Genomic DNA, 41,965 nt, shown 5'->3' on the forward strand with positions numbered 1-41,965 from the left:
CGCCGTACGGCTGCTCGGCGCTGTGGGAGGGCGCGGCGCCGTACGGCTGCTCGGGAGCGTGGGGCGGCACCGGGCCGTAGGGATGGCCGCCGCCGGACTGTGCCTGGCCGGAGGCCGGTGCCGGGCCGGCGTGCTGGGCGGGGCCGGGGTACGGCGCCTGCTGCCCCGGATACGGTGCGCCGGCCGCGGGCCCCTGGTCCGCAGGCGCCGGGCCCTGGCCCGGGAACCTCGCCTCGGCGGGATGATCCGCGCTGCCCGGTCCGGGGTCGGCGGGCTGGTCAGCAGGTCGCTGCTGGGGATCGTCGGTCATGGTGTCTGTCTCCTCACGCTTGCTGTCCAGCTTCGTGACGGGTACTGAGAGGCGGCTGAGATCGCCCCGTCAGTTCGCCGAGACTCCGCGGCCGATCACACCGAGCCGGGCTCGGCTTCGTCCGGGATCGCGGGGGCCTCACCGGGCAACACGATCCGGACCAGGGCGCCGCCGCGGTCGGAGGTGTCGATCGCGATCGTGCCACCGTGCTTGGTGACCACCTGCTTGACGATCGCCAGGCCCAGCCCGGATCCCGGCATCGAGCGCGAGGCCGTGGTCCGGTAGAAGCGCTCGAACACCAGCTCGCGTTCGCCGCTGGGGATGCCGGGACCGGCGTCGGCGACGGCCAGTTCGAGCAGCCCGGGTCCGGCCGGGCGCATGGTGATCCTGACCTCGGCGTCGCCGGGACTCCACTTGGCCGCGTTGTCGAGCACGTTGAGCACGGCGCGTTCCAGGCCCGCCTCGTGCCCGTAGACGAACCACGGGCGCAGTTCGGCGGTGAAGGTGATGCCGGTGCGCCTGCGCCGCGCACGCTCGAGCGCGCGCTCGGCCACCTCGCCGAGATCCACCCGCTCGTAGACGGTTTCGGGCGCGTCCTCGCGGGCCAGGTCGACCAGGTCGCCGACCAGCGTCGAGAGCTCCTCGATCTGGGCGACCACGTCCGCGCGCAGCTCGGCCATGTCCTCGTCGGGCAGCCGGGGCGCGCCCGGCCTGCCCGAGGCGATGAGCAGCTCCATATTGGTGCGCAGCGAGGTGAGCGGAGTGCGCAATTCGTGGCCGGCGTCGGCGACGAGCCTGCGCTGACGATCCCGGGATTCGGCCAGCGCCCGCAGCATCGTGTTGAAACTCTCGGTGAGCCTGGCCAGTTCGTCGTCACCGGTGACCGGGATCGGGGTGAGGTCGTCGGTGCGGGCGACCCGCTCGGTCGCGGCGGTCAGCCGGGCGATCGGGCGCAGGCCGGTGCGGCCCACCGCGGTGCCCGCCGCGGCGGCGAGCACGACGCCGCAGGCGCCGACGACGAACAGCAGCCACGCCAGCCGGTCGAGCACCTCCCGGGTGCGGTAGAGCTTCTGGGAGATGATCAGCGTCGCGCCGCTGTGCGTGCGCGCGGCGAGTACGCGCTGGTCACCGACGGTGCGCAGCGACGAGTTGATCTTGCCGTCGGCGACCGCGAGCTCCTGCGCGCCGACCGGCGGGATCGTCTGCTGCGGCGGCATGTACGGCTTGTGGTCGGCGTAGATCAGCGCGACGCCGACGTCATTGGAGAACAACCCGGCCAGCACGATCGACTGGAAGCCCAGCGTCTCGAAGTTGTTGTTGATCATCGTGGCCGCGCGGGCCTCGAGCTGGGCGTCGACGTCGGCGTAGAGCGCGCGCGCCACCATCGCGTAGGCCGCGATGGAGGTGACCGCGACGGCGATCAGCACCACCGAGGCGGCCAGCAGCGTCACCCGCCAGCGCAGCGACACCGAGCGGGTGAGCGGCATGGGTGGGCGCATCTCCCCCGCGTCCGGCGGGAGTCGCAGGACGGCGACAGCGGGTTCCTTGGGTGCCATGGCGGCCGCCTACGGAGGGGTCTCGCGCAGCACGTACCCGACGCCGCGCACCGTGTGGATCAAGCGTTCCTCGCCGTCGGCCTCGGTCTTGCGCCGCAAATAGCCGATGTAGACCTCCAGCGCATTTCCCGAGGTGGGAAAGTCGTAGCCCCAGACCTCTTCGAGGATGCGGCCGCGGGTGAGCACGCGACGGGGATTGGCCATCAACATCTCGAGCAAGGAGAACTCGGTGCGGGTGAGGCTGATGGCGCGTTCGCCGCGCGAGACCTCTCTGGTCACCGGATCCAGCGACAGATCAGCGAACACCATCGCTTCCGATGCCTCGCCCGGGTCGGGTGCGCGCCTGCGCAGCAACGCGCGTAAACGCGCCAGCAATTCCTCCAACGCGAAAGGCTTCGGCAAATAATCGTCGGCGCCCGCGTCGAGGCCCGCCACCCGTTCGGAGACCGAATCGCGGGCGGTCAATACCAGAATCGGCAGATCGTCGCCGGTGCTGCGCAGCCGGCGGCACACTTCGAGCCCGTCCAGTCTGGGCATCATCACATCGAGAACCAGGGCATCGGGCCTGGCCGCGGTGACTTTCTCCAACGCGTCCATGCCGTCCACCGCCAGGTCGACGGTGTAGCCGTTGAAGCTCAGCGACCGACGCAGTGATTCCCGCACGGCGCGATCGTCGTCGACTACCAGAATGCGCATGTGCTCAGTTTGCCGTGATCGACTGAGAACGTACTGAGAGGGGCACACCCCCGCGTGGCGGTCGCGATGTGCCAGCGCATATTCGGCGAATTGCAGACCGTGTGGTCCGGATTGCCGTTGACCACCCAGCCGGGTATCTTTCCTGCGGTAAAAGAAGACCTCCAGTTGGTTCTGCGCTCGCATCGCTCCGCGACCTCCCCGCGCGGGCCGGGGTCTCACGTGGAAGCAGAGGCAACGCACGCGGATGGAACCTGCATCGCGCTCCTGGCAATTCAGCCTGTCGAACTGGTCGGTTACGCGCAAGGTCGGTGTGGTGCTGGTGCTGCCGGTGATGCTGGCGACCACGTTCGCCGTGCTCCGGATCAACAACGAGCTGCAAATGATGACGCAGCTCAGTGCCGCCACCGAACAAGCCACCGTCATCCGCCCCGTCGTCAAATTCGCCACCGCCACCGAACAACTCGCGGTCGCGGCGACGGCCAACTGGGGTGCGATCGCCGACCCACAGACCGACGCGGCGCTCACCACCTACGACCAGGCGCTGGCCGAGGTACAGAGCGCCATGCGCTCGGCCCGGCTCTCGCCGACCATCCAGACCGAGCTCACCGCGGCCACCGCGACCGGCGCCACCCTGCGCAACACCGTGCGCGGCGGCTCCCCGGCGATGGTGGGTGAGCAGTCCGACGAGATCGCCGAGCGAATCGCCAACGCGCTCGCCCAGACCCCCAACGTCGAGGACTTCGTCGTCCAGCGCTACTTCCTGCAGCTGACCGCGCTGCACCAGGCGCGCCGGATCCTCACCCACCAGCGCCTGCTGGTCGTCTCCCCCGACGCGGGCCGCAGCCAGAGCGCCCGGGCGCGGATGCTGGTCGAGCTCGGCTCCGAGATGACCACGATCATGACCTACGCCATGATCATGCCGGAGAAGGCGGGCAGCAGGGCCGCGATGATGGACGCCGTCCAGACCAGGATGAGCGTGCTCAGCCAGAACAGCGGCGACCCGACCAGCAACGCCGCGGTCCTCAACACCCTGCAGGTCAGCGCCGACACCTACGCGTCGAGCCTGGCCACCCTGCTCGACAACATCGATCACACACTCGAGACGAACACCGCCAACGCCCAGACCGGCGCGCTGCGCGAGACCACCCTGGTGCTCGGCATGCTGCTGGCCGGCCTGGCGCTGGCCCTCGCGGTGGCCCGCACGCTGGTCGTCCCGGTGCGCAGGCTGCGGCGGGACGCGCTCGAGGTCGCGCACGTGAAGCTGCCCGACGAGCTCGCGGTCGTCCGCAGCGGTGGCGCGACCCCGGAGATCGCGCCGGTGGGCGTGCATTCCACCGACGAGATCGGCCAGCTCGCCCGCGCCGTCGACGAGATCCACGAGCAGGCGCTGAATCTGGCCGCCGATCAGGCCCGGCTGCGGCTGCAGATCGGCAACATGTTCGAGACGCTGTCGCGGCGCAGCCAGTCGCTGGTCGAGCAGCAGCTCGCGCTCATCGAGGAACTCGAGCACGACGAGGACAACCCCTCGCGCCTGCAGACGCTGTTCCGGCTCGACCATCTCGCCACCCGCATGCGCCGCAACGGCGACAACCTGCTCGTGCTCGCCGGTACCGTGCTGCGCCGCGGTCACCTGCCGCCGGTGCCGCTGTCGGACATGCTCTGGAGCGCGGTCTCCCAGGTGGAGGACTACCAGCGGGTCGAGATCGGCAACGTGCCCGACGGTGTCGTCGCCGGTGAGTCCGCGGTCGACATCGAGCATCTGCTCGCCGAGCTCATCGACAACGCGCTGCGCTACTCCCCGCCGAGTACGTCGGTGGCGGTCATCGTCGGCCGCGCGGTCGACGGCGGCTACCTGATCGAGATCACCGACCGTGGTCTCGGCATGTCCGCCGACGACCTGCAGACGACCAACGACCGGCTCGCCTCCGGTGGTGAGGTCACCATCGAGACCGCCCGCCGGATGGGTCTTTTCGTCGTCGGCAGGCTCGCCAAGCGGCACACCATCACCGTCAGCCTGCGGCGCACCTCCACCCAGGCGCCGCAGCCGGGCATCACCGCGAGCGTGCACCTGCCCAGCGCGCTGGTCTCGCCGCCGCCCGCGGTGTCGGGTCCGCCGACCGGCCCCAACCCGATCGTGTCGACCGGCTCGCACGCCCTGGCACCCTCGGCCATCGGCCCGCACGCGCTGACCCCCGCCGACATCACCGGCCCCAACCCGATCCTGTCGCCGACCGGCCCGCAGCCGCTCGTGGTGCCGGTGCCGGCCGGCCCGAATCCGCTGGTGCCGACCGGCCCGAATCCGCTCGTGCCGACCGGCTTCGGTCCCGGCGGGGACGCCGAGCCGCCGTCGGTGCCGCTGACCGGTGCCGGACTGCCGCAGCGTCGTCCGCTCAACGGCCAGCCGCCCGAACCCGTCGAGCCCGAGCCCCAGGAGCCGACCGGGCTGTGGGCCGAGCACGAGCACGACACCGACGACCTGCCGGTCCCGGCGCCCGCCCCGGCGAGCGACTCGGCGACCAGGGCGATCGGACTACCGCAACGTGTTCCCGCCTCCGCGCTCAGCGAACTCACCGAGACGCGGCAGGTGCCCCGTCTGCCCGAGCCGGAACGAACGCCCGAGCCCGCGCCCGAGGCGGACCCGATGCCGACCACGAGTACCCGGCTGCAGCCGGTGCCCGGTGAGGCGCCGACCCCCATCTATCAGCGGATGGTCTCGGAATGGCTCGTCGAACCCGCTTCCGCCACTGCCGAATCCGGCGGCAACGGCGCATCATGGAGTTCCCCCGGAGACGCGGGCTGGTCGGCAGCGGCCAGCGCGGGCAATCCACCGACATCGTCGCGCACCGTCGGTGGCCTGCCGATCCGTAAACCGGGCGCTCAGTTGGTCCCCGGCGGTCTCGCCCCCGCCGAGGAGGCGGGTGCTCGCGATCCCGAGGAGATCCGCAACAACTTGACCAGACATCTCAGCGGCGTCCGCAGTGGCCGTGCCGAGATCCAGTACAACGACGGAGGCCTCGAATGAGCAACGCGCACCCCACGGACGAGAATCTGAATTGGCTGGTCGCCCGCTTCACCCGGGATGTGCCCGGCGTCTCGCACGCGGTGCTGGTGTCGGCGGACGGCCTGCTGCAGGCGACCAGCCCGCACCTGCCGTCGGATCGGGCCGAGCAGCTGGCCGCCGTGACGGCGGGGTTGGCCAGTCTATCGATGGGTGCGGCGCATCTGTTCGACGGCGGCAAGGTGATGCAATCGATCGTCGAGATGCAGCGCGGGTACCTGCTGGTGATGAGTGTCGGAAACGGCTCGCACCTGGCGGTTCTGGCCAACAAGAGCCACGACATCGGCCGCATCGGCTACGAGATGGCGTTGCTCGTCGACCGGGTGGGCTCGGCGGTCACCGCCACCGCCCGCTCCGCCGGCTGAGGTGAGATGTCGAGCCCGTACGGATCAGAAAACCGGCCGACGACCCGGGTCAGGCCCTACGCTCTGACCTCAGGCCGGACCGAGCCCGCGATCTCGCTGCCGCTGGAGGCAGTGGTGGAAACGGTCTCCTACACCGCACATATGGAATGGCCCGCAGGGGATCTGCGCACCGAAATCATGCGACTGGGCACACATCGGCTCTCGGTCGCGGAAATAGCTGCATACCTCGGACGCCCACTGGGTATGGTCCGGGTGATGATCGGCGATCTCGTAGTCGGCGGGATTCTTCGAGTGCATTCGACGCTGACCGAGCAGGCGAGCTATGACGAACGCCGATCACTGATGGAGAGGACTTTGCGTGGACTCCGTGGCCTCTGAGGGCATGCGCCCCCCGAACCCCGATCAGCGGGTCGCGTCGACCAAGATCGTCGTGGCCGGTGGATTCGGGGCGGGTAAGACGACTTTCGTCGGTGCGGTATCGGAGATCGTTCCGCTGCGCACCGAGGCGATGGTGACCCACTTCTCCGACGGGATCGACGATCTCGCCGAGACGCCGGAGAAGGAGACGACCACCGTCGCCATGGACTTCGGCCGCATCGTGCTGCCGGGCAACCTGGTGCTGTACCTGTTCGGCACCCCGGGCCAGAAGCGGTTCTGGTTCATGTGGGACGACCTGATCCGCGGCGCCATCGGCGCTGTGGTGCTGATCGACACCCGCAGGCTGGAGGACAGTTTCGCCGCGGTCGACTTCTTCGAGGCGCGCGGCCTGCCGTTCCTGATCGCGGTGAACCGCTTCCCGAATGCCCCGCGCTTCCCGATCGCCGAACTGCGCGAAGCGCTCTCGGTGCGCGAGGGCATCCCGATCGTCGACATCGACGCGCGCAACGCGGTCGAGGTCAGGCAGGCGCTGGCCGCGGTCACCGAGTACGCCATCGCGCAGCTCGAACCGCAGCAGTTCGAGGAGGCCGGCCGGCGTGGTTGAGGTGCTCGCCGCGACCGGTGCGGAAACGTTCGGCCGCGGCACCGGCATCGCCTGGCTCGCGTTCGATCTGTCGATCCTGGGCGCGCTGGTGGCGTTCGCCTGTGTGCGGCACGCGAAGTACTCCCTGCGGTTCCGCCTGCTCTGGCTGACGATGGCGGCGGTCTCGCTCGGCGGAGTCGGACTGTGGCTGGCCAATTCGGTGGCGCTGCTCGGCATCACGGTGCACGACACCACGTTGCGGTACAACGCCGCGCTCGGCGCGGCGGCGGCGGCCACCGCGGTCGTCGGCGTGCTGGCCGGTCTGCTGATCGCGGGCCGGACCCCGCAGTTGCCGCGGCTGATCGTCGGCGGGCTGACGATGGGCCTCAGCGTCGGCCTGTCGACCTATCTGACCCTGGACGCGCTCACGGTGCAGGGCACCGTGGACGAGTCGCTGGGCCTGATCGGCGTCGCCGTGCTGGCGTCGATGGCGCTGTGCATCGCGACCCTGTGGGCCTTCCAGGTCGTGCGGCTGGTCCTGGTGCGGGTCGCGGCCTCGACACTGTTCGCGCTCGGGGTCGCCGCGGTGTACTACACCGCGGTCGCCGCACTGGAGTTCACGATCGATCCGGGCAGCCGGACGCCGGGCGGCCTCACGCCGTTCGACCTGGTGTTCCCGATGTTCGTGCTCGGCGCGCTCGGTCTGACGGTGCCCATCACCGCGGTGCTGATCGCGCCGGATCGGCGAGACGCGGCCGAACGTCAGCGCGAGGCGCGCACCGTCACCGCACGGTGACCAGCTAACGTCCGGTTTGTCGGAAAATTTGTGGACCAGCGCCCCGCTCGCGAAATCCCTCGCAGCGAGCCACATCCGGCCCGAAAACCGCCCCTGAAGTGGCGATGAGCGGGTTCTCCTTAACCGGAGAACCCGCCCTCCCGCACGAGAGTACATACCCGCCAAGGACTCCGCATCAGTCGCTGGGGAATTTTCCTGTGCCACAAAACAAACCAAGAGTCGGTTATGTGCCCGCCAGCAATCGCCGGGCAAGCCGTTAGCCCTGCTCACGCCAAGTGGCATGCGTCACATCGTTAACCGAGCGATTGCCCCGAACCCGCCCATAGGGCGCTGAACAGGCATAACGACCTCGCGGAAAGCCCCCTGGACAGCACCGGTCGAAGAACCGGTCGCGGACGGCGCGTTCGGCCCCCACCAGCGCCTTCAGCGGGTTATCGTCGGCCAGGGCGCATTCGTCTCGCCCAGCACATCCAAGGTTCGTTCGAAGGAGTTCGCATGGCCGTCAACGTGGTGCTCGACAAAGTTCTCGACAAGGCATACGAGAACAAGACGCTGAAGGAAATCCTCGCCGCGCCGCCGTCGGCCCTGGCCGGCCTGACCGAGGCGCACGACAAGCAGCTGCTCGAGGCCCTGAAGATCAAGACCATCGCCGATCTCGGCAGCAACAAGTTCTTCCAGCTCGCCGCGGCCCTGGCCGAACTGGCCGAGCGCGAGGGCTGAGTTAAAGGCGGCTGGCGCCGCGGGTTCGCGGCCCCCTTGTGCCTCGCGTCCGAGGGGCGATACTTCGGCTTCGCCGGGACGTCTCGCCCCTCGGACGCGAGGCGGGCCGCGAACACAGTTGTCACGACCGACCTCGCCCCTCGGACGCGAGACCGGCCGCGAACGTGATCCTCACGGCCGACCGCCAGGATCAGAGTTTCGTCGGGTCTATCACGCCTTTTCGGACGGCGCCGACGATACGGCGCGGCACCTTGTATTCCACACCGCCGACGGTCACGGGAACCAGCTGCGGAACTTCCGCTTTCCACTGCGAACGCCTGCTGCGGGTATTGGACCGCGACATCCTGCGCTTCGGTACGGCCACGGCTCAGCCCTCCTTGCCCGCGCGCGAGCGCTTTCCGTACTTGCGCTCGAATTTCTCCACCCGGCCCTGGGTGTCGAGGTTGCGATGGGTGCCGGTCCAGAACGGATGCGAATCCGAGGTGACGTCGACCATCAGCAGCGGATAGGTGTTTCCGTCGGTCCACTCGACGGTGCGATCGCTGGTCGAGGTCGACCGGGTCAGGAACCGCTTGCCGGTGCTCGAATCCTCGAAGACCACCGGGTGGTAGTCGGGGTGGATACCCGCTTTCATGACGTTTCTCCTCTCTCGGTGCGCTCGCCCGCCGTGGCCGCGGCCTCGGACGGATCGGCGCAGGGGTCTTCGTGCCAGTCGCCGAAGGGGTCCTCCCACAACGCGACTCGTTCCGGCGCCCGGTCGACCAGCAGCAGCTCGTCGTCCTCGACCAGCGCCCAGTGCAGCGCGTGCCGGATCTCGGCCGGGTCGGCGTCGTGGGCCAGGATCACCAGCGACACATCGCGATCGCCGAACCGCTCGTCCCAGCGCAGCGCGGCCATCGCCCGGCGGTCGGGGTCGGCCGCGGCCTGTTCCTCGGCGTCCATCGCCGCGAGCCAGCGACCGGCGCCGCCCACGCGCAGACCACCACCCGCCGATTCCAGCCACACCACCTGGTCGGGCTGGGTGGCCAGCCAGACCCGGCCGCGCGCGGTGACCACGCCGTCGAACAGCACGTCCAGCGCGTCGTGCAGGCGGCCCGGATGGAACGGCCTGCGCGCGGCGAACTCGATGAGCGAGACGCCGCAGTCGGTGGTCAGCGGCGGCTGACCGCGCAGCAGCGGCGCGTGAGCGTCGAAGATCCGGCCACGGCGCGCGTCGGCCGGGATTCGGGTCAGCAGCGCGCCGATCTCGACCGCGTCGAAGGCCGGGAGTTCGTCGAGCCAGGCGACCGGCGCGGCGGGCGCCAGCCTGCCGAGGACGGCGCCGAGCCGTTCGCGCTCGAGCGCGTCGACCTCGGTGGCCAGCACCACCAGCGCGTCGGCGAAGTCGACCTGACCGACGGCCACCTGCGCGACGGTGCGCTCGTCGTCGGCCGCGGCGAGCCCGCGGTCGGCCAGCACCTCGTCGCCGGTGGCGTCGGCGAGCCACTGCTGTCCGTCCAGGCAGGTCAGGGTGGCCTCGATCCGCACGTTGCGGCTCGCGGGACCGTCGACCCGGTCCGCCACTCCGGTCACCTCGACCGTGTCGATCGCGTGGCACAGCGCCTCGGCCTCGATGGCCGGGTCGAGCGCGAGCACGATGCGACGCACGTGCGCGCGGGCGGCGAGCGTGCACAGCATCGGCAGCAGATCGGCGCGCAGCGTGCACGAGACGCAGCCGTGCGCGAGTTCCAGCACGGTGGTCGTGACGGTGCCCGCGGTGCGCACCGTGCGCCGCACGACGCCTTCGCGCAGCTCGGCGAGGTCGTGGTGCACCACCACGGTGCCCGCGTCCGCGCTCAGTGTCGCCGCGATGTGCTCGACGCCGGTCATGGCAGGTCCGGAGAAGCCGGCCAACAGCACGACGGGCGTTCTCCGGTCGGACTGGTCCAGCACCCGATACCCCTTTCGATAACGATTTTCATTTACGTTACCCCAACGGTACAGTGCGGAATAACTGTTGTCGAAAATGGTTGTCATCTCCATGGAGGGAGGTCGCATGTCGGCCCACTGCCAGGTCACCGGACGCAAGCCCGGCTTCGGAAAAGCCGTCTCGCATTCACACCGGCGCACCAACCGGCGCTGGAACCCCAACATCCAGCGCAAGACCTACTACCTGCCCAGCGAGGGCCGCCGCATCACGCTGACGGTCTCCGCCAAGGGCATCAAGACCATCGACCGGGACGGGATCGAGGCCGTGGTGGCCCGCATCCGTGCCCGGGGCGACAAGATCTAGGAGCACCCATGGCCTCGAAGTCGACCGATATCCGACCCATCGTCAAACTCAAGTCCACCGCGGGTACCGGCTTCACCTACGTCACCCGCAAGAACCGCCGCAACGACCCCGACCGGCTGGTCCTGCGCAAATACGACCCCGTCGTGCGCAAGCACGTCGACTTCCGCGAGGAGCGCTGACGCTCCCCTGAGCTCAGGGGCCGGAAGCGGCAGCGCAGCGTAACCAGGTAGGCCCAGGGAAGGGAGCCGATAGATATGGCGAAGAAGTCCAAGATCGCCCGCAACGAGCAGCGCCGCGCGATCGTCGAGCGCTACGCCGCCCGGCGCGCCGAGCTCAAGGAGCTCATCCGCAAGCCGGGAACCGGCGACGCCGAGCGCGCCGCCGCGCAGGCCGAACTGCGCAACCAGCCCCGCGATGCCAGTCCGGTACGATTGCGCAATCGGGATGCAGCCGATGGCCGGCCACGCGGCCATCTCCGGAAGTTCGGCCTCTCCCGTGTTCGTGTGCGCGAGATGGCCCACCGGGGCGAGCTCCCTGGGGTCCACAAATCGAGCTGGTAGACACCCACTGATCTCGTGAGAAGGAACATCGCATGGCAGTGAAGCGAGCACCGTCCAAGAAGGCACGCGCCGAGCAGGGCCGTAAGCCGAAGAAGAACCCGTTGATCGCCGCGGGCATCGAAGTCGTCGACTACAAAGACGTCAACCTGCTGCGCACCTTCATCTCCGATCGCGGCAAGATCCGCAGCCGCCGCGTGACCGGCCTGACCCCGCAGCAGCAGCGTCAGGTCGCCGTCGCGGTGAAGAACGCACGCGAGATGGCGCTGCTGCCCTTCACCACCACCAAGTAGCCCCACGCGCGAGAGTGGCCCCGAAGCTGTTGCCTCGGGGCCACTGTCGTTGTGCGGGGCGAAGAACGCCGCGACTAGATCATCACGGGATGGTGAGGACCTGGCCCGCGTTGATCAGATCCGGGTTGTCGATGCCGGAGGCGGCAGCGATCTCCTGGTAGCGGTTGCCGTCACCGTAGAAGCGCTCGGAGATGGCCCACAGGGTGTCGCCCGGCTCGACCGTGTAGGTCTGCGCGGCCGGCGGCGGCGGGACCTCCTCGGCGATCGGGGCGGCGGCGACCGGCTCCGGCTCGGGAGCCGGGGCGGGCAGCGGGTTGTCGGTGTTGGTGGCGGTGGCCCACGCGACCGAGTCGTCGGTGCCGTAGAGCACGACGTTGCGGTCGGGCTGCACGACCAGACGCTCGACGTTCTTGCCACTGGTGTCGGTGGCCCAGACGCGCGAGCCGTCACCCTTGTAGATGACGAAATCGCCGTCGTGCTGCAGGGCCGCGCGCTGCACGTCCTGCCCATGAGTTTGTGCGGCCCACACGACGTTGCCGTCGGGCTCGGTCAGCACGAGGTTGCCGTCCGGCTGCAGGGCCAGGGTGTACGCACCGCCGGTCAGGGACTGTCCCAGTCCCAGTTCTTCGCCTACGCGCAGCGTGTCGCCCACGTTCGTCCTTTCGAAGATCCAGTTGCAGAGCATCCAACAGAAGATGCTCGCCGTATGCCACGGCGTCGCATCGCAAGCGAATGTAGTCCCCACCGAGCCGAAATGGGTGAGTTACGCGCAGGGTTCGCGGAAAGTTCACTGTGAGGAGTACCGCATCTAGAATGCCGCACCGACCCGCTCGAGCCCGCGCGCCACGCCGACTAGGCTCGCGGCATGCGAACGACCTCGCGTTTCACCGCCGCCACGGCCGCCCTGGCCGTGCTGCTGAGCCCGCTCACCGCCTGCTCGGACTCCGATGACGCTGCGCCCCAATCTCATTCGACGACCACGAGCGTCCGGCCGGAGGACGGCAACGCGAGCCTCGGCCATCGCTTCACCCCCGACCCCACCATCGTCAACCCCCACCCGCTGCCCTTCACCTCGTGGACGCGCCTGAGCGACAACACGATCGGCGTCAACTTCCAGACCGGCAACCCCGAGTGCTACGGCGTCGACGTCACCGTCACCGAGTCGGCCACCGCCGTGACGGTCGCCCTGCGCGCGGGCACCCGCGCCGACGCGGTCGGCAAGATGTGCACCATGAACGCCGTCTTCGGCACCGTGGAGATCGTCCTGGCCGCGCCGCTGGGCAGCCGCCAGGTGGTCGACGCCGGATAGCGAAAACGGGTGCCGCACCGAGGGATTCGGTACGGCACCCGTTCGGGTCCGGCGGTGACTCAGTGCGCGAAGTGGCGCGCTCCGGTCAGGTACAGGGTCACACCGGCTTCCTTGCAGAGCTCGACGGTGTCCTTGTCGCGGATCGAACCACCCGGGTGCACGATCGCGCGCACGCCCGCGGCCACCAGGATCTGCGGGCCGTCGGAGAACGGGAAGAACGCGTCGGAGGCGGCGACCGAACCCTTGGCCCGCTCACCGGCCCGCTCGACGGCCAGTTTGCACGAGTCGACCCGGTTGACCTGCCCCATGCCGACACCGACGGCGGCACCGTCGTCGGCCAGCAGGATCGCGTTCGACTTCACGGCCCGGCAAGCGCGCCAAGCGAATTCGAGGTCGGCCAGGGTGGTGGCGTCGGCCGGGTCGCCCGCAGCCAGGGTCCAGTTGGCCGGGTCGTCGCCCGCGGCGTCGAGAATGTCGCGGTCCTGCAGCAGCGCGCCGCCGCTGATCGGACGCAGCTCCACGCCCTTGCGCCGCGGCGGCTCGGCCACCAGCACGCGCACGTTCTTCTTGCGCTGCAGCACCTCGACCGCGCCGGGCGCGTAACCGGGGGCCACGATCACCTCGGTGAAGATCTCGGCGACCTGCTCGGCCATCTCCACGCTGACCTCGCGGTTGGCCGCGATCACGCCGCCGTAGGCGCTGACCGGGTCGGTGGCGTGGGCCTTGCGGTGCGCCTCGGCGATGTCGGCGCCCACGGCGATGCCGCACGGGTTGGCGTGCTTGATCACCGCGACGGCGGGCTCGTCGAAGTCGTAGGCGGCGCGCCAGGCGGCGTCACCGTCGGTGTAGTTGTTGTACGACATCTCCTTGCCGTGCAGCTGCTCGGCCTGGGCGATGCCGACCGTGCCGTCGTTGCTGGTGTACAGCGCGGCGGCCTGGTGCGGGTTCTCGCCGTAGCGCAGCACCGCGGCGCGCTCCCACGAGCCGGCGACCCAGCCCGGGAACTGCTCGGTCTCGGGCTGCACGGCGGGCACGGCGACCGAGCCCATCCAGCTCGCGACGGCCACGTCGTAGCTCGCGGTGTGCTGGAAGGCCTTGGCGGCCAGTCCGGTCCGCTCGGCGAGGGTGAAGCCGCCCGACTTCACGGCGGCGAGCACGTCGTCGTAGTCGTTGACGTCGACGACCACGCCGACCGACGGGTGGTTCTTGGCGGCGGCACGCACCATCGACGGCCCGCCGATGTCGATCTGCTCGACGCACTCGTCGATGCTCGCGCCGCTGGCCACGGTCTGGGTGAACGGGTAGAGGTTCACCACCACCAGCTGGAAGGCCTCCACGCCCAGCTCGGCGAGCTGGTCGACGTGCTCCGCGCGGCGGGTGTCGGCCAGGATGCCCGCGTGCACCCGGGGGTGCAGCGTCTTGACCCGGCCGTCGAGGGTCTCCGGGAAACCGGTCAGGTCCTCGACCTTGGTGACCGGAATGCCCGCCTCGGCGATCTTGCCCGCGGTCGAACCGGTCGACACCAGCTCCACGCCCGCGGCGTGCAGTCCGGTGGCCAGCTCGATGAGCCCGGTCTTGTCGTAGACGCTCACCAGCGCCCTGCGGATCGCCTTACGTTCACTCACCGGCGTGCTCGCTCATCTGGAATTTCTGCCTTTCGTCCGTCGGAGACAATGCCTCGGGTCGCGACAGCGGCGATGACCTCCGCCAGCAACCGTCGCTCGACAACCTTGATGCGCTCGTGCAGGGCGGCCTCGTCGTCGCCGGGCAGCACGTCGACCGCCTCCTGCGCGAGGATCGGGCCGGTGTCGACGCCACCGTCGACCAGGTGCACCGTGCAGCCGGTGACCTTGGCGCCGTAGGCGAGCGCGTCACGCACCCCGTGCGCGCCGGGGAACGACGGCAGCAGCGCGGGGTGGGTGTTGATGAACCGGCCGCCGAAACGTTCGAGGAACGCGGGACCGACGATCTTCATGAAGCCGGCGGAGACGACCAGGTCGGGCTGGAAGGCGTCGACGGCGTCGGTCAGCGCGCGATCCCAGGCGGCCCGGTCGTCGAAATCCCGCACCGCGACCCGGAAGTGCTCGATCCCCGCGGTCTCGGCGTGTTCGGTGGCCTGGCACACCCGGTCGACGCCGACCGCAACGATCTCGGCGGGATAGCCGGGCTCGCGCGCGGCGGCCAGCAGCGCGTTGAGCAGCGAGCCGGTGCCCGAGGCGAGGACGACGACGGTGGCCGGTGTCCCTGCGGGCTTCCACTGGGCAAACGAGGACGTCAGCGCTCTACTCCTGCGTGTGTCGGGTGGCGGCGATCGGCGATACCGCCGGGTCGAGCTTAACGACCGGTGCTCTTGTCACCTTCCGGCAGGTCCGACTCGACGACCTCCGCGTCGACGATGTCGTCGGTCGGCGCGGCCGTCGAGCCGGGCGCGGCGATGCTCACCTCGACGTCGTCGTCGAAGTCGGTGACCAGTTCGGCGTCGACCTCGACGGCGGAATCGTCGTCGTCGTAGTCGTCCTCGTGGTCGTCGTCGTCCTCGTCGTCGTAGTAGTAGTCGTCCTCGTCGTCGTAATCGTCGTCGTAGTCGTCGTGCTCGTCGAAGTCGTCGTGGTCGTCGTCGTAGTCGTGGACCGGGGCGGCGGGGGCGAGGAAGCGGCGGGCGAAGAACATGCCGACGAAACCGCCGAAGCCGAACCAGGTGACCATCAGCACGACCAGCATCAGCAGGTCGAGCCCGACCCGGCCGACGGCGCCGAGCTGTCCGCCGCCCAGGATCGCGAGCATCAGGAAGGTCAGCGTGGACAGCGCGGCGGAGGTGAGCGTCGCCCAGGGCGCGCCCGGCCGGTCGTCGCTGGTGCGGCCGAGCTCGATGCCGCCCAGCACACCCACCGCGATCGGCACCAGCAGCAGCACCGGCCACCAGCCCGCCGACGGCCCCTCCGGCAGCGGGATCAGCGCGGGCAGCACGGGCACCCGCCCGGCGGTGACGTCGAACAGCCCGACCGACCCGGCACCGAACTGGACCGCGGCCCCGCACAGCATCCCGGCCGCGGCGATCACCACATTCGGCAGGTAGAGCAGCGACAACAGCGTCATGCCGAGCACGTCGGTGACGTTGTGCGCCTGGTCGTACGCGCCGTCGAGCCGGTCCAGATGCAGGAAGAACGACACCGCGGTGGCCAGTGCGGCGCAGCCGAGCATGCGCAGCACGGTGCGCCGCGCGGCGCGGGCGCCGAGCACGGCCCACTCCGGGATCTCCACCGGCAGCAGCGCGTACACCGACGGCCACGCGCGACTCACGATGCCGCCGGCGGCCGCGCCGAGGTAGAGCACGAGGACCCAGCCGAACGCGGTCACCGGCCCCGGCGGTTCGAGCGGGGTGACTCCCGCGGCGTCCCCGGTGACGGCCAGACAGACCGCGGTCATCAGCAGCGGGCCCGCGAGCACGGCGCCGGTGAGCCAGCCGAGTTCGATCGGGGTGGGGCGGCGGGGAACCGCACGCGCGCATTCGCGGGCGGCTACCCAGACCAGGACCGCGGTCGGGACGAGCGGCAACACGCCCAGCGTCGTCCGGCCGACGGTCAGCGGAACCTGATGGGCGGCCAGCCAGGTCGCCGCGACCGCGCCGGGCGCGCTGGTCAGATCGGTGCCGGTGGTCACCATGACCACCAGGACGAGCAGGACCGTCGCCGCCAGCCCGCAGATCGTCGGCCGGGCGGCGACCAGCAGCAGGGTGCGCGCCCGCTCGGGCGACAGCGACCACCAGGGCGGCTCGTGACCGTGCCCGGACGGCGGTGCGGTGGCCTCCCCGTCACCGCGTGACCCGGAGGTCCGGCGCACGAGGGCGTTACGGGAGCTCATGACAATTCAGCGTGGCAGCTTCCCCGGCGGGCGCGGGTCAGGCGCGCCGCGAGCCCACAGGCGCACCTGTGGGCTCGCGACCGAACCTGTGCCACGCGCGGCGGCCGTCGGTTACTTGTTGTCCTCGTTCGGGCGGAACGCCGTGGTCGCGTCGGCCGCCGGATCGGCGGTCTGCTCACCGCCGAACGGCTGACCCTGCTGCGGCGCGGCCGCGCCGGGCTGCTGCCCGCCACCGTAGGTCGGCGCGCCGAAGGGCTGACCCTGGCCGGGCTGCTGCCCGCCGAAGTGCTGGGTCGCGCTCTCGTCCGGACGCGGCTGCGCCTGCGGCGCGGCACCGTAGGGCGACTGCTGCTGCGGCGCACCGTACTGCTGGCCGTACGGCGACTGCTGCGGCTGCCCGTAGGACGGCTGCTGGGCCTGCTGACCCGGCTGACCATAGGACGGCTGCGGCACCGACGGCTGGCTCTGCTGGCCGTACGGCGACTGGGTCGGGTACTGGCCGCCGGTCTGGCCCTGGCCGTAACCGGCCTGACCGTAGGGCTGCTGGCCGGTGCCCTGGCCGTAGCCCTGCTGGCCGTAGCCCTGCTGCTGGCCGTACTGGCCGTACTGACCCGGCTGCTGCTGCGGCTGGGCGGGCTTGGGCGCGGGCGGCTTGATGATGCCCAGTTCGAACAGCACGGCGACGATCGCGGCGGCCGCGGTGAGCAGCGCGAACACGATCACGATGTAGGCACCGAACTCCAGCTCGGCGCCCTCGGGCACCGAGAAGGTCAGCGCGAGCACGCCGAACAGGCCCGCGACCGCGGCCGCGGCCGCGGCGCCGAGCAGCTTCTGCTTGGGCAGCAGCGACACACCGGCCAGCAGACCGGCCAGCAGCACGATGGACAGCGTGGCCGAGCCGCCGAAGTAGGCGAAGAAGCTGTCGGTCTCGTCGCTGCTCACGGTGGTGCCGCCGATGGTCACCGGCTTGGCGCCGACGAACGGCAGGAAGCCGAGCAGGAAGGTCAGCACACCGAGGCCGGCGGTCGCGGCGGTCAGAATGAACGGCAGCCCTTTGCCTTCCGAACCGTCCGCGGTCGATGGCGCAGCCGCGGCGGCTCCGGTGCTCGGGCCCTGGCTGGGCGCGGCGGGTGTCGCGGGTGCGTTGTACCCGGAGCCCCCGGTCGGGTATGACATGTCGTCGTCTCCTTGTCGAGTCGTGCGCATCGGTCGCGTCGAACTGACTGGTGCTGATCCGGTTACTGACGCTACTGCACGTCCCGTCCCCGGTCACCACCTACCGATCGGGCTGTGGACAACCACGGCCCTGTGGAGAATCGACGAAGGCCGCCTCCGTCAAACCTGGAGGCGGCCTTCGTCGGTGTTGCGAGGGATCAGGCGGAGGCGATCGACGCCTTCTCCAAGATCTCGCGCGCGAGGGCGGCGGTCGCGGACGGCGTCTTGCCGACCTTGACGCCCGCGGCCTCGAGCGCTTCCTGCTTGGCCTGCGCGGTACCGCCGCCGCTGGAGACGATGGCGCCGGCGTGGCCCATGGTCTTGCCCTCGGGCGCGGTGAAGCCGGCGACGTAGCCGACGACCGGCTTGGTCACGTTGGCCTTGATGTAGGCCGCGGCGCGCTCTTCGGCGTCGCCACCGATCTCGCCGATCATGACGATGATCTTGGTCTCGGGGTCCTTCTCGAACGCCTCGATGGCGTCGATGTGGGTGGTGCCGATGACCGGGTCGCCGCCGATGCCGATCGCGGTGGAGAAACCGAAATCACGCAGCTCGTACATCATCTGGTAGGTCAGGGTGCCCGACTTCGACACCAGGCCGATCGGGCCCTTGCCGGTGATGTTGTTCGGGGTGATGCCGACCAGCGCCTCGCCGGGGGTGATGATGCCGGGGCAGTTCGGGCCGATGATGCGGGTCTTCTCGCCCTTCTCCACGTTGTAGGCCCACGCGTAGGCGGAGTCCTGCACCGGGATGCCCTCGGTGATGACCACGAGCAGCGGGATCTCCGCGTCGATGGCCTCGATGATGGCGTCCTTGGAGAAGGCGGGCGGCACGAACGCGATGGAGGTGTCGGCGCCGGTCTTCTCGATCGCCTCGGCGACGGAGGCGAACACGGGCAGCTCGATCTCGTTGCCGTCTTTGTCGGTGTGCTTGACGGTGGTGCCGGCCTTGCGCGCGTTCACGCCGCCGACGACATTGGTGCCCGCCTTCAGCATCAGCGCGGTGTGCTTGGTGCCCTCGCCGCCGGTGATGCCCTGGACGATGACCTTGTTGTCCTTGTTCAGGAAGATGGACATGTTCGTGTTCCTTACTTGGCTGCGGCCAGTTCGGCAGCCTTGTCGGCGCCTTCGTCCATGGTCTGGGCCAGCGTCACCAGCGGGTGGTTGGCCTCGGCGAGGATCTTGCGGCCCTCGTCGACGTTGTTGCCGTCGAGACGGACGACCAGCGGCTTGGTGGCCGCGTCGCCGAGGATCTCCAGCGCCTTCACGATGCCGTTGGCGACCGCGTCGCACGCGGTGATGCCACCGAAGACGTTGACGAACACGCTCTTGACCTGCGAGTCGCCCAGGATGACGTCCAGGCCGGCGGCCATCACGGAAGCCGAAGCGCCACCGCCGATGTCGAGGAAGTTGGCCGGCTTCACGCCGCCGTGGTTCTCGCCGGCGTAGGCGACGACGTCCAGGGTCGACATGACCAGGCCTGCGCCGTTGCCGATGATGCCGACCTCGCCGTCGAGCTTGACGTAGTTGAGGTCGTTCTCCTTGGCCTTGAGCTCGAGCGGGTCGGTCGCGTCGACGTCGGCGAACTCGAGGTGGCCGGGCTGACGGAACTCGGCGTTCTCGTCCAGGGTGACCTTGCCGTCCAGGGCGAGGATCTCGTCGCCGGGAGTACGCACCAGCGGGTTGACCTCGACCAGGGTGGTGTCTTCCTTGGTGAAGACCTCCCACAGCTTCTGGATGGTCACGGCCGCGGCGTCGAGCACCTCGGCGGGCAGGTGGCCCTTCTCGGCGATCTCACGGGCGAAGGCCAGGTCGACACCCTTGACGGCGTCCACCGGGATCTTGGCCAGGCGCTCGGGGGTCTTCTCGGCGACCTCTTCGATCTCCATGCCGCCCTCGACCGAACACATGGCCAGGTAGGTGCGGTTGGAACGATCGAGCAGGAAGGAGATGTAGTACTCCTCCGCGATGTCCTTGGCCTCGGCGACAAGGAGCTTCTTGACGATGTGGCCCTTGATGTCCAGGCCGAGAATGTTCTGCGCGTGCGTGAACGCGTCCTCCGGGGTGGCGGCGTACTTGACGCCACCCGCCTTACCACGGCCGCCCACCTTGACCTGCGCCTTGACCATCACCGGCTTGCCGATTTCCTCGGCAATCGCGCGAGCTTCTTCGGCCGTGTCGCAAACACGACCCTCGGACGAAGGCACTCCGTGCTTAACGAAGAGCTCCTTCGCCTGATATTCGAAGAGATCCATGTACTCACCGTCTCGTCTGCGTTGCTATGACAACGTCTTTGTTGGCGGCCCGACGTCGGTAGCGGGTCGGGTCGGACTCTAACCAGTCACATGGAGGGCCAAACGGCCACATTCATCCTAAGTGGCGCAGGTCACGACGTGTTACGGGAGGTCGGCAAAACCGCTGGCCAAGGCTACTGGCGAGTAGTTTTTCGGGTTTTTCCGGCACCGTGGCAGGTCGGGACACGTAAAGCCGCGACCCCTCACGATCTACTACGTTATGTCGTCGACGAACCTCACCCGAGACGCCGGAAAACAGTGAGATATCCCGCCGCGTTACGGTGACGAATCTCACACACTACGCTAGGTTTTCGACCAGCGCTTGCCACTCTGCAATCGCTTCGTTACCGTCAATGCGGTCGAAGTCACAACCAGGTCACGACAACCAGGTCACGACTGGCAAGTCAGGACTGAGGAGGACGACAAGCTTGAGGCACGTCAGCACTCGCTTGGAACAGCCGTCGGCGATTCGGCGCAGCCGATGAACCACCGCTCCACCTTCACAGTCGAAAATCGCACCAACTCCGGTCATCGTTACCGGTACACCGACGAGTACACCTCGCATCCGCAGGGCCGTCGCGCGCCCGCCGCTGCGCCCGAAACCGCCTGGCCACAGCAGAACACCTGGCAGGACCAGAACGCCTGGAACGCCGACAGCGCGTGGACGCCCGCCGAGGACGAGTGGACCGCGGACGAGTCCGACACCTATGACTCCGGCGCCTACGCCGCCTCGTGGGAACCCACCCGCGCCGCCGAGACCGCGGAGCCCGCACCACGCCGCGCCGAACGTCGTGGTGGCGCGCACCGCGTGCCCGCTCCCCCCGCCGCGCTGAAGGGCCGCGCAGCGGTCATCGCCGTCGCCGCCGGTGCTGTCGTCGCCGCCGGGCAGGCCGCGATGGCCGATCCGGGCCAGCCCGCGCACGGCGTCGACTACGAGGCCGCGGGCCAGATCCACGAGATCGCCGCCCAGTCGATGAGCACCGCCGACATCGACGAGAACAGCACCGGCGCTTCGGTACTCGAAGCCTCCGCCATCGCCGACAAGAGCCACTTCGACGACATCCTCGCCAAGGGCCAGAAGTTCGCCGAAGACCTCGCCGCGCAGGAATCGGCCAAGCTGCGTCCGCTGTTCGCGAAGTTCACCTCGGGCAACTACACCTCCGGTTTCGGCGCCCGCTGGGGTGTGCAGCACCTCGGCATCGACGTCGCCGGTCCGATCGGCACCCCGATCTACTCGGTCGCCGACGGCACCGTCATCGAAGCGGGTCCGGCCTCCGGCTTCGGCATGTGGGTGCGCGTTCTGCACGACGACGGCACCGTCACCATCTACGGCCACATCGACACCGCGACCGTCTCCCAGGGCCAGCGCGTCCTCGCCGGCGACCAGATCGCCACCATGGGCAATCGCGGCTTCTCCACCGGCCCGCACTGCCATTTCGAGGTGTGGCTCAACGGCACCGACAAGATCGACCCGGTTCCGTGGCTGGCCACCCGCGGCATCAGCCTGGGCGCCCAGCGCGACTGAGGTGAGGTGACCAGCGGCACCCTTCCCAGTGCCGCTGCACCCGATTAGCGTGCCAGTCATGGCTGGTACGACGAAGTACACGCAGTTCCTCGCCCTCCCACCGGAATCCGTGTGGAGTGTTCTGGGGGATCTCGAGCAGTGGCCGGAGTGGAATCCGGGCGTGCGGTCGGTGCGGATGCACGGGCCGGTCGCCGTCGGCGCCACCGGTGACTACCTGCCCAACAGCCAGACCGCCGCGCGCGTACACGGGCGATTCGGCGGCCCGTTCACCGTCACCGCCGTGGTACCGAATCGCGAACTGAGCATCGAGCAGCCCGAGCCCGCCGGGATCATGCATCTCACCTGGCGGCTCACCCCGCGCGACGGCGGCACCGAGATCACCCAGGAACTGCGGTTCACCGGGCCGTCCGCCGCGGCGGCCCGCGCGGTGGTGCGGCCCTTCATCGAAACCGATGCGCGCGTGAACTTCTCGCGGCTGGCCCGGCTGGCCGGGCTCGTGCCCGCCGCCGACGCGCTCACCGTGGTCATCGCGGGTGGCACCGGGGCGCTCGGCACCCAGGTTGCCGCCGACCTCACCTGTCGCGGTCAGCGCGTCACCCTGCTGACCCGCAAGCGCAACCCGGCCCTGCCGTTCCGGCAGACCGAATGGGACGGCCGCTCGATCGGCGCCTGGGCGGCCGAACTGCGCGAGCCGGGCAAGCTCGCGGTGATCAATCTGGCGGGCAAGCTGGTCGACTGCCGGCCCACCGAACGCAATATCGCCGAACTGCGCACCAGCCGAGTCGATTCCACCGCGGCCCTGGTCGCTGCCGCCGGCCTGCGAGAGACGCCTGTCGACTACTGGGTGCAGGCCAGCACCACCGCGATCTGGTCGGACGCGGGCGAAACCCGGTGCACCGAGACCACTCCCCTGCCCGTCGGCCTGCCGCAGATGACCGGCGTGGCCCAGCCGTGGGAGGAGGCGTTCGACCCTGCCCGCGCCGCGCACTGGACGATCCTGCGCACCTCCATCGTGCTCGACCCCGACGCCCCCGCTCTCAAACGCCTCACCCAGCTCACCAAAGCCGGGCTCGGTGGCCGCGTCGGCCCCGGTGACCAGTGGTTCAGCTGGATCCATATCGAGGACTGGCTGGCCGTGGTCCGCGCCGGCCTCGGCCTCGATCCCGACCTCACCCTCCCCGACGGCATCCTCGTCGCCGCCACCGAATTCCCGGTCCGCAACGCCGAACTCATGGCGACGCTGCGCCGCCTGCTGCACCGCCCACCGTCACCCCCGACCCCAGCGGCGATCCTGAAGGTCGGCGCGGTCGTGCTGCGCACCGACCCGGCGCTGGGCCTCACCGGCCGCCACGCCACCTCGGAAGTCCTGCGCAAGGCAGGCTTCCAGTTCCGCTACCCCACCCTCGACGAGGCCCTGACCGACCTACTCCCGCACTGAGCCCCACCCACCCCCGACCCCTGGGGAGCGCACGCCGGCACACAAGAACCCGCCGACACGAGCGCACCAGCGCTCCAACAAACCCAGCCACCACGCCCGACCCCTAGGGAGGGCAGGCCGACACAGTCGGCCGTCGGCGGCCGTCCCGCCGGTCAGGCGCCGTGGCGCAAGCGACGAAGGAGCAAGCCACGGCGCCTGACCCGCGGCACACAAGAACCCGCCGACACGAGCGCGCCAGCGCTCCAACAAACCCAACCAACCACGCCCGACCCCTAGGGAGGGCAGGCCGACGAAGTCGGCCGTCGGCGGCCGTCCCGCCGGTCAGGCGCCGTGGCGCAAGCGACGAAGGAGCAAGCCACGGTGCCTGACCGGCGGGACCCAAGGGGCCGCCGACCTCGAGCGCGCCAGCGCTCCAAATACACAGCTAGAGCTTCACGATGGTCCGGCTGAACTGAGGGATCAGCCGGATCTTCCCGGCCGTGCCGAAGTCGATGGTGACCGTCGCCAGCGGGCCGACGCCGTCGGCGGCGACCACGCGGCCCAGGCCGTACTTGTCGTCGCTGACCCGATCACCCACGGCGAGTACGAGATCGGTGTTGTTCCGCTTGACCGCGCCACCACCGGGGGCGGGCCTGCGCTGGCCGGTTCCGCCGCGCACACCCGGACGCTGATCCCAGCCGTCGCCCCTGGTCCAGTCGCGTTCGAAGCCGCCCTCCTCGCGCCTGCGGCCGCGCTGCACCGGCGAAACCACCGGCTCCAGCCGACGCCAGTCCAGCAGGTGCTGCGGGATCTCCTGCAGGAAGCGCGATTCCGGGTTCGACACCGGCTGGCCCCAGCCCGAGCGCACGACGGCGCGGGACAAGTACAGGCGCTGTCGTGCCCTGGTGATGCCGACGTAGGCGAGCCTGCGCTCCTCGGCCAGCTCGGTCGGGTCGCCCAGCGCGCGCATGTGCGGGAACTGGCCGTCCTCCCAGCCGGTCACGAAGACCACCGGGAACTCCAGGCCCTTCGCGGTGTGCAGCGTCATCATGGTGACCACGCCGGACCCCTCGTCGGGGATCTGGTCGGTGTCGGCCACCAGCGACACGCGCTCGAGGAACGCCGCCAGCGAGCCGGGTTCGGGTTCGCCGTCGCCCACCTCCGGCAACAGCCCTTCCTCGCGCGCAGCCTCGGCGTTGTTGAACGCCTCGGAACTGAATTCGCGGGCCACGCTGACCAGTTCGTTGAGGTTGTCCAGGCGCGCGCCGTCCTGCGGATCGTCGGAGGCTTCCAGTTCGGCCCGGTAGCCGGTGCGGTCGAGCACCGCGTCGACGACATTGCCCACGTCGGGATACTCGCTGTCGGCGCGCTTTCCGGCGGCGCGGATCTCGTCGAGCAGGTCGAGGAAGCCGGCGATGGCCCGCACCGCCCTGGTGTTCAGCAGCGCGACCTTGCCGTCGGCGGCGTCGCGCAGCGCGGCGGCGAAGCCGATGTCGCGCTGTTCGGCGTGCACCGCCACGCACGCCTCGGCGCGATCGCCGATGCCGCGGCGCGGGGTGTTGAGGATGCGGCGCAGGCTCACCGCGTCGTCGGGGTTCTCCAGGACGCGCAGGTAGGCCACGACATCGCGGACTTCCTTGCGCTCGTAGAACCGGACGCCGCCGACCACCTTGTACGGCAGGCCCATCCGGATGAAGATCTCCTCCAGCGCCCGCGAATTGTTGTTGGTGCGGTAGAAGACCGCGACGTCGCCGTAGTTCGCCTCGCCCGCGTCGACCAGCTTGTCGATCTCCTTGGCGACGAACGCCGCCTCGTCGTGCTCGTTGTCGGCGACGTAGCCGGTGATCAGCTCGCCCTCGCCGGAGTCGGTCCACAGCTTCTTCTCGCGCCTGCCCTCGTTACGCGAGATCACCGCGTTGGCGGCGGAGAGGATGTGCTGGGTGGAGCGGTAGTTCTGTTCCAGCAGAATGGTTTCCGCGTCCGGGAAATCGCGCTCGAATTCCTCGATGTTGCGGATCGTCGCGCCGCGGAAGGCGTAGATGGACTGGTCGGCGTCGCCCACCACGCACAACTCGCTCGGCTCGACGCCCGCTTCCTCGTCGGTCTGCGGGCTGTGGTGGCCGACGAGTTCGCGCACCAGCACGTATTGCGCGTGGTTGGTGTCCTGGTACTCGTCGACGAGGACGTGCCGGAAGCGGCGCCGGTAGTACTCGGCGACCTGCGGGTGGTTCTGCAGCAGCGCGACCGTCTCGCCGATCAGGTCGTCGAAGTCCATGGCGTTGGCCGCGCGCAGCCGCTTCTGGTACTCGGCATAGACCCGGGCGACCAGCGCGGGCAGCTCGGTGTCGTCGGCCTCGGCGTCGGCGGCGGCCTGCTCGGGGCCGATCAGTTCGTTCTTCAAGTTGGAAATTGCGGTCGCCAGCAACCGCGCCGAATACTTCTTCGTGTCGATGTCGAAATCGCGGCTGATCATCGTCAGCAAACGGCGTGAATCGTCGGCGTCGTAGATGGAGAAATTCGAATTCAGACCCGGCAGCAGGGCCGCCTGCATCCGCAGAATCCGCACACAGCTGGAATGGAACGTCGAGACCCACATGCTGGCCGCGCGCGGGCCGACCAGCCCGGCGACCCGCTCGCGCATCTCGGCGGCGGCCTTGTTGGTGAAGGTGATCGCCAGGATCTGCCCGGTGTGCACGCCACGCGCGGCCAGCAGGTAGGCGATGCGCCGGGTGAGCACCGCGGTCTTGCCCGAGCCTGCGCCCGCGACGATCAGCAGCGGGGAGCCCGCGTGCACCACGGCCGCGCGCTGCTGCGGATTCAGTCCGTCGAGCAGGCGTTCGGTCTCCTCGACCCGGCGCTGCTCGCGTTCCCTGCGGCGCTGTTCCTGCTCGGCGCTGTGCCGCGCCGCCGCCTCGGCCAGCCCGCCACCGGACGCGCCGGAACCACCACCTTCCCGGCGCGATAGCTCCGCGGGCGCGGAAGCGGGTTCACTGGGATCGGCGGCTGAGGCGTGGGGAGCGACCGTGATATCCATCGTCTGTCCACGCTACCGGCGGGCACCGACAGGCGGCGAACCGCAGGCTTCTCAGCAGATTCACAAACACAACTGTTTTGCATGACTGGGGGCCCGTGGCACACTGGGCCTCATGGCCAGTGCTTCTCCGCATGCCCGGATCGGCAAACGATCCGATATCGTGGCGGTGAGTGTGGCTTTTTGCGCACTCCCGGGGGGATCACGTACCGCCCATCGGGAAAGTTTCAGGGTGAAGGAACAGATCGGGTAACAGGCCGCGCGGCCAGTCCGATCCAAGTTCTGACACGAGGAGATGAATGATGAGCACCCCTGCTACGACCACCGGGTCCGATTCGGCTCTGCCGCAATCCGAGGCGGAGATCGAGAAGCTCCGCCTCGAGATCGACCAGCTCGACGCCACGATCCTCGCCGCGATCAAACGTCGGAGCGAGATCTCGCGGATCATCGGCCGCACCCGGATGGCCTCCGGGGGTCCGCGCCTGGTCCACAGCCGTGAGATGAAGGTGCTCGAGCGCTTCAGCGAGCTCGGTCAGGAGGGGCACACCCTCGCCATGCTCCTGCTCCGCCTCGGCCGAGGGCGCCTCGGCCGCTAGGCCCCACACAGCCACGCGGCGGACCACCAGTTCGCCGCTTCCACAAAGCCGCCCCGGGTGCGACACCATCCCCGGGGCGGTTTCGTGTCTCAGGTCAGGGCGATGTACTTCGTGTTCAGGTATTCCTCGATGCCCTCGATGCCGCCCTCGCGCCCGAAGCCCGATTCCTTGACGCCGCCGAACGGGGCGGCCGGGTCGGAGATGACGCCGCGATTGACGCCGACCATGCCCGTCTCCAGCGCCTCCGACAGGCGCAGCGCCCGGTCCAGGTCCCGCGTGTACACGTAGCTGACCAGGCCGTATTCGGTGTCGTTGGCGGCGGCGATGCCCTCGTCCTCGGTATCGAACGCGACGATCGGAGCGACCGGCCCGAACACCTCCTCGCGCAGGATGCGCGCCGTCGCGGGCACCTCACCCAGGACGGTGGCCGGGTAGAACCAGCCCGCCCCGCCGGGGGCCTTGCCACCCAGCAGCAACTGCGCGCCCTGGTCGACGGCGTCGTCGACCAGCTCCGCGACGATCTCGCGCTGCTCCTCGCTGACCAGCGGACCGAGGGTGCTGGCCGGATCGGTGCCTGGCCCGAGCACCACGGTGTCGGTCATCGCCGCGACCAGTTTCTCGGTGAACTCGGCGACTACCCCGCGCTGGACGTGGAAGCGGTTGGCCGCGGTGCACGCCTCGCCGCCGTTGCGCAGTTTCGCCTGCATCGCGCCGGCCACCGCGGCGTCGATGTCGGCGTCGTCGAACACGACGAACGGCGCGTTGCCGCCCAGTTCCATCGAGGTGCGCAGCAGGCGGTTCGCCGACGCCGAGACGAGCTTCTTACCGACTTCGGTCGACCCGGTGAAGGTGAGCTTGCGCAGCCGCGGATCGTCGATCAGCGGGCCGGTGACGGCCCCGGAACGCTGGGTCGTGACCACCGACAGCACCCCGTCGGGCAGCCCGGCCTCGCTGCACAGCTTGGCCAGCGCCAGCATGGTCAGCGGCGTCGCCGAGGCGGGCTTGACGATCATCGTGCAGCCGGCGGCCAGGGCGGGCCCGATCTTGCGGGTGCCCATGGCGAGCGGGAAATTCCACGGCGTGATCGCCAGACACGGACCGACCGGTTGCTTGGCCACCATGATCCGCCCGGTCCCCGACGGCGCGTGCAGGTAGCGGCCGTGCACCCGCACCGCCTCCTCGCTGAACCAGCGGAAGAACTCGGCGCCGTAGCGCACCTCGTTGCGGCTCTCGGCCAGGGCCTTGCCCATCTCGAGCGTCATCAGCAGCGCGAACTCCTCGGCCCGCGCCGTCAGCTGCTCGAACACCGCGCGCAGGATCTCGCCCCGCTCGCGCGACGGGGTCGCCGCCCACGCCTGCGACGCCGCGACAGCGGCGTCCAGCGCGCGCATCGCGTCGTCCGGGGTGGCGTCGGCGACCTGCGCGATCACCGAGCCGTCGGCGGGATTGCGCACCGCGAAGGTGCCACCGCCCGTCGCCTCGACCGGCCCGGAGCCGATCCACAAACCCTTCGGTACGAATTCGAGTACGTCACGTTCGGACACCATGGGAGCCAGCGTAGGCGGCGGGCCCTCGGCGCACATCGAACTGCGGCGCCGGACTTCATCGAACGCTGTAATGTCGGCTGACGTGAGCAGCGACATCACCGCGTCGGCGGCTTGGCAGGCACTGTCGGACAACCACCGCAGCGTCGCACCCCTACACCTGCGCAAACTGTTCGCCGACGATCCGGCGCGCGGCAAAGACCTGACCGTGCAGGTGGCCGACCTGCACATCGACTACAGCAAGCATCGCGTGACGCGCGAAACTCTCTCCCTCCTGGTCGATCTCGCCCGCACCGCGGGCGTGCCCGAGCGGCGCGACGCGATGTATTCCGGCGCCCACATCAACACCTCGGAGGACCGTGCGGTCGGGCACATCGCCCTGCGTCTGCCCGCCGGCGATCAGCTCGACATCGACGGCACCGACGCCGACGCCGAGGTGCACGACGTGCTGCGCCGGATGGGCGAATTCGCCGATTCGGTGCGTTCGGGCGACTGGCGCGGCGCGACCGGTGAGCGCATCACCGCGGTGGTGAACATCGGCATCGGCGGCTCGGATCTCGGACCCGACATGGTCCATCGCGCGCTGCGCCACTACACCCATCCCGGCATCGAGGCCCGGTTCGTCTCGAATGTCGACCCGTGCGATCTGGTGGCCAAGCTCACCGGACTCGACCCGGCGACCACCCTGTTCATCGTCGCCTCCAAGACCTTCTCCACGCTCGAGACCTTGACCAACGCGACCGCCGCCCGGCGCTGGCTCGTCGGCGCGCTCGGCGAGGACGCCGTCGCCAAGCACTTCGTCGCGGTGTCGACCAACGCGGAGCGGGTGGCCGCCTTCGGCATCGACCCCGCGCACATGTTCGGCTTCTGGGACTGGGTCGGCGGCCGCTATTCGGTCGACTCCGCCATCGGCCTGTCGGTGATGGTGACCATCGGCAAGGAGCAGTTCGCCGAGTTCCTGAGCGGAATGCACGCCGTGGACCGGCATTTCGCGACGGCGCCACTGGAGCAGAACGGGCCGGTCCTGCTGGCCATGCTCGGGGTCTGGTACACGAACTTCTTCGGCGCGGAATCGCGGGCGGTCCTGCCGTATTCGAACGATCTGGCCCGCTTCCCGGCGTATCTGCAACAGCTGACGATGGAGTCCAACGGCAAGTCGGTGCGCGCCGACGGCACCCCGGTGACCACCTCGACCGGCGAGATCTTCTGGGGCGAGCCGGGAACCAACGGCCAGCACGCCTTCTACCAGCTGCTGCACCAGGGCACCCGGCTGATCCCGGCCGACTTCCTCGGCTTCGCGCGGTCCACCGACGACCTGCCGACCCGCGACGGCACCGGCAGCATGCACGACATCCTGATGAGCAACCTGTTCGCGCAGAGCAAGGTGCTGGCCTTCGGCAAGACCGCCGAGGAGATCGCCGCCGAGGGCACCGATCCGAAGCTGGTGCCGCACAAGGTGATGCCGGGCAATCGGCCGAGCACCACGATCCTGGCGCCGGAGCTCACGCCGTCGACGGTGGGTCAGCTGATCGCGCTCTACGAGCACCAGGTGTTCGTCGAGGGCACGATCTGGGGCATCGACAGTTTCGACCAGTGGGGCGTCGAGCTGGGCAAGCAGCAGGCGCTGGAGCTGATGCCGCTGCTCAGCGAGCCGGCGCAGCCGGTGACGCAGGGCGATTCGTCGACCGACGAGCTCATCGGGTGGTATCGGGCCCATCGTCGCTGACCTCGGTGACCGCCGGGGGTGGCGGGCGGAACGCGGCGAGGCGGCGGGTGACACTGCTCGTCACGATGGTCGCCAGGGTGCCGATCACCACCAGGTCGAACGCGATCTGCACCATCGCCGCGATCCGGGCGACCTGGCCGACGGCGTGGACGTCGCCGTAGCCGACGGTGCCGAGGGTGGACATCGTGTAGTACAGCGCGTCGGTGCGGGTGACCAGGCCGTCGAACTGATCCGGTTGGCGCTGTTGCAGCCGGTAGTAGAACAGCGAGAACACCACGCACACGATGCACACGACGAGCAGCACCCCGTCGACGCGCCCGCCCGCCGAGTCCGGCGCGTTCAGGAAGTGCTGGATCCGCCGCCAGACCAGCCAGGCCAGTCCGATGACGCCGGCGATGAAGCTGACGATCCCGAACACCTCGCCCGGCCAGGCGTCGAGCTCGAACGGGCCGCTCAACGGCACGCTGTAGTAGAGCAACAGCGCGCACACCGCCGCCGCCCCGTTGCGCAACGCATGCCCGGGCACACCGACTCGCAGACCTCGCGTCATCGCTCCATGATTGCCCGCCGATCGCCGGTTCGGCGGCGCACGCGCCGACGCGGACCGAGAACAGCCGCCCGTGTCGAGTGAACTAGCCGATCCGATAGCCGTCGCCGCACGCCGACAGCACCGTGTCGGCCCGCTGCTTGCTCGCGGCGACGAGGTCGGCGTTGCGCAGATCGCTGTCGGTGACCTTCGCGCTCGCCTCGGCCGCTGTTCGGCCGCCGAGGGTGTGGCGTCGCAGGAGTCGCTCGGTGAGGACAGCGCGGGGCGCGTCGAGATACCAGCAGGTGTCGAGCAGCCCGCGGACCGGCGCCCAGCCGGGCGCCTCGGCATCGGTGAGCAGCAGGTAGTTGCCCTCGACGACGACGACGCGCTCATCGCGCACGACCACCCCGCCCTCGGTGGGTTCGTCGATCGCCCGGTCGAACAGTGGCCAGGGCACCGGCTCCCCGATCGCGGCCGCCCGCAGCGAGCGCAGGTCGGCGACGAAGCCCGCCGCGTCGAAGGTGTCGGGTTCGCCCTTGCGGGCCGCCGCGCCGCGGGCCCGCAGCACCTCGTTGCGCAGGTGGTAGCCGTCCATCGGCGCGACCACCGCTGGTCGCCCCGACCCGGCGAGCTCGGCGCACAGCCGCTGGGCCAGCGTCGATTTGCCCGCACCGGGCGGCCCGGCGATTCCGAGCAGGAAACGCCCACCGGTCGCGCCCGCCGGAATCCGCCGAGCCAGCTCACTCACCGACAGCATGCGCTCGTCCAGGTCACCGCCTCACCCTAGCGACGGTGCGCCGGAGTGGGCGGCGTCGAGCAGTTCCCGGCGAGGCCGTTGGCCGCGGGCCGGTGCCCGGGGCGACCGCCCGGTCGTCACCGCACGTCGACGAAGGCCCGTTCGATGATCGCGCCCGTGTCCACCCCGACCGGCAGCGTGCCGAAGGCGATGCCCCAGTCGTCGCCGAGCCGGGTCGCGCAGAAGGCGTCGGCGACGGCCGGGTGACCGTGGCGCACCAGCTGCGCGCCCTGCAGGACCAGCGCCATCAGTTCCACGACCCGGCGGGCCCGGTACTCGATGTCGGACAGGTCGCCGAGTTCCTTGCCGACGCGGTCGATCGCGTCGTCCAGGCGCGGGTCGGCGCCGCGGGCGAGGCCGACCTCGGCGAAGTACGCCTCGACGGTCTCGGGCTGACGGCCCATGGCGCGCAACGCGTCCAGCGCGGCCACATTGCCCGACCCCTCCCAGATCGACATGAGCGGCGCCTCCCGGTACAGCCGCGGCATGCCGGATTCCTCGGCATAGCCGTTGCCGCCCAGGCATTCCAGCGCCTCGGCCGCGTGCGAGGGCGCCCGCTTGCACACCCAGTACTTGGTGATGGCCAGCGCGATCCGGCGCAGCGCGGCCTCGGCCGGGTCGCTGCCCGCGCGGTCGGTGGCACCGGCCAGGCGCATCATCACCGTGGTCGCGGCATCGGACTCGATCACCAGATCGGCCAGCACATTGCGCATGGCGGGCTGGTCGATCAGCTTGGCGCCGAACGCTTCCCGGTGCCTGGCGTGCTGCACGGCGGCGACGGCGCCCATCCGCATCCCGGTGGCCGAGCCGATCACGCAGTCGAGCCGGGTCATGTTGACCATCTCGATGATCGTCTTCACGCCCGCGCCCTCGGCGCCGACGAGCCAGCCGGTGGCGTTCTCGTACTCGATCTCGGAAGACGCGTTGGACTTGTTGCCCAGCTTGTCCTTGAGCCGCTGGATGCGGATCGGGTTGCGGGTGCCGTCGGGCAGCACCCGCGGCAGCAGGAAGCACGACAGCCCGCCCGGCGCCTGGGCCAGCGTCAGGAACATGTCCGACATCGGCGCGGAGGTGAACCACTTGTGCCCGACGATCCGGTAGGCACCGTCCGGCTGCGGGGTGGCGGTGGTGGTGTTGGCCCGCACGTCCGAGCCGCCCTGCTTCTCCGTCATCGACATACCCGCGATGAGCCCGGCCTTGGTCGACGGCTCGCGCAGGCCGAAATCGTAGGTGCGCGAACCGAGCAGCGGCTCGTACTTCGCGGCCAGCTCGGGATTGTGGCGCAGCGCGGGCACCACGGCGTAGGTCATCGAGATCGGACACATGTGCCCGGCGTCGGCGATGCCCCAGGTGTAGAACTTGGCGGCGCGGGCGGTGTGCGCGCCGGGACGCTCGTCGAGCCACGGCGAACCGTGCAGGCCGTGCGAGACGGCGACGGTCATCAGGTCGTGCCAGTGCGGGTGGAACTCCACCTCGTCGACGCGATGGCCCCAGCGGTCGTGGGTGTGCAGCACCGGCGGGTACTCGTTGGCGAGCCTGCCCCAGTCCTGCGCGGCGACATCGCCGGCGAGCCTGCCGAGTTCGCGCACTTCGGCCTCGGCCCAGCCCGCGCCCTCCCGGTGCAGGCCCTCGATCAGCGCGGGGTTGCGCGCGGCGTCGAAGGGGACCAGCGGGGGTACCTGGTTGAACACTTCATGGGTCGGCATGGCCGGAACTCCTTCGACTACGACATTTCCGGGCGCGCACCCAGGGCGCGCACGGCGAAAGCAACCAATTCGGGGATGACGGTCTCGGCGTGCGGCGCGGCGGCCAGCGGACCGACCAGCACCTCGCCGATCGCGCCGACGAGCGCGGCCGCGCCGAGGGCGGTGTCCTGGGCGGGCAGGCGGCCCTCGGCGACGCCGTGCGCGATCGCGGCCTCGAACGAGGCGGCGAACGCGCGCCGGAACTCCAGCCGCTGCGCGTCGACGGCCGCGTCGACCGGCTCGGCCAGCAGCACGTAGGCCAGCTTCGGGTTCTTGAGCGCGCGCCCGGCGAAGGTCTCCACCGCCGCGCTCACCCGCTGCAGGACATCGCCCTGGGCGACCGCGGCGCGCACGGCCTCGACCTCGCGGGCGACCACGGTCTCGAAGACCGCGGCGACCAGTTCGGCCTTGTTCTCGAACTGCTTGTAGACCGTGCCGGTGGCGATGCCCGCCTCCGCGGCGACCGCGGCCATCGACAGTCCGGCGAACCCGTCGCGCGAGAGCACGCGCGTGGCGCCCTGCACGATCAGCGCCCGTTGCGCGTCGAGCCGGGCCTGCACGGCCGGGGTCCTGCGGTACACCATACGAAGAAGTGAACCACTGATTCACCTCTTCACACAAGGGGTGATCCGCCGTATGGTCGAACGATGTCAGTACGTGTCGAACACGCGGGCCCGGTCACCACCGTGATCCTGGACCGACCGCAGGCCCGCAACGCCGTCGACGGCCCGACCGCCCGCGCCCTGGCCGACGCCTTCCGGGCGTTCGACGCCGACCCGAACGCCTCGGTGGCGGTGCTGTGGGGCGAGCACGGCACCTTCTGCGCGGGCGCCGACCTCAAGTCGCTGGGCACCGAGAACAGCAACCAGGCCACCGTCGAGGGCGACGGCCCGATGGGCCCGACCCGGATGCGCCTGTCCAAGCCGGTGATCGCGGCGGTCTCCGGCTACGCCGTGGCGGGCGGACTGGAACTGGCGCTGTGGTGCGATCTGCGGATCGCCGAGCAGGACGCCACCTTCGGCGTCTTCTGCCGACGCTGGGGTGTGCCGCTCATCGACGGCGGCACCGTGCGATTGCCCCGGATCATCGGCGAGGGCCGGGCGCTGGACCTGATCCTCACCGGCCGACCCGTGAGCGCGCCCGAGGCACTACAGATGGGCCTGGTCACCCGCGTCGTCCCGACCGGCGACGCCCGCCGGGTCGCCGAGGAACTGGCCGCTCAACTGGCCGCCCTTCCGCAGACCTGTCTGCGCTCGGATCGCGCCGCGCTCTACGAGCAGCACGGCCACCCCGAGGACGAGGCGCTGCGGATCGAGTTCCAGCACGGCCTGACCGCGCTCACCGGCGGCGCGCTCGACGGCGCCGCCCGCTTCGCCGCGGGCGCGGGCCGCCACGGTAGCGCCGACCAGCGGTAGTGGACCGGCTCACGGTCGTCGACGAGATCTTCCTGCGCACCCATCGCGGGATGGGCACACCCATCGCGTTGCAGGGCCTGTGGCGTATTCCGGAGGCGATGGAACCCACCCTGCTGCGGGCGATCCACGACCGACTGCGGGTCGGCGACCTCGGCCGCCGGGTGGTCCGCGCGCGCGTGCCCGGCGCACGGCGCGGCTGGCGGCCGAACACTCGATCGCATCCGCTCGACCACACCGCCGGCCCGCTGTCCGAGGACGCCGTCCTGCCCTGGGCCGACACCCTCGGTACCGGCCTCGACCCAGAATTCGGCCCCGGCTGGCGGCTGTCCAGCGCGGCGCTGCACGACACCGGAACCGTTGTCGCCCTGACCTGTTCCCACGCCCTGGCAGACGCCCGCGGCCTCATCCACGCTGTCGCCGCCGCCCTCGGCGACCTCGGTGTCGACGACCGGCCCGAGGCCCACGTCGACGCCCTGCACACACCGGCTCGGACCGGGACCAGCGCCCCTTCCGTCCTGCGCCGGGGTACGGCGGTATCGGACTGGGGCGATGCCCGAGCGCAGTGGTCCACCATCGTCAACGGCACGACACGCGCCCTGCGTCGGGGAATCCCCACGCCTCCCGCCACCGTCGCCGCCGAATCATCGCTCGGCCGGACGGTCCACAGCACGCTGCTGACCTTCGACGCCGCCGAGTGGGACACCACCGCCGCCGCGACCGGCGCGACCCCCAACAGCCTGTTCATCCACCTGGTGGCGAACATCCTGTGGGAGACCGGCTTCCAGCACCCGCGGATCGCGGCGAGCCTGCCCGTCGACACCCGCGACGAACCCCGCGTCGACAACGACCTCGCCATGACCGAGATCGCGATCGATCGCGCCGACACCCCCGCCACCGTCCGCGACAAGGCCCGCACCGCCTACCTGCGCCGCATGTCCAGCCCGGCGGGCCTGCCCGAGCAGATCCTCCAGGTCCTCCCCGACCGCTGGGCCTACGCGCTCAGCAGGGGCGCCGGGGAGCGAGACATCCTGTGCTCCAATATCGGAACGCTGCCCGATGTCCTGCGCACCGTCGGCGGGCACCACTGCGACCGGGTGGCGGCCCGGGCGATCCACCCCGGCCTGACCGAGTTCCCCCGCACCCGGCTCTCGGGCTACTTCTCCCGGCTCGGCGACACCTACACGCTGGCCCTGGTCAGCCTGGCCTGCGACCGCGAAACCCTCGATGCCGCGATAGCGCGCGCCTGCGCCACAGCGGGACTCGACGCCGCGCCGTGGTGATCCGTATGCCCCTACCGGGCACTCAGGCCGCCGTCATCTCGGTGAGCAACGCCCGCAGTCCCCACACGAACTGATCCACCGAGTTCCAGGCGGCGATCTCGTCGAGGTGCGCCGCGGTGCGCGGCCACCGGGTGGCGTCGACCTCGTCCAGCGCGGCCCTGCGCTGCGCGATGCGCTCGGATTCCGGTGGCAGCGGCGGCTTTCCGTCGGTTTCGGCGACCTCGAGCGCGACCGCGCCGAGTACCTGCACGATCACCGCGTACACCCCGTGCGCCCGCGTCTGGGCGGGCAGACCGCCGCGCGCCAGGCAACCGAACATCGCCTCGCCGACATCACGGGCCGCGACGCCGTCCATCGGGCCGGACATCATCAGCGTGGCCACCGCCGGATGGGCGAGCAGTTGGTCGCGCAGGCCGAGGGCGAACTGGATCACCGCGGCGGTCCACTCCACGCCGGGATCCGACAGCGGACCGAGCGGCACCGCGGCGAGCACCCGTTCGATCACCGCGCGCTCGAGGTCCGCGCGACTGGCGACGTAGGTATAGACCGCGTTCGGGTTGACGCCGAGCCGCCCGGCCACGGCCCGGATCGACAGGGCGCTCGGCCCTCCGTCATCGAGCAGGTCGAGCGCGGTGTCGACGACCTGCTCCTCGGTGAACGACCGCCGCGTCGGCCGCGGCGCACCGGTCGCGGCGCGCCGACCTGTTGACTTCTCCTCCGACATGCGATGGACTGTACCCCGTACAGCTACCTGTACTCCGTACAGCCAGAATGGACATCTCATGCGCACCAGGCCGTGGCCCGCCATCACGCTGCTGATCGCGGCGCCGATCCTCATGAACCTGGCCTTCACCGGTTTGGGTGTGTCGTTCGACTACCCCGACGTCCTGACCCGGCCCGCCACCGAGGCGCTCGCGCAGTTCCGCGCCGAGCGGCGCACCGTCGTCGCGCTGTTCACCCTGCTCGCCGCCACCGCCTGCGCCTTCGGTCCGCTGGCCGTCCTGGTCGGCAGGCTCGACGAGTCGTCGACCATGCGGTGGGCCGTGCGCGCCGGCGTCGCCGCCGCGATCGTGCAGACCGTCGGCCTGCTGCGCTGGCCGCTGCTCGTGCCCGGCCTCGCCGACCGCGTCGCCACCGAGGGCCCCGACTCCCCCGCGATCCACACCTTCGAGACCGCCGATACCGTCCTGGGCACGGTCATCGGCGAGACCGCGGGCTACGCCCTCACCGCGCTGTGGACAGCCCTGGTCGTGTCCGCGCTGCGCGACCGCGTCCCCCGCTGGTTCGCCGTGCTCGGCTATGCCGGTGCCGCCGCCGTCGCGACCGGCGTCCTGGTTCCGCTCGGCGTCGAGGCCGCCGGGCTGACCAATTTCCTCGGCTACCTGCTGTGGAGCTGCTGGCTGCTCGCCTTCGCCGCGCTGCTGGCCGGTTACCCGGTGATGCCGAGCCGGGTTGCCAGCCAAGGGAGTTGATCGCGTAGCCCGGCGGACCACAGCGCGAAGCTGTGACCGCCGGGCAGCACCCGCAAGTGGACATCCATCCCGGCGTCTTCGGCCGCCTGATACATCCGCTCCACCTGCGGGCGATAGATCTCGTCGTCGGCGCCGACCACGAACGCGCCTGCGGAGTCCGGGTAGGTCCGGCCGCGCAGCAGGTCGAGCGGGTTGACCCGCAGCAGCGCGGCGGTATCGCCGCCGAAGGCCGCCTCGACCGTGCGCTGCCGGTCGCCGAGCGTCGGCTCGTCCTCCCCGGACAGGTCCAGGAACGTGGGATAGACCTGCGGATAGTTAGTCGCCAGTTGCAGCGCGCACGTCCCGCCGTAGGACAGACCACCCACCGCCCACGCGCGCGGATCCGGATCGACCTGGAGGTTCGCCCGCACCCAGGCGGGCACGTCGACGGCCAGATACGTGGCGACCTTGCCCAGCCGCGAGTCCAGGCACAGCGGGTTCGCCAGCTGACTACCGGTGCCGTCGGCGACCACCACGATCGGCGCCAGACCATGGTGGGCGCGGGCGAAGGCGTCCATCGTCTCGACCATTCGCCCGCCGACGATCCAGTCGTCGGGCGCGCCCGGCTGTCCGGCGAGCAGCACCAGCACCGGCAGCAGCGGGCGCGGGTCGGCGAAATAGGCAGGCGGCAGGTAGATCTCGGCGGCGCGGGCGGTGAACCCGGATTCGGTCGGCGGCACCGTCGCGGTCAGCACCTTGCCGCCGTGCGGCAGTCCGGCGGGCTCGGTCCACACCGACTCCAGCGGCCGCCCGCCGACCACCCGCGCGCTGCGGGTCAGCTCGCTCGCGCCGACCCGCTGGATCTCGTCGATACCCAGCGCCGAGCCGACGGTCGGATACGCGGCGTAGACCAGATTGATCCGGACGCCGACCGCCAGCAGCACCGCGAGCGCGGCGAGCAGGGTGACGATCGCGCTCCACACCCTCCGGCGCACCAGGATTCGCGGCACGATCAGCAGGACCGCCGCCACCGCGACGCCCACCAGCACGTAGACCGACACCGCGATCGGGTCGGGGAACGGCCGCCAGACCTCCTCGACGAACAGATACAGCGCGACGGTCAGCACGGTCGCGGCCAGCAGCACGATCGGCATCGTCGTCGTGACATAGCGCCGAGATCGCGCGAACAGCAACCACACCGCACCCAGCACGCCGAGCAGGGTCAGCACCACCGGGAGCCCACCGGCGAGCAACGACAGATCGGTGATCCTCGACATCGCTGACCTCCACAGATGCCACCTCGACGCGCGGAGCCGGGTCCGCGCGCGGCCACGATGACATACGGTACACAGACGACTTCACCGCGTCCGCGTGGCGCACTCGCAGCAAAGGGTGGATCGATGGACGACAACGCAGCTGCCACCGCGCCGGCTCCATCGGGCGCCCTCGTCACCGCGGGCGTCGTGATCCGGCGGGTGCCGTTCACGATCGGTTTCCTCGCCCTGGTGCTCGTCCTCGGTCTCGCCGGCGGTGGCCTCTGGCGGCGGCTCGACGCCAGGGCCTGGTTCCCCGACATCGCCTACGGTTGGCCGCCGCTCACGGAGGGCAAGTGGTGGACTCCGCTGTCCGGCTGGGTCTTCGGGCTCACGCCGTTCCAGTACGCCGTCATGACAGTGCTTTTCGTGCTGGCGGTGGGCTGGGCCGAGTGGCGGCTCGGCACCGCGCGCACCGCGCTGGTCTGCCTCAGCGCGCAGCTGATCGGCGTGCTCGTCGCGTCGGTCCTCGTCGGGTTGCTCCAGCACACCCATCTCGGCTGGGCCGACCGGCTGGCCGAGGTTCGCGACGTCGGGTTCACCACCTCGGCCCTCGCCGCGATCGCCGCGGCCTCGGCGACGCTGCGCTCGCCCTGGCGGCTGCGGGTGCGCGCCGTACTGGCGGCGCACGTGTCGATCACGTTCCTGTTCGAGTCGACCTTCGCCGATCTCATGCACCTGATCGCGGTCGCGGTGTGGTTCCCGCTGGGCGAGAAGCTGTTCAGCACCACCGAGCACGGCTTCTGGCCGCGTACCCGGCGCGAGGTTCGGATGCTTGCCTACCTCGGGCTGCTGCTGATCGCCGCGGTCTCGGTGCTGGTGTACTTCTTCCCGACCGACAGCCTGCTCGGGCCGACCGGGGAGGAACGCGGCTCACCGGGGAGCACGATCCTGACCGTCGCGGTGATCGCGGTGATCGCCGACCAGCTGCGCAAGGGCAGGCGCTGGGCCTGGTGGATCGCCGTCGGCTACGGCACCGTGCACGTGGTGCTCACCCTGGTGCTGCTCGGCGTGGCGATCGGCACCGACTACGCCACGACCGGTGCGGTGACCGTCGGCACCGCGCTGCTGTGGGCGGGCGAGGTGGCGCTGCTCTACGGCGGCCGCGGCGCGTTCCGGGTGGCCAACCGGCGCAGGATCACCGGCGGCGCGCTGTCGGGCACCGACCCGGGCACCGCGGTGCGCGCGCTGCTCGCCCGCTACGGCGGCAGCACCATGTCGTGGATGATCACCTGGCCGGAGAACAAGTACTGGTTCGCCGGCGACGGCGAACGCTGCGTCGCCTATCAGCGGCACGCGGGCACCGTCATCGTGCTGACCGACCCGGTCGGCCCGCCGGACCTGTTGCCCGATACCCTCGCCCGCTTCACCGACCGATGCGAGGCCGACGGCCTGGTGCCGTGCCTGTTCTCCACCACGGGCGCCGTCGCCGAGCTGGCGGGCGAACTCGGTTGGCGCAGTGCGCAGATCGCCGAGGACACCATCGTCGACCTGCCGCAGCTCGAGTTCAAGGGCAAGCCGTGGCAGGACATCCGGTCGGCGATCAACAAGGCGAACAAGGAGGGCATCGCGTTCCGGATGGTCCATCTCGCCGAAGAACCGTTCGCGGTGCTGGCGCAGGTGCGCGCGATCTCCGAGGAATGGGTCGGCGAGAAGGGGCTGCCGGAAATGGGATTCACGCTCGGCGGGGTCGAGGAGGCGCTCGATCCCGAGGTGCGGGTCGGCCTGGCGATCGACGCCGACGGCAGCGTGCACGGCGTCACCTCGTGGCTGCCGGTGTACGCCCCCGGCGGGGAGATCCGCGGCTGGACCCTCGATGTCATGCGCAGGCGGCCCGACGGCTTCCGGCCGGTGGTGGAGTTCCTCATCGCCTCGGCCTGTCAGCTGTTCAAAGAGGAAGGCGCCGAGATCGTTTCACTATCCGGCGCCCCACTGGCCCGCAGCGCCGGGACCGACGACGCCGAGCCGATCGATCGACTGCTCGAAGGGCTCGGCGCCGCCATGGAGCCGTACTACGGATTCCGGTCGCTGCACTCGTTCAAGGCGAAGTTCCAGCCCCGCCACGAACCGGTGTACCTGTGCTATCGCGACGAAGCCGACCTGCCGCGGATCGGCATCGCGCTGACGAAGGCGTACCTGCCGGAGGTGTCGGCCAAGGACCTGATGGCCCTGGGCACGGCGCCGCGCTAGACCGCCTCAGCCGACGGTCACCGAGCCCGGCGTCACCCGGGCCGCGACATCGGCGGGCACGTCGACGCCGGGTTCCAGGTCGGCGGCGTCGATCGGCTCGCCCCAGACCTGCCGCAGCGGCAGCACTCCCGCCCAGACGCCGCCGGTCTCGATGTCGGCCGCGTCGTCGTTCGGGCCGCCGGTGCGGACCTTCACCGAGGCTTCGGTGAGATCGAGCGCGAGCACCATGGTGGCCGCCATCTCCCTGCGGTTGGGCGGGCGCACCCGATCCCAGGCGCCCGGCGCGGCGTGTTCGACGATCACCCGCAGCGCGTTGGCGCGCTCGGCCTCGTCGGTGACCAGCACCGCGCGACCACGGATCACCGCGGAGCGGTAGTTCATCGAGAAGTGCATGGCCGAGCGGGAGTACACCAGGCCGTCGACGTGGGTCACCGCGACCGAGATGTCGGTCCCGACGGCGGCGCGCATATTGCCGGCGCCGGTGGAACCGTGCAGGTAGAGCGTGTCGCCCGCGCGGCCGTAGACGGTCGGCAGCACCACCGGGGAGCCGCCGAGCAGCACGCCGAGGTGGCAGACCAGGCCGGCGTCGAGCACCGCGTCGAGGTCGGCGCGGTCCGCGCGGCCCCGTTCCTTGGACCGCGTCAGGGTGGTGCGCGGGGTCGGTGACAAAGGAGCGCGGGTGGTGTCGTGCGTGGTCATAAGATGAGCTTCGCCGAGAAAATGGACCGAAAACAGGTCCACTTCGGGCGAAGATCTACAGGCCAATTCGAGGTGAGCGATGCTCGACGATCTGCCGATTCCGCTCGACCGCACCGCGCCCGAACCGCTGTCGGTGCAGGTAGCCGATGCCCTGCGCGCCGCGGCGACCGGCGGCGTGCTGCGCGTCGGTGAGCGGCTGCCCGCCTCGCGCGCCCTCGCCCAGCGGCTCGGGGTGAGCCGGGCCGTGGTGTCGACCGCCTACGACCAGCTGCACGCGGAGGGCTGGATCGCCGGTCGCCAGGGGTCGGGCACCTACCTGCGCACCGCCCCCGCCGCCGCGCCGCCGACCACCGACCCCGGTGCCGACGCCGATCCCGACGCGCGCCTGCTGGATCTGGGCCCCGGAGCGCCGTGCGCGGAGGCCGTCGACCCGGCCGCCTGGCGAC

Annotated in this window: 41 protein-coding genes and 1 pseudogene; 20 read left to right on the forward strand and 22 right to left on the reverse strand. The window is 70.3% G+C overall.

Annotated elements, in window-relative coordinates:
* From ATM97_RS06780 to ATM97_RS06790, 3 genes and pseudogenes are all read right to left on the reverse strand, one after another.
* Window positions 1-310: pseudogene (locus ATM97_RS06780) on the reverse strand (hypothetical protein); the annotation flags it as partial.
* Between the two features lie 95 nt (window positions 311-405).
* Window positions 406-1,866 carry a HAMP domain-containing sensor histidine kinase gene (locus ATM97_RS06785; protein ID WP_218717090.1) on the reverse strand — a complete coding sequence of 487 codons (1,461 nt, stop codon included), beginning with the start codon at window positions 1,864-1,866 and terminating at the stop codon, window positions 406-408.
* Window positions 1,867-1,875: 9 nt separating this feature from the next.
* Complete coding sequence (locus ATM97_RS06790) at window positions 1,876-2,562, reverse strand: response regulator transcription factor (RefSeq protein ID WP_189025881.1); 687 nt, start codon at window positions 2,560-2,562, stop codon at window positions 1,876-1,878.
* A 244-nt stretch (window positions 2,563-2,806) separates the two neighbouring features.
* On the opposite strand from ATM97_RS06790, the gene ATM97_RS06795 reads away from it, so the two are divergent.
* The 6 genes from ATM97_RS06795 to ATM97_RS06820 all read left to right on the forward strand — a co-directional run bounded on the left by ATM97_RS06795 (window position 2,807) and on the right by ATM97_RS06820 (window position 8,462).
* A complete protein-coding gene (locus tag ATM97_RS06795; protein ID WP_218717091.1) occupies window positions 2,807-5,584 on the forward strand; it encodes an ATP-binding protein in 2,778 nt (925 codons plus the stop codon).
* Window positions 5,581-5,985 (forward strand): roadblock/LC7 domain-containing protein, encoded by a 405-nt coding sequence (locus ATM97_RS06800; protein WP_019049250.1) that lies wholly within the window; start codon window positions 5,581-5,583, stop codon window positions 5,983-5,985. Before ATM97_RS06795 ends, ATM97_RS06800 begins: the two co-directional genes overlap by 4 nt.
* A gap of 6 nt (window positions 5,986-5,991) precedes the next feature.
* Window positions 5,992-6,363 carry a DUF742 domain-containing protein gene (locus ATM97_RS06805; protein ID WP_218717092.1) on the forward strand — a complete coding sequence of 124 codons (372 nt, stop codon included), beginning with the start codon at window positions 5,992-5,994 and terminating at the stop codon, window positions 6,361-6,363.
* 4 nt (window positions 6,364-6,367) lie between these two features.
* Window positions 6,368-6,967 (forward strand): ATP/GTP-binding protein, encoded by a 600-nt coding sequence (locus ATM97_RS06810; protein ID WP_218717093.1) that lies wholly within the window; start codon window positions 6,368-6,370, stop codon window positions 6,965-6,967.
* Complete coding sequence (locus tag ATM97_RS06815) at window positions 6,960-7,742, forward strand: hypothetical protein (RefSeq protein ID WP_218717094.1); 783 nt, start codon at window positions 6,960-6,962, stop codon at window positions 7,740-7,742. The genes ATM97_RS06810 and ATM97_RS06815 overlap by 8 nt, the downstream gene beginning before the upstream one ends.
* Window positions 7,743-8,237: 495 nt before the next feature.
* On the forward strand, window positions 8,238-8,462 hold the full coding sequence (locus tag ATM97_RS06820; RefSeq protein WP_218717095.1) for a hypothetical protein: 225 nt from the start codon (window positions 8,238-8,240) through the stop codon (window positions 8,460-8,462).
* Window positions 8,463-8,652: 190 nt separating this feature from the next.
* Here the strand turns inward: ATM97_RS06820 and rpmF are convergent, their stop codons facing one another.
* The 3 genes from rpmF to mrf are packed head-to-tail and all read right to left on the reverse strand — an operon-like array spanning window position 8,653 to window position 10,394.
* Entirely contained in the window at window positions 8,653-8,826 is a 174-nt protein-coding gene (gene rpmF / locus ATM97_RS06825) for a 50S ribosomal protein L32 (protein WP_218717096.1), read from the reverse strand.
* Window positions 8,827-8,829: 3 nt separating this feature from the next.
* Entirely contained in the window at window positions 8,830-9,096 is a 267-nt protein-coding gene (locus ATM97_RS06830) for a type B 50S ribosomal protein L31 (RefSeq protein WP_218717097.1), read from the reverse strand.
* On the reverse strand, window positions 9,093-10,394 hold the full coding sequence (mrf, locus tag ATM97_RS06835) for a ribosome hibernation factor-recruiting GTPase MRF (protein ID WP_218717098.1): 1,302 nt from the start codon (window positions 10,392-10,394) through the stop codon (window positions 9,093-9,095). The genes ATM97_RS06830 and mrf overlap by 4 nt, the downstream gene beginning before the upstream one ends.
* 103 nt (window positions 10,395-10,497) lie before the next feature.
* Between mrf and rpmB the strand changes: the two genes are divergently transcribed.
* The 4 genes from rpmB to rpsR all read left to right on the forward strand — a co-directional run bounded on the left by rpmB (window position 10,498) and on the right by rpsR (window position 11,584).
* Complete coding sequence (gene rpmB / locus ATM97_RS06840) at window positions 10,498-10,734, forward strand: 50S ribosomal protein L28 (protein WP_019049258.1); 237 nt, start codon at window positions 10,498-10,500, stop codon at window positions 10,732-10,734.
* An 8-nt stretch (window positions 10,735-10,742) separates the two neighbouring features.
* Window positions 10,743-10,913: a 50S ribosomal protein L33 gene (rpmG, locus tag ATM97_RS06845; RefSeq protein WP_068914580.1), complete on the forward strand. Its 171-nt coding sequence runs from the start codon at window positions 10,743-10,745 to the stop codon at window positions 10,911-10,913.
* Between the two features lie 75 nt (window positions 10,914-10,988).
* Window positions 10,989-11,294: a 30S ribosomal protein S14 gene (gene rpsN, locus ATM97_RS06850; protein ID WP_189025864.1), complete on the forward strand. Its 306-nt coding sequence runs from the start codon at window positions 10,989-10,991 to the stop codon at window positions 11,292-11,294.
* Window positions 11,295-11,326: 32 nt separating this feature from the next.
* Window positions 11,327-11,584: a 30S ribosomal protein S18 gene (rpsR, locus tag ATM97_RS06855; protein ID WP_189025862.1), complete on the forward strand. Its 258-nt coding sequence runs from the start codon at window positions 11,327-11,329 to the stop codon at window positions 11,582-11,584.
* Between the two features lie 82 nt (window positions 11,585-11,666).
* Here the strand turns inward: rpsR and ATM97_RS06860 are convergent, their stop codons facing one another.
* Window positions 11,667-12,236, reverse strand: a complete 570-nt coding sequence (locus ATM97_RS06860; RefSeq protein ID WP_218717099.1) for a LysM peptidoglycan-binding domain-containing protein — start codon at window positions 12,234-12,236, stop codon at window positions 11,667-11,669.
* Window positions 12,237-12,449: 213 nt separating this feature from the next.
* Between ATM97_RS06860 and ATM97_RS06865 the strand changes: the two genes are divergently transcribed.
* Window positions 12,450-12,893 carry a hypothetical protein gene (locus tag ATM97_RS06865; RefSeq protein WP_218717100.1) on the forward strand — a complete coding sequence of 148 codons (444 nt, stop codon included), beginning with the start codon at window positions 12,450-12,452 and terminating at the stop codon, window positions 12,891-12,893.
* Between the two features lie 59 nt (window positions 12,894-12,952).
* Here the strand turns inward: ATM97_RS06865 and purH are convergent, their stop codons facing one another.
* From purH to sucC, 6 genes are all read right to left on the reverse strand, one after another.
* On the reverse strand, window positions 12,953-14,518 hold the full coding sequence (gene purH, locus ATM97_RS06870) for a bifunctional phosphoribosylaminoimidazolecarboxamide formyltransferase/IMP cyclohydrolase (protein WP_218717101.1): 1,566 nt from the start codon (window positions 14,516-14,518) through the stop codon (window positions 12,953-12,955).
* Window positions 14,515-15,171 (reverse strand): phosphoribosylglycinamide formyltransferase, encoded by a 657-nt coding sequence (purN, locus tag ATM97_RS06875; protein ID WP_218717119.1) that lies wholly within the window; start codon window positions 15,169-15,171, stop codon window positions 14,515-14,517. Before purN ends, purH begins: the two co-directional genes overlap by 4 nt.
* Before the next feature lie 56 nt (window positions 15,172-15,227).
* Entirely contained in the window at window positions 15,228-16,754 is a 1,527-nt protein-coding gene (locus ATM97_RS06880; RefSeq protein ID WP_218717102.1) for a DUF6350 family protein, read from the reverse strand.
* A gap of 111 nt (window positions 16,755-16,865) precedes the next feature.
* Window positions 16,866-17,930: a DUF5336 domain-containing protein gene (locus tag ATM97_RS06885; RefSeq protein WP_218717103.1), complete on the reverse strand. Its 1,065-nt coding sequence runs from the start codon at window positions 17,928-17,930 to the stop codon at window positions 16,866-16,868.
* Window positions 17,931-18,127: 197 nt separating this feature from the next.
* Window positions 18,128-19,045 carry a succinate--CoA ligase subunit alpha gene (gene sucD / locus ATM97_RS06890; protein ID WP_101465684.1) on the reverse strand — a complete coding sequence of 306 codons (918 nt, stop codon included), beginning with the start codon at window positions 19,043-19,045 and terminating at the stop codon, window positions 18,128-18,130.
* An 11-nt stretch (window positions 19,046-19,056) separates the two neighbouring features.
* A complete protein-coding gene (sucC, locus tag ATM97_RS06895; RefSeq protein ID WP_218717104.1) occupies window positions 19,057-20,223 on the reverse strand; it encodes an ADP-forming succinate--CoA ligase subunit beta in 1,167 nt (388 codons plus the stop codon).
* Between the two features lie 520 nt (window positions 20,224-20,743).
* Here sucC and ATM97_RS06900 point away from each other — a divergent pair.
* Together ATM97_RS06900 and ATM97_RS06905 are read left to right on the forward strand one after the other, a co-directional pair.
* A complete protein-coding gene (locus ATM97_RS06900) occupies window positions 20,744-21,787 on the forward strand; it encodes a M23 family metallopeptidase (protein WP_218717105.1) in 1,044 nt (347 codons plus the stop codon).
* A gap of 58 nt (window positions 21,788-21,845) precedes the next feature.
* A complete protein-coding gene (locus ATM97_RS06905; RefSeq protein WP_218717106.1) occupies window positions 21,846-23,225 on the forward strand; it encodes a DUF1731 domain-containing protein in 1,380 nt (459 codons plus the stop codon).
* A 424-nt stretch (window positions 23,226-23,649) separates the two neighbouring features.
* Here ATM97_RS06905 and pcrA read toward each other — a convergent pair whose 3' ends face one another.
* Window positions 23,650-26,238 carry a DNA helicase PcrA gene (pcrA, locus tag ATM97_RS06910; protein ID WP_255587316.1) on the reverse strand — a complete coding sequence of 863 codons (2,589 nt, stop codon included), beginning with the start codon at window positions 26,236-26,238 and terminating at the stop codon, window positions 23,650-23,652.
* A gap of 299 nt (window positions 26,239-26,537) precedes the next feature.
* Here pcrA and ATM97_RS06915 point away from each other — a divergent pair, with 299 nt between their 5' ends.
* Entirely contained in the window at window positions 26,538-26,831 is a 294-nt protein-coding gene (locus ATM97_RS06915; RefSeq protein WP_022566231.1) for a chorismate mutase, read from the forward strand.
* Window positions 26,832-26,920: 89 nt separating this feature from the next.
* On the opposite strand, the gene ATM97_RS06920 is transcribed toward ATM97_RS06915, so the two are convergent.
* Window positions 26,921-28,378 carry an NAD-dependent succinate-semialdehyde dehydrogenase gene (locus tag ATM97_RS06920; RefSeq protein ID WP_218717107.1) on the reverse strand — a complete coding sequence of 486 codons (1,458 nt, stop codon included), beginning with the start codon at window positions 28,376-28,378 and terminating at the stop codon, window positions 26,921-26,923.
* 82 nt (window positions 28,379-28,460) lie between these two features.
* Between ATM97_RS06920 and pgi the strand changes: the two genes are divergently transcribed.
* Window positions 28,461-30,101 (forward strand): glucose-6-phosphate isomerase, encoded by a 1,641-nt coding sequence (gene pgi / locus ATM97_RS06925; RefSeq protein ID WP_218717108.1) that lies wholly within the window; start codon window positions 28,461-28,463, stop codon window positions 30,099-30,101.
* Here pgi and ATM97_RS06930 read toward each other — a convergent pair.
* From ATM97_RS06930 to ATM97_RS06945, 4 genes are all read right to left on the reverse strand, one after another.
* Complete coding sequence (locus tag ATM97_RS06930; RefSeq protein WP_218717109.1) at window positions 30,070-30,651, reverse strand: potassium channel family protein; 582 nt, start codon at window positions 30,649-30,651, stop codon at window positions 30,070-30,072. The two genes, pgi and ATM97_RS06930, sit on opposite strands and share 32 nt — an antisense overlap.
* Before the next feature lie 82 nt (window positions 30,652-30,733).
* Window positions 30,734-31,387 (reverse strand): nucleoside/nucleotide kinase family protein, encoded by a 654-nt coding sequence (locus ATM97_RS06935; protein ID WP_218717110.1) that lies wholly within the window; start codon window positions 31,385-31,387, stop codon window positions 30,734-30,736.
* A 116-nt stretch (window positions 31,388-31,503) separates the two neighbouring features.
* Window positions 31,504-33,132 carry an acyl-CoA dehydrogenase family protein gene (locus ATM97_RS06940; protein ID WP_218717111.1) on the reverse strand — a complete coding sequence of 543 codons (1,629 nt, stop codon included), beginning with the start codon at window positions 33,130-33,132 and terminating at the stop codon, window positions 31,504-31,506.
* A gap of 17 nt (window positions 33,133-33,149) precedes the next feature.
* Window positions 33,150-33,755 (reverse strand): TetR/AcrR family transcriptional regulator, encoded by a 606-nt coding sequence (locus tag ATM97_RS06945; RefSeq protein WP_218717112.1) that lies wholly within the window; start codon window positions 33,753-33,755, stop codon window positions 33,150-33,152.
* Between the two features lie 63 nt (window positions 33,756-33,818).
* On the opposite strand from ATM97_RS06945, the gene ATM97_RS06950 reads away from it, so the two are divergent.
* Together ATM97_RS06950 and ATM97_RS06955 are read left to right on the forward strand one after the other, a co-directional pair.
* On the forward strand, window positions 33,819-34,586 hold the full coding sequence (locus tag ATM97_RS06950) for a crotonase/enoyl-CoA hydratase family protein (protein ID WP_218717113.1): 768 nt from the start codon (window positions 33,819-33,821) through the stop codon (window positions 34,584-34,586).
* Complete coding sequence (locus tag ATM97_RS06955) at window positions 34,586-35,866, forward strand: hypothetical protein (RefSeq protein WP_308248395.1); 1,281 nt, start codon at window positions 34,586-34,588, stop codon at window positions 35,864-35,866. Before ATM97_RS06950 ends, ATM97_RS06955 begins: the two co-directional genes overlap by 1 nt.
* 22 nt (window positions 35,867-35,888) lie before the next feature.
* Here the strand turns inward: ATM97_RS06955 and ATM97_RS06960 are convergent, their stop codons facing one another.
* Window positions 35,889-36,590 carry a TetR/AcrR family transcriptional regulator gene (locus ATM97_RS06960; RefSeq protein ID WP_255587318.1) on the reverse strand — a complete coding sequence of 234 codons (702 nt, stop codon included), beginning with the start codon at window positions 36,588-36,590 and terminating at the stop codon, window positions 35,889-35,891.
* Between the two features lie 58 nt (window positions 36,591-36,648).
* On the opposite strand from ATM97_RS06960, the gene ATM97_RS06965 reads away from it, so the two are divergent.
* Window positions 36,649-37,338 (forward strand): DUF4386 family protein, encoded by a 690-nt coding sequence (locus tag ATM97_RS06965; protein WP_218717114.1) that lies wholly within the window; start codon window positions 36,649-36,651, stop codon window positions 37,336-37,338.
* Here the strand turns inward: ATM97_RS06965 and ATM97_RS06970 are convergent.
* The gene (locus ATM97_RS06970) at window positions 37,296-38,594 is read right to left on the reverse strand and encodes an alpha/beta hydrolase family protein (protein WP_218717115.1); all 1,299 of its coding nucleotides are present in this window, start codon (window positions 38,592-38,594) and stop codon (window positions 37,296-37,298) included. The two genes, ATM97_RS06965 and ATM97_RS06970, sit on opposite strands and share 43 nt — an antisense overlap.
* Window positions 38,595-38,717: 123 nt before the next feature.
* Between ATM97_RS06970 and ATM97_RS06975 the strand changes: the two genes are divergently transcribed.
* On the forward strand, window positions 38,718-40,820 hold the full coding sequence (locus ATM97_RS06975; protein ID WP_218717116.1) for a bifunctional lysylphosphatidylglycerol flippase/synthetase MprF: 2,103 nt from the start codon (window positions 38,718-38,720) through the stop codon (window positions 40,818-40,820).
* Window positions 40,821-40,826: 6 nt separating this feature from the next.
* On the opposite strand, the gene ATM97_RS06980 is transcribed toward ATM97_RS06975, so the two are convergent.
* Window positions 40,827-41,519: a pyridoxamine 5'-phosphate oxidase family protein gene (locus ATM97_RS06980; protein ID WP_218717117.1), complete on the reverse strand. Its 693-nt coding sequence runs from the start codon at window positions 41,517-41,519 to the stop codon at window positions 40,827-40,829.
* A 79-nt stretch (window positions 41,520-41,598) separates the two neighbouring features.
* Here ATM97_RS06980 and ATM97_RS06985 point away from each other — a divergent pair.
* Window positions 41,599-41,965: GntR family transcriptional regulator (locus ATM97_RS06985; protein WP_218717118.1), on the forward strand; the 367-nt coding region annotated here is incomplete at its 3' end.

Origin of the sequence: Nocardia sp. MH4 (genome assembly GCF_019266065.1) — a bacterium.
Lineage (GTDB): Bacteria > Actinomycetota > Actinomycetes > Mycobacteriales > Mycobacteriaceae > Nocardia > Nocardia canadensis.

What these genes read in the sequence shown, in the direction of transcription:
- ATM97_RS06785 (WP_218717090.1), bottom strand. Translation starts at nt 1,866, where the DNA reads ATGGCACCCAAGGAACCCGCTGTCGCCGTCCTGCGACTCCCGCCGGAC.
- ATM97_RS06790 (WP_189025881.1), bottom strand. Translation starts at nt 2,562, where the DNA reads ATGCGCATTCTGGTAGTCGACGACGATCGCGCCGTGCGGGAATCACTG.
- ATM97_RS06795 (WP_218717091.1), top strand. Translation starts at nt 2,807, where the DNA reads ATGGAACCTGCATCGCGCTCCTGGCAATTCAGCCTGTCGAACTGGTCG.
- ATM97_RS06800 (WP_019049250.1), top strand. Translation starts at nt 5,581, where the DNA reads ATGAGCAACGCGCACCCCACGGACGAGAATCTGAATTGGCTGGTCGCC.
- ATM97_RS06805 (WP_218717092.1), top strand. Translation starts at nt 5,992, where the DNA reads ATGTCGAGCCCGTACGGATCAGAAAACCGGCCGACGACCCGGGTCAGG.
- ATM97_RS06810 (WP_218717093.1), top strand. Translation starts at nt 6,368, where the DNA reads ATGCGCCCCCCGAACCCCGATCAGCGGGTCGCGTCGACCAAGATCGTC.
- ATM97_RS06820 (WP_218717095.1), top strand. Translation starts at nt 8,238, where the DNA reads ATGGCCGTCAACGTGGTGCTCGACAAAGTTCTCGACAAGGCATACGAG.
- ATM97_RS06830 (WP_218717097.1), bottom strand. Translation starts at nt 9,096, where the DNA reads ATGAAAGCGGGTATCCACCCCGACTACCACCCGGTGGTCTTCGAGGAT.
- rpmB (WP_019049258.1), top strand. Translation starts at nt 10,498, where the DNA reads ATGTCGGCCCACTGCCAGGTCACCGGACGCAAGCCCGGCTTCGGAAAA.
- rpmG (WP_068914580.1), top strand. Translation starts at nt 10,743, where the DNA reads ATGGCCTCGAAGTCGACCGATATCCGACCCATCGTCAAACTCAAGTCC.
- rpsN (WP_189025864.1), top strand. Translation starts at nt 10,989, where the DNA reads ATGGCGAAGAAGTCCAAGATCGCCCGCAACGAGCAGCGCCGCGCGATC.
- rpsR (WP_189025862.1), top strand. Translation starts at nt 11,327, where the DNA reads ATGGCAGTGAAGCGAGCACCGTCCAAGAAGGCACGCGCCGAGCAGGGC.
- ATM97_RS06865 (WP_218717100.1), top strand. Translation starts at nt 12,450, where the DNA reads ATGCGAACGACCTCGCGTTTCACCGCCGCCACGGCCGCCCTGGCCGTG.
- ATM97_RS06880 (WP_218717102.1), bottom strand. Translation starts at nt 16,754, where the DNA reads ATGAGCTCCCGTAACGCCCTCGTGCGCCGGACCTCCGGGTCACGCGGT.
- ATM97_RS06885 (WP_218717103.1), bottom strand. Translation starts at nt 17,930, where the DNA reads ATGTCATACCCGACCGGGGGCTCCGGGTACAACGCACCCGCGACACCC.
- sucD (WP_101465684.1), bottom strand. Translation starts at nt 19,045, where the DNA reads ATGTCCATCTTCCTGAACAAGGACAACAAGGTCATCGTCCAGGGCATC.
- sucC (WP_218717104.1), bottom strand. Translation starts at nt 20,223, where the DNA reads ATGGATCTCTTCGAATATCAGGCGAAGGAGCTCTTCGTTAAGCACGGA.
- ATM97_RS06900 (WP_218717105.1), top strand. Translation starts at nt 20,744, where the DNA reads ATGAACCACCGCTCCACCTTCACAGTCGAAAATCGCACCAACTCCGGT.
- ATM97_RS06905 (WP_218717106.1), top strand. Translation starts at nt 21,846, where the DNA reads ATGGCTGGTACGACGAAGTACACGCAGTTCCTCGCCCTCCCACCGGAA.
- pcrA (WP_255587316.1), bottom strand. Translation starts at nt 26,238, where the DNA reads ATGGATATCACGGTCGCTCCCCACGCCTCAGCCGCCGATCCCAGTGAA.
- ATM97_RS06915 (WP_022566231.1), top strand. Translation starts at nt 26,538, where the DNA reads ATGAGCACCCCTGCTACGACCACCGGGTCCGATTCGGCTCTGCCGCAA.
- ATM97_RS06920 (WP_218717107.1), bottom strand. Translation starts at nt 28,378, where the DNA reads ATGGTGTCCGAACGTGACGTACTCGAATTCGTACCGAAGGGTTTGTGG.
- ATM97_RS06930 (WP_218717109.1), bottom strand. Translation starts at nt 30,651, where the DNA reads ATGACGCGAGGTCTGCGAGTCGGTGTGCCCGGGCATGCGTTGCGCAAC.
- ATM97_RS06935 (WP_218717110.1), bottom strand. Translation starts at nt 31,387, where the DNA reads ATGCTGTCGGTGAGTGAGCTGGCTCGGCGGATTCCGGCGGGCGCGACC.
- ATM97_RS06940 (WP_218717111.1), bottom strand. Translation starts at nt 33,132, where the DNA reads ATGCCGACCCATGAAGTGTTCAACCAGGTACCCCCGCTGGTCCCCTTC.
- ATM97_RS06945 (WP_218717112.1), bottom strand. Translation starts at nt 33,755, where the DNA reads ATGGTGTACCGCAGGACCCCGGCCGTGCAGGCCCGGCTCGACGCGCAA.
- ATM97_RS06950 (WP_218717113.1), top strand. Translation starts at nt 33,819, where the DNA reads ATGTCAGTACGTGTCGAACACGCGGGCCCGGTCACCACCGTGATCCTG.
- ATM97_RS06960 (WP_255587318.1), bottom strand. Translation starts at nt 36,590, where the DNA reads ATGTCGGAGGAGAAGTCAACAGGTCGGCGCGCCGCGACCGGTGCGCCG.
- ATM97_RS06965 (WP_218717114.1), top strand. Translation starts at nt 36,649, where the DNA reads ATGCGCACCAGGCCGTGGCCCGCCATCACGCTGCTGATCGCGGCGCCG.
- ATM97_RS06970 (WP_218717115.1), bottom strand. Translation starts at nt 38,594, where the DNA reads ATGTCGAGGATCACCGATCTGTCGTTGCTCGCCGGTGGGCTCCCGGTG.
- ATM97_RS06975 (WP_218717116.1), top strand. Translation starts at nt 38,718, where the DNA reads ATGGACGACAACGCAGCTGCCACCGCGCCGGCTCCATCGGGCGCCCTC.
- ATM97_RS06980 (WP_218717117.1), bottom strand. Translation starts at nt 41,519, where the DNA reads ATGACCACGCACGACACCACCCGCGCTCCTTTGTCACCGACCCCGCGC.